This window comes from Pseudovibrio sp. FO-BEG1 (genome assembly GCF_000236645.1).
In the GTDB taxonomy this organism is placed as follows: Bacteria; Pseudomonadota; Alphaproteobacteria; order Rhizobiales; family Stappiaceae; genus Pseudovibrio.
The window spans coordinates 1954484-2012154 of the sequence record NC_016642.1 but is presented as its reverse complement, the minus strand read 5'-3'; the positions used below and the strand labels follow the sequence as shown (position 1 = coordinate 2012154).

Here is a 57671-nt window from a genome sequence, read left to right as displayed (position 1 = left end):
AGCAGTCCAAAGCGCGGGACCTTTACATCCGAACTCTACCTTTGCTTGCAATTCAAGCGCTTTACCGCATGCGCCTGACCAAATATGTGCTGCTAAAACGCGGCATTTCCATCGAAACAGACGTGCGCGCACCAACCCCCCTCTTGGACAAAACGGCTCTAGCGGATATTGACAATAATCTGGTGGAGCTGGGCTTGTTGGAAAGCTCTGTCATGGAAGGGGCAGCGTAATGACAGATCCTGTCGCAAAAGTTGAGGTTTTCACATTAACTCAACCTCGCGAAACACCCTATTTGGGTGCTGCACGTCCGGGTGAAGAGCCTAACGCGCAGGGATATCTGGTGCGTCGTGGAAACCGCACGGTCTATCCAATCTTCGACCGCTCTGTGCTGGTGCGTCTTGAAACACGCAATGGCGCAGTTGGTTGGGGGGAGACCTATGGTCTGGCCGCACCTGGAGCTGTCGGTGCCATCATCAACGATCTGCTGGCCAGTTTTGTCATTGGCCGCGATCCTGCAGATCCGGAAGTCATCTTCGACGATCTTTATGATTTGATGCGGGTACGTGGGTACACCGGCGGTTTCTATGTGGATGCATTGGCCGCCATCGATATCGCGCTTTGGGACATTGCCGGGCAGCAGGCAGGGAAACCTGTGGTGGAGCTGCTGGGTGGTGTGAAGCAGGATGGCATTCTTGCTTACGTTTCCGGCCTGCCGGAACCAACCCGTGAGAAACGCGCAGAACTGGCGCTGAGCTGGCAGGAGAAGGGCTTCCACGCCTTCAAGTTTGCCAGCCCGGTGGCTGATGATGGCCCGGTTGCTGAAATCGAGCATTTGCGTTCCGCTCTGGGACCAAAAGCTCTGATCGCGGCGGATATGCACTGGAACCAGACAGCCGATGAAGCTCTGTCCCTCATTGAGGGCATGGCGCCATACGGCCTTTGGTTTGCTGAGGCACCGGTGCGCACTGAAGATATCAATGCCCTTGCACAGGTGAGCCAGAGCACATCGCAGAAGATCGCGGTGGGCGAAGAGTGGCGCACGGTGTGGGATATGCGTCACCGCATCGAGCGCTGCCGCATCTCAATCGTTCAGCCGGAAATGGGGCATAAGGGTATTACCAGCTTTATGCGCATTGGCCGGTTGGCCGGAGAACTCGGCATTGACGTTATTCCTCACGCCACCATTGGTGCGGGGATCTTTCTGGCAGCAAGCTTGCAGGCTTCTGCCGCTCTGTCCGCCACCCGTGGGCACGAATTCCAACATTCCATCTTTGAACCAAACCGCCGCCTGCTAGTCGGGAACATGGATTGCAAAGCGGGGACGTACTTCCTGCCGGAAGGTCCGGGTCTTGGTGTCAAACCTTCGCCAGAAGCATTGACGCTTCTGGAAACGCTCTAACCTTGCTTTAGGGAGGAAAGCTCTATGAAATCCTATATTAAATCACTGCTACTTGGGGCGAGTGCAGCGGTTGCCATATCCTTTGCAGCACAAGCGGAAACACTGGTTCTTGTGAATGCGGATGCCATTGATTCACCCGTTGATTTGATGAACAAGCACTTTGCCAAACTGGTTGAAGAACGTTCTAACGGCGACATCGATGTCAGCTACATCACCGGTACTCAGCTGGGCACACCTCCGCAGGTGATGGACCAGCTTTCCGCCGGGTCTCTGGACGCGTTCGGCACCGCAGGCTCCTGGCTGACCAGCTATGCACCAGACACCAACATCCTCACCTGGGGCTTCACCTTCCGCGATGCGGATCACGTCTTCAACTTCTTCAAGAGCGATCTGTTTGACGATCTGACGAAGGACATGATCAACGAGGCCCGCATCCGTCCGCTGTCTTCCGGTCCAACTGAACCTCGTGTTGTGTTCCTGACTGAAGAGCTGAACGAGAAAGCCGACTTCTCAGGCCGTAAAATGCGCATTCCGCAGATCCCTGCTTACCTGAGCCTCTGGAAAGCCATCGGCGCGCAGCCAACGCAGGTTGCCTGGGGTGAGGTGTTCCTGGCCATGCGCACCGGCATCGTTGATGGTGCAGAAGGTCCTCCAAGCGCGGCAATCTCCCAGCGCTTCCACGAGGCAGCACCAAACGTGTACATGACTAACCACGTGTGGGCGACCTCTACCATCGTCATCAACGAAGACAAGTTCCAGAGCTTCTCACCGGAACAGCAGGACCTGCTGACCAAAGCTGCAGAAGACGCCTCCCGCTGGGTTTACGAGTACTCCACCGAGCGGCGTGAAACCGTGCTGGACGAAATGCGCAAGGGCGGTGCCACCATCCGTGAGATCGACGCTACCCCACTGCGCGAAGCTGCCAACGCTGGCGTTGCGGATGTGGAAGCAGAAGGCCTATGGCGCAAAGGCCTGTTTGAAGCTGTCCAGAAATACTAAGCCCGGCCTCTGACCGGACACCAAAGCTGTTGTGAGGCGCGGGGCTGCCCGCGCTTCTCCTCTAATCAATCGCGGTCTAAGCCGCATTAAGAGGGCTTTTCGATGAAAAGTTTCTTGAAGACCGTCGTGACGGTTCTCGGGAAGATAGAAATGGCACTATGCATGGCTCTGATTGCCATGATCGTAGGAACCATCTCTTTCCAGATCATCCTGCGGTACGTTTTTGACTCTCCCATTGCCTGGATGGAAGAGATCGTAACAATCGCCTTTATTCTGCTGACCATGCTGGCCGCCGCCGTGGCAACCAAGGAAAAGCGCCATATTCTGGTAGACCTTTTCCCGCAAGAGTCACTCTCCAAAGCCCTGGGCGTGATCATGGCGCTGGTGACGATTGCAACGCTCGTCGTCATTCTGCTGCACGTTAATCCGGTTCTGAAGGTTGAGATGCGCCGTACCACCATCTCCCTGCCGTTCAATTTCCCGGTCGCGTTCTACAACTCCATTCCACTTATCTACTGCTTCTCTTCGATCATCCTGTCGCTGGCCTATGACGTGATCTTTGAGCGCAAAGACGAGCAGGAGGCTCTGGTCTGATCATGGAAGCACTTCTTCTGCTCGGCCTCTTGTTTGGCCTAATCTTTCTGCGCATGCCAGTACCGTTCGCCATGCTGGCTGCCTCTGTCATCTTCATCGTCATCCAGCAGGTCACCGGCGCTTCGCCACTGTTCTCTGCCGTGGGTCTGAAGATCATCGCACAGCGCGTCACGCCCTCGCTGGAAAGCTTCCCACTGCTTGCAATCCCACTGTTCGTCTTTGCGGGCAACCTGCTCAACGTCTCAGGCATTGCTGACAGGATCTTCGCCTTCGCCAAAACGCTGGTGGCCCATATTCACGGCGGCCTGGCGCACGTAAACATTCTGGCCTCCATCGTCTTTTCCGGCATGTCCGGCGTGGCACAGGCCGATGCTGCTGGCCTTGGCACCATCGAAATCAAGGCCATGAAAGACGCCGGCTTTGAAAAGCCCTTCAGCGCCGCTGTCACTGCAGCTTCCTCCATTATTGGCCCGATCATCCCACCAAGTGTGATTATGGTGATCTATGCCGTACTGTCCGGTGAATCCATCGCCCGCCTGTTCCTGGCTGGCATCGTGCCGGGCCTGTTCCTCGGCTTCGTGCTGATGGTGCTCATCTACTTCATGGCCGTTTCCGGCAAGGTGCACTCACCGGTTGCCCCGCGGGCCACCTTCCGCGAAGTGGTTGTTGCAGGATGGCGTGCTTTGCCGGGTCTTCTGGCTCCGATCCTGCTGGTGTCCGGCCTGCTGCTCGGTGTAGCAACCCCAACCGAGCTAGGCGCAATCGTCACCGTTTACGCCATGGCTCTTGGAGCGCTCTCCCGTGAGATGTCCTTCAAGGATGTGCTGGATGCCATGCGGGCAACCACCTTCACCATCGGTGCCATGGTGTTCATCATTGGCTGCGCAGCCCCAATCTCCTGGCTGATCTCAGTACTCAACGTACCGGAAACGCTGCAAACAGCTCTGCTGTCCATCTCCGACAACCCAATTGTGCTGTTGCTGATGATCAACCTGATGCTGCTGGTAGCCGGGCTCTTCATGGAAACTACCGCGATCTTGCTGATTGGTGTGCCAACCCTGCTGCCGCTCATTGAGCATATCGGCATGGACACCACCCAGTTCGGCGTGATGATGATTTTCAACCTGCTGATCGGTGCGGTCTCCCCACCATTCGGCGTGATCCTGTTCATCATGATGGACATTGCCAAGATCAGCTATGGCAAATTGGTCAAGGCCATGATGCCGTTCTATCTACCTATTGTGATTACACTAATTGTGATCACCTTCTTCCCGGCAATAACACTGACGTTGCCAGATTTGGTTGCAGGTGTAAGCAGTCGTTGATAGGGAGAGTGACCGGCTCTGGGATGCAGAGTCGGTCGCTTGTTTGTAAGATAGTGGCAAACTTCGACAGAGTGCAGCAGGTTCGGGGATCGTGATTGATGATGCAGGGTGAAACAGTCAAAGAAGACCGTGATACCAAAGCCAAAGTGCCAACAGGCGCTGCAGCGCTGGCCAAAGGCCTGACCCTGCTTGATATCATCGCCGATGCGGATGAGCCGCATCGTTTTTCTGAGCTGCTCAAACTTTCTGGTCTGCCAAAACCCACCTTTGCTCGCATCCTGAAAACACTCATCGCCTTCGGTCTTGTTCGGCAAGATGAGGGCAAGGGCATCTACACCCTCGGCCCGCGCTTCATGGAGCTCTCCCACAAGGTTTGGGATACGTTTGATCTGTCCTCCGTGGCAGGCTCTGAGCTGCAACGCCTTTCTGATGATCTCCAGGAAACCGTGACCCTGTGCCGACTGGATGAAGATCGCGTGCTCTATCTGGAAGAGCGGTCCGGTCAGGGCCTCGCCGTGCGTGTGGATGTGGGCCAGAAAGTACCGGCCCATGCCACAGCCGCCGGTAAAGCGCTTCTGGCCTTTCAGGATCCAACCACTTTGCGCAGACTGCTGCAGAATATGAGCCTGCACTCCTTCACAGATCAAACGATCACCAGCAAGGAACAGCTGCTGGCGGACCTGACCCTGATCAGAGCCCGCGGCTATGCCATCTCGCTGGAAGAGCATTTTGCAGGGGTGAACTCGGTTGCAGTGGCGATCACCGGCAAGGATGGACAACCTGTTGGCGCACTAGCCGTCCTCGGCCCGTCCTCACGCATGACAGAAGGTCAGATCCACCCGATTGGCCGCGAGCTAATGGCCGCCGCCCGCCGCATCACCGGTGTGGCCGGTGCCGTTGCGATCAGCTCTCAGCCGAGACCAAGAACAAACAGAGCGAACATGGCCAAGCCATTGGAATGCGTGCTGCCCTGGGGTGCGCAACTGGGCGAGTCCCCGGTCTGGCACAGCGGCGAAAACAAGCTGTACTGGGTCGATATTCTTAAACCAAGCGTTTGCCGGTTTGATCCCCAAACCGGCTCCAACGACAGCTGTGATGTCGGCAAGCTGGTCAGTGCTGTGATGCCAACCAATGATGGCCGCTTGCTGCTGGCCACGCAGGATGGTCTGGAGTGGCTGGACTTTGCCAGCGCACAGCTGACACCGTTTATGCACCCGGAACGGGATGTGGCAGGCAACCGCCTCAACGATGCCAAGGTTGGCCCCGGTGGCGCAGTGTGGGTTGGTTCCATGCGCTTGGATGCAAGTCAGCCAACCGGCGGCCTCTACCGCGTTACCAATGATGGCAACTTCACCGTAAAGGAAACTGGCATTGCCGTTTCCAACGGTCTGGGCTGGAGCCCGGATGCGAGAACCTTCTACTTCGTCGACACCGTTCTGGGCGTCATCTATGCATATGATACGGAACCGGGCATCGGCACACTCACCAACAAACGCATGTTCGCAACCATCCCTGAAAGCGAAGGCCGTCCGGATGGCCTGACGGTGGATGATCAGGGCGGTGTCTGGGTCGCCATCTGGGACGGCTGGCGCATCAACCGCTACCTGCCGGATGGAACGTTAGATCGCGTGATCGATCTCCCCGTCCCACGCCCAACCAGCGTGACCTTCGGCGGAGAAAACCTCGACACCCTCTACATCACCAGCGCCCGCACCCGCCTCCCCGCCGCCACCCTAGCCGAAGCCCCCCTCTCCGGAGGCCTGTTTACGTGCAAACCGGGTGAGCGAGGGATAGCGAGTTCGGAGTTTGAGGTTGAGAGTTAAGGTTTAGAGTTAAGGTTTAGAGGCAGCAATTTAAGCATGTGCGTTTTAACTTATGTAGCTCACGCTCTTTGCAGTCCGGAAACTGATCTCACTGCCTGCTGAGGCAGTCTCTACGAGTTAAGATAGAAGCTAGGCGGGTTTGCTCCTTTTCTACTTAGGGAGCGCTTAGCAAAACCAGCATCTTTGCTTTTGAACCTTACCATATAGCCTAAAGCAAAGTGTCTTATAACTTTTTTGCGTTGTAGGCCTGTTGTTCTTCAAATACCTAATCTCCGATGACATCAAAATGATAAGCGCAGAGTCCGGTTCTGTTATTGCCAAAATTAATAGGAGTAAGAAGAACAATAGCCTGAGCGATTAGCTTTGGCATGGGAGAAATGCCAGTTAGCAACTTGATGACACCCCCTTGTTGTCAGAATCGAAGAAATACCCAATGACTTCGCTTGCAGGAGTGGTCCTATCTATAGTTCTAAGGAGCCTCTACTCAATTATTCTGGCATTTCTCCCAAATTATTCCTTAGTTGTTTTTAGGCTACGTTTTCACTGTGTAATACTGGGAACTGTTAGATCATCATATCTCAGCATGATGCGTTGACCGTAGTATTAATGCCGATAATTCGCATAAAACTAAAACTACTTAGATTAATTAACGCATAGCCTGAAGCAATGTAACATTAAAACCATTTATGTTGTTACCACTACGAGACCAATCTATTTATTTGCCGCACTTCTACTTAGGGGCGGCAATATTTATGTCAAGTTACTTGAATAGGCAATCCCTCCCTTAAGTTGAACAGATCTTCAAAAAGCTGGAACGGCGTATTCTGCTGCGCGCTTGCGAGGCGTTGCCTACGTCATTTCACAGCTGATGTGTTTTCTTGAAAGGAATATCTTTTGTTACGAAGTCTTTTGATTGCTGCAAGCTCTGTGCTCGTGGCCCAAGCCTTGGTTACGCTCCCTGTGCAAGCCGACTCCGCTCATCAAAACGAAGAAGAAACGAGTTGGGTAAACTGCGCTGATGAAGGTAAACACTGCTATCCCGACAGCGACGGTATCGTCACCCTGCGGTACGGTGAAGGAGACAATTATACCTATATCATCACTCAGGGTTTGGACAGAATTTCCTGCAACAACTTCTGGGGCAACCCATCGGACGGTCAAAACAAGAAATGCGCCTATACGACAGCGAACCTACTGAAAGTTGCAACAGAAGGAAGCTATTCTGACGTCGCCAAACAAGGAGAAACGTTCAGTCTGCCGGATACAGGTAAGATGCACTGGATCCGATATGGCAGTGGCAACGTGTGGATGTACACTGTGATGTCCGGTGATGGAAAGCAAACCGTGGACTGCTCCAACGATTACTTCAACTATAACCCAAGCGACGGCACCACCAAGGTGTGTCAGTACAGTAAGGATGCATATTACACACTTTCGGACAACGAAACGCTGACAGAGTGTGCGACCGAAGGACAAAGCTGCACTCCAAAAGTCGGTGATGTGGTTCTCATGCGTTATGGGACTGACAATCAATATGATTGGCGTTTTATGCATTCGGCAGACAATATTTATGAGTGCAATAATGAGACTTTTGGGCCTAATCCAATCCACGAAACCAAGCGCTGTTATTGGATGGCTGTCGCACCATCTGCGACCAGCACATTCGGGCTCTGGTCCAAAGTCGAATCTTGTCAGGGCCAGGGATGTACGATTTCAAAACAACTCTCTATCGGCACCTCGCGTACCAACACCTGGTCCACGACGGCAGAATGGACGTCTACAGTTACAGAATCCGTAGAGGAAAGTTTTGAAGTCCTCGGTGCTGGTGGCAAGGTGAGCGAACAGGTGTCGATGAGTTTTGCATTGTCAGAAAACTTCCAAACAGCACTGTCGCAGTCCGTGACTGACACTTATACCGCCACATGCAATCCAGACAAACATGCCACTAATCGCGCACTTTTCCAGTTTCAGACAAACACAACCGAAAGCTGTCTGGAGAATGGAAGTTGTACAGGAGCCACCTATACGCAAGACTATGCTTGAATTTCTAACCCACCGGCTGGCTATGGCGGTCCGCAATGCGTTCCAGGTTATTGCAGAGAAGATGACCCATTGTGCCTAGAGCCTTGTGCTGAGTGATAAGTACATGAAAGGCGGCGTCTTTATCTTGCGCCGCCTCTCCAGCTAAATGCAGAGTTCGAACAGAAAATCAGCCTACAATCCTAAAGCTGACGTTCCATGCGTTGCTTTTCTTGTGACAATCCTTCACGCAGCTTCTCAATTAAGAACTCGGCTTGCGGTGTAAGAACCCGGCCCTGGATCCGATTAACACAGACGTTGTAGTCCATGGACACATCTAGGGGCGAAACTTTGATGGCGGCGTCTTTAGGTGGATGAAAGGCTGTGATCATATCAAGGATACTCAAACATTCTAATGAATCTACGAGTAATGGTAGTTGGCTGGGCGCTTCCGCGCTGATCCTAGTATCTGGAACAACTCCCACATGCTCCAGGGTCCTTAAAATGAGCTTACCATACAATGTTGAATCTGAAGGCAAAATGCTTGGGTATTTGCCAAAATCAGAAACTGATACTTTCTTCTGCGTTGCAAGTTCATGGGTAGCAGGCATGACAGCCACCATCCGCAAGGTGGTCAAAACCTCACTTTCAATATCTGGATGAGGAAGCTTAGGAGTTCCTATCCCAAGATCAATTTCCCCTCTGCGCAGTTTCCAAATCTGAGTATCGCGCCCTCCAACAGAAACAATCAGATTTATATCTGGCCAGCGATCTCTCACGGCCCGGATAGCATCACTAAAGAGGCGCAGCTGTGCACCCGGCACAACAATCATCACCCTGAGAACTTGCTCACTACCGCGACGCAGAGATTGAACAGACTGGTCAATATGCTCCAGCTGATCAAACATACCTTTACATTCTTGATAGAGTGCATTTGCTTCTACGGTTGGTCGCAAGCGCCCCTTCTCGTTAACGAAGAGATCAAATCCCAGAGTGCGCTGAAAATTACTGATATGCTTGCTAACAGTGGGTTGCGCAAGTTTAAGCTCTGATGCTGCCTGAGTAAGACTTCCACTTTCATAGATGGCTCGAAAGATCTCAAGCCTTTGAATGGTCAATGTACTCAATTGCCCTCCTCGCCTCATAGCTAATAACTATAGGGCCTTCAATTTCTTTTTGTTGCGGTGGTCTTATGAGTTGCTTACTCACAGTCCGTAGTTTTACTAGAGCGCAAAATGGAAATGGAAAGAAGCGAATGTAATGAGCGATCTTAAGTAACAAGAGGCCAAAACTCGCGTTACATTTAATCTCCGTGTCTAAATCGAGCGTTCGATGATGTGCACTTCGGACTGAGAGATCTAAATTCTAACTTGATGAAAGTCAATAATGTCGAGATTAACTTTGATGCTGCAATGTAGTAATGGGTTAGAATTTAATATTATAGCCTAACGAACAGCGCGTTTACGCAATGAATATTGCATATTAAATAACGCGCTTTAATATATTATTAGATGTGTACTTTGCTGTGTGAGCAATGAATTTCACCGCTTCAATATCACATGTAAAACTCCAGTGTAATACTCACTCCCCTAACGGGTAGTAGTGCCGCGGCTTGTCAAATTGATGCACGGCCACTCCACACAACTAAAACGACATCCGATGAACTGCTGCACTTCAGATGGGCCTCCACGTAGATCATCAAGTGAACATCTCAGATCTGATTTACACGTGGCGACAAGATTAGAGAACTTAATTTATGGATACCCAAATGCTCTCTGGCATGAGATCGCGAGTTGTTGTTTCAACACTTGCGGTTATCGCCGTGATGCTTACGCTCCAAAGTGCTTTAAGCTTACTCAAGTTTCGAACTCTGGCTGTCGAGGCAACATCATCTCGGTTGCAAGTCACCGCTAGCGCTATTGATGTGGTTATCCGGCGCGCGGAAGCTGTCGGCCTTGGTATGCATGAAATATCCGACCTGGACGCATTGATCGAACGCGAGCGCTTGCGCGATCCAAAGATACATCAAATTCTTCTCTTAGATCTTCAGGGCGCTACTCTGGCTCGTTCCGGGGGGCGCAATGTCTTGCAAGAGGACATGAATGAGGTTCTGCCCCGTGTTCTGACGAGTGATGATAAAACCATAACACATGAAAGTGGGGAGTATCTGTACGCAGGCCGCATTCTGCGCGATTCATCAAACTCCATTATGGGCGCTATTTTAATCTCAGAGCATACTGATGAGCTGTCAGCAAAGGTAAGAGACACATGGTCCCGTCTCACCTTTATGTATCTTGCCATTTTTGCAATCGTTGCAATTTCGATAAGCCTTTTCTCCTTGCTCCAATTACATGCTCGCAAGTCCTATTTCAGGAAGTCTGACAAGGCTGACCTTGGAACCCTTGATCCTAAGAGTGCTGATGAGCTGCAAAAGCAGATATCGAAGGGCAAGAAGGTGCAGGAAACAGCGCTACTAGACCTATCGAACCTGTCTAACATGAGCGCAGTTATCAAACAGAGCGATCAGCTTGAGGAACGTTGACGTGATGATGTTTTCAAGATTCTCAAGGCACTTTTTGCTTATCATGTCGGTTGCAATGTCGCTGGCAGCATTTCTAAGTGTTGTTGTTACTCTGGCCGAGTTTAATTCTGGTCTAAACCCTTTCTTGCTCGCTAAGGCACGTAGCCTAAGCAAAACCGTAAAGCAAAATCTGGAGTATGCTAGTGAGATTGGTATTCCGTTCTCTGAAATTAGAGGCGTGAACAAGTATCTCACTGATCTTACTGCAGAGCATAATGAGATAAGTAGCATTTCAATGGTTGCTGCTAATTCTTCCGAGCATTTGGGAGAGAGTAAAGCAGTTCATCCGGAGCTAATGAATAACGAGAGCAGTACTTTTTTGCTTGCTCAACAAACACTCGACTCCCTGTCAAAGTTAGGAACTTTCATTTTTGGCTCAAATAATGTGAAGCAGACGGTATCGACGGATGTAGTTGTAAACGGCGCTATTGTTGTTCGAGTGCAAACAACTCTGGATGAGGACTACGTCAACAGCCAGCTCACCAGTATCTTTCTTGATACGTTTGTTCTTCTCTTGGCAGCATGTCTGATTGCCGTTGAAGTTGTGATTGTTTGTGTTAACTCAACCATAACAATGCCACTTCGTCTTGTTGAGGCGGCCATAGTGAAGTGTGCTGGGGGGCATTTGGGCACATACCATGGGTCTGATCGAAAAGATTGGGCCGGTCGGTTCATTTCAGCGATGAATCGGCAAAATGCCAAAATTCGCAAAACACTCGAGCAGCTACAGCAGGCAAAAAACATAACACACGAGGAGTTGCGCACTTTCGCTAAGAAATACAAGTTGTATCGTGTCGAAGAAGGGAACAAGGCGTCTATTTCAGATGCACGCATACCACTTTTTGTATTTTGCTTAGCTGATGAGCTTCAAAAGTCGTTTCTGCCGTTTTTTTCCATGGAGTATTACGGTGAAAACGCTTGGTTCGAAAAAGACATCATGATGGGATTGCCGATTTCGGCCTTCATGCTCGTGGTCGCTATTACATCACCGTTTTCAGGACAGCTTATTGAGCGCTTCAGCAACAAAACGCTTTATCTTGCAGGTTTAGTCCCGGCAATTGGTGGCTACATCTTCTGCATTTTGGCCCAGAACGCTAACGACATTGTTATTGCGCGTTCGATTACGGCAATCGGTTACGGGATTATTACAATCAGTTGCCAGAGTTATATTGCTGCTGTTGCAGAAGAAGGAAGCCGTGCAAAGGCAATGGCAACCTATGTTGGCGTCACCATGACAGCCACTATGTGTGGAACGGCAATTGGGGCAATTTTGGCTGATTGGGTTGGTTACAAGCCAGTTTTCGTTATCGCTATCAGTCTTATGATCCTTGCAGGAATTCTGGGTTGGCGAATGCTGCAAAACGAGTTGCCAAGCCCTAAATCCGATGCGAGTTCAACAGTATCAAAAGCAAGCAAACCATTGACAACGCTCATAGGAAACACCCAGTTTGTGGCAATCCTAATGTTTTGCGCAATCCCGACCAAAATCGTCCTTACAGGGTTCCTTTATTTCTTTGTTCCAATCTATCTGGCCAGCTTGGACGCCAGTCAATCTGAGATTGGTCGGATTATGATGGCCTACTCTTTGATTATTATACCAATTAGTCCCCTGGCCTCTCGTCTCTCTGATCAGCTTGGAAAAAATCTATCGGTGATCACCTATGCAACAATTGCATCAGGCGTGGCTCTGATGGCGCTCTACCAAAACACGAACATCATCGCCGTGTTTATAGTGGTCGCGTTGGTAGGCCTCGCCCACGCCTTCATTAAGGCTCCTATTATGGTAGCGGTCATGGAAGCAGTCGAGAAGGACCAGTACATTAGCAGAACTGGCGCGCTGAGTTACCTTCGTATGTTTGAGCGTGTCGGTAGTGCAGCTGGTCCGCTGATCGTAGCAGCACTGCTTGTACAGCAAGAGTTTACCACCGTGGCCGCCCTTCTTGGTGCTGCGATTATTGGCTCGGGCCTCATAATGCTTCTGGTCTCACGCTCCACAAAACAGGAGATCCAAGCTCATGCCTAAAGTGATGCTCATCCTTGTGGCCCTTGTTTTGATGGCAGGAACGACAAGAGCCGAAGAGGATACGACGGAATCTTATCAGGTACACATGGTTGTCTGGCGTGGTTGTGAAGAGGCTTGCAATAGCTTTATTCATTTCTTCAAAAGCAGAAAACTTCCTGTGAACGTGACTGTTACTGATGTGGCGAAAGACAAAAGCCTCTTGCCCGAAGTGAAGCAACAGCTCATTAAAGAGCGACCTGATCTTGTTGTCACCTGGGGAACCACAGTCACGCGATCTCTCATTGGCACGATTGCCGATTACGGGACCGCCTCAGGTTTGGGTGATATCCCATCCCTTTTCATGATCGTTGCTGATCCGGTTCGGGCAGGCATTATAGTAGACCAGGAAAGCTCTGGGCGGCCTTTGGTAACTGGCGTGCACAATCGCGTAAATGAGACAGTGCAGCTCAAGCACATTTTTGAGTACCACCCCATAAAGCGCCTCGCCGTCATTAACGAGCCAAACGCGGTTAACTCTCGCCAGAACACTCAGAAATTGGAAGTTCTTTCAGATCAACTGGGTTTTGACGTCATTTCTCTTGAATACAATCTTGGCGCAGACGACCGGGCTGATCCAGCAGAAATACCGATCAAGATCGCTGAGGCTAAAGCTCTGGGCGCAGACGCGCTATATGTGGGGTCCAGCTCTTTTAACCTCGAAAACCGACAGAGTTACACAGAGGCTGCAGTATCTGAAAACCTCCCGGTTTTCAGTGCCTATGAGCAAATGGTTCGTGATGGACTGGCCCTTATGTCGGTTTCTAACAGCTACAAAAACGTGGGCAAACTGGCAGCAACTCAGGCCTACGAAATCCTATTCAAAGCACAGTCACCTGGCGCACTTTCAGTCAAGGCTCTCGAGCGTTTCTCAGTACTCATAAACATGCAAGCCGCAAAGCGACTAAGCCTCTACCCACCCTTATCAATCATTAGTATAGCAAAGATTGTTCGCTGATAATTGCATTAGTTTGCTAGCACCCTTAACGCTGACAGGCTGAAGGTTAGACGCGATCTAAATGACCTATGCTGAGTGTCCGTGATCCGCTTTTCAGCCTCAATGCCTGCAGGCTTTTCAGGAAGCAATACCAAAAATTGAGGAGCATTTCTGAGCAGGACACCGATAAATTCTGGATCATTTCACGTCAGAAATTTAGAGCCAAGAGGTCCAATTACCGTATAACCACGTCCTTTAGATGAACATTTTCTGGTCATTTTCTGAACCATCTGCAACGCGGTGGACACATGACCAAGGTGGCTGGAGTACATAACTTCAGAGTCGCTTTCAGAGACCAGCGAAACAGCTTACTTGAGTAGGTATCTTCTACATCTGATCGACGGAACCCGTATGTCAGGGTTTAAATGAAAAGACACCTACGTAGGATCTTCAGAAAAAGAAATCAAAGCTAAATCCTAAATCTCTGATCATTGCTGAGCAAATGCTGCAGTTCACTTCCCTTTCAAAATTTGCCAATCTCTATCGTTTGAGATGGCAATTCGATCCTGTTCTCAAGCATCTGAAGGGTAATCTTCAATTTAACAGTTTATCTGCTAATAGCCCAACCATAGCCAAGTCCTAACTTCCAGCCTACCTCATATTAGCCCGCTGATTAAGCGCAAAAGCGACGGACTGTTGGTACAAACTTCACAGGAAGAGAGCGAGCATAGCTGCTCCGTCTCCAATTGGTGTGTGAACAAGCAACTGGCTAAACAATGATAAACGCCACTCAAGGGACTTAGGATCTGTACAACTCTATACATCATGGTAGTACGTTTTGAAGGCCGATTGGGGGATTTTATTGGAGATGATACACTAAATAATTCAAGTAGTTAAATATTCATATTAAAGGAACGAAGTAATCCCCTCACCTCTCAGACAAACCAGAAGACGCAGAGCCAGATCCAGAGGGGGGCTGGGACTATGGCCCAGATGAAGATGGCGGGGAGATAGGGGTAGAGGTTCATGGGGCTCTCCTTTTGTTTCGTCAGACGAGCTCGAAGGCTTCAGCGAGGGTGAAGAGGCAGGCTGTTGTGATGCCGAGAACAATAAAATTGCGGATGTGTTTGAGGAAGGCCTGTTCGACTCTGGTCCTGATTGCGGTTCCGTAGTTTTTTCCATCCAGATAAGTGCTGGTGATCATTGTCAGAAACAGCAGGAACCAGAGAGCGACAAGACCTTCGGCCACTAAAACAATTGCGGGTAACATGACTTACCTCCAAACATTTGCAGAAACTCGCGTGGAGCTGAGGTTGTGAGCGCATGCTGAGCAGCACAGCACGCGCCGCTTTTCCTGGGAGTTTGAGAACAGAAAAGATAACGACACGTGCTGCACATCGCGAGCTGCTCCACCGCGATTCTTAAATATCTATTTCATATATACCTTTAACATATCGTCGCTTAAATGGAATATATGATTTACATCTTTTAGACTCTGAGATTGTCCTCTCAATCTCAATGAACATGTAATTCTCGCAATTTTCTGAATGATATCAGCAAGCTGAGGGTTTTTTTATCTTTCGTGTTCAGAGACGCGAGGAGATATGATATACGGTGGATATATCTTTGGAGCTTCACGATGCGATTAAATCAGGCGAGCGATTTCGCTCTGCGACTCACGATGCAATGTGCCATGCAACCAGATGTAATTCAGCGCATCGATCAGGTGGTTCTGCAGCAAGGCTTTTCACGCGGGCATGTGATGAAACTGGTCAATCAACTCTCCCGCGCGGGCATATTGGAGACCATGCGTGGCCGAGGCGGTGGCTTCAAGCTTGGCCGTCTGGCGAAGGACATCAGCGTTGGGGATGTCGTACGGGCCGTTGAGAATGACTTTGCCGTTGTTGAATGCTTGCGTCAGAGCGAATGCGGTGAAATCCATTGCTGCTTCCTGCCCTCTTGCCGCCTTAAACCTTTAATGCAGCGTGCCTCCATCGCATTTCTGGATGTGCTTGATGAAATGACGATTGAAAGTGCAATAACCGGGCAGCCTGTTCCGGATGTTTTGACGAACACCTTCAGTTGACCTTCAAGAACATATAAACGCTTACCATTTATAAGTAAGTACTTACTGCATATTTCACAAATATACTTCAATTAAGTCTTATTTAATAAATAAAAACTCTATTAGTCATCATATTCGATTCAGTTAATCTATAGTTTGTGAAAAATGTTTTGCGTATCACTTCACAGCTCTTCAGTCGAATACAGCATACCTGTGTAGCGCAAAGAAATCTTAATAGATTACTAACGCGATTACTTACACTGAAACTGCGTTTTGCTCTGCGCAGCTTTCCGTGACGGCTGTGCTCGACCGAACAACTGTCTCCGAACTGCTGTTGCTGGCAAATGTGTGAGGGTTGAAATGTGGTACAGTGAGCGTCTTCTCGGAACAACTGCCCTTGCGGGTCTCGCGTTCGCCTGCCTGTTCAGCCTTCAGGTGGAACGGGTGAACGCTCAGACAGTTATTACTGGCACCATCAACAATCCTCCCTTCACAATTAATGGCACAAATGGATTGCGCATCGGTCAAAACGGCTCTGATGGAACACTGAATGTGTTCAGTGGAACGACAGTACCCATCGGGCAACTGGTAGAGATCGGTGTTGCAAATGCAAACGGCACACTGAACGTTTATCAGGGTGCGTCAGTCACGCAGTCGGGAAATTTCGTATTCATAGAAGTTGGAAACGGTTTCAACGAGGGAACTATAAACCTCTATGAGAGCGGCCAGCTTTTTGCACCAACTGGCGACATTGTGTTGGAAGGTCAGGGAACCATCAACATTGGTGGGGAAGAAAACGCAGCTGCACGTTCCGCCGGCTACCTCAGGGTAGACGACATTTACATGCTAAACGGCTCAAAGATTGTGATTAACACCACGAGCTCCGGTGGAAATCATCTTATGGCAGATCTGGTCTCTGTCTCATCGGGTTCAGGCGAGGTCCTTTTTGAAAACGGCACCACTCAGATAACGAATAATAACAGCCGGTTTTCTGGCAAAATGTTCTTTGAGGAAAACGCGACAGCCGTCTTCACCGGAACCAACGCGGTAGGAAATGCAGATCTCGACTTTGTCGGCGGCAAAATGGTGACTATTGGCAGCACAACGGTCAACGGCGATATTGAAGTCACTAATGTAGGTGCATTGAATGACGCCACATTCGAAACCTCCAATAGCAACTTAACTCTTGCTGGAGACATCATCGGCACCGGCAAGGTTCGGTTTGAGGGCAATGGCATCACCACGCTGACAGGCAACAACACCTGGACCGGCGGGGCCGATATTGATGGCACAGAGGTTGTTTTCTCCAGCGCCTCCAATCTTGGCAGTGGCCCGATCGAGCTCAACAACGGCCACCTCACCTTCAACGGAACGACTGCCACGGTCAACAATCTGTTTGATCTGGATGGTACCTCCTCCATGGAAGTTGGGTCTGGCGATACGCTCACCGTCAGCAATGACATCTCCGGTTCAGGTCGCTTGAAGAAACTGGGTGACGGAACCCTCGTTTTGGGTGGTACGGGCAGCAATTTCAGCGGTGGGTTGGATCTGGCTGACGGAACTGTTCAGTTTGGGAGCGCAGCCAGTATCGGCTCCGGCCATATCATATACTACGGCGGTGATCTGAGTTTTGTTTCCGGCTCAGATGCGACCATTTCCAACACATTTGAGATGCACAACAACGGCACGCTTGATGTGCAGTCCGGGCGTACTCTCACAATCACAGGCAACATCGTCAACGGCGGCAGCTCACCCGGCAAGCTGACCATCGGCTCTGGTGGTACGGTCAATCTGCAGGGAACCAACACCTTCTCCGGCGGCCTTGTGGTTCAGGAGAACAGTACTGTTGGTTTCTCGGATTCTGATGACCTAGGCAGCGGCACTGTTGAGCTGGACAACGGCAACCTCACCTTCAACGGAACAACGGCGACCATCAGCAACCTGATTGATCTGGACGGCACATCCTCCATGACCGTCGGGACCGGCGATACGCTGACTGTCAGCAATGATATCAGCGGTTCGGGCCGCCTGAAAAAGTTCGGTGATGGCACACTCGTTCTTGGTGGAGCTGGCAGCAGCTTCAGCGGTGGTTTGGATCTGGCTGAAGGTACTGTTCAGTTTGGCGCAGCAGCCAACATCGGCACTGGAAACATCATCTATTACGGCGGTGATCTGAGCTATGTTTCCGGTTCAGATGCTACCGTTGCAAATACATTTGAAATGCACAATGACGGCACGCTTGATGTGCAATCCGGGCGCACGCTCACCATCACAGGTAACGTTATTGATGGTGGAGGCTCGCCCGCAACACTGACCATCGGATCTGGCGGCACAGTCAATCTGAGAGGGTCTAACACCTTCTCCGGCGGTCTTGTCATTCAAGAGAACAGTACGGTTGGCTTTGCAGACTCCAATGATCTGGGCACAGGTGATATTGGTCTGGACAGTGGCAACCTGAGTTTCATTGGGACATCTGCGACGATCACCAATAATCTTGAGCTGTTTGATGACAGCACGATTGATCTGCAGTCTGGCCGCACGCTGACCATTTCAGGCAATATCACAGATGGTGATGGCACACCTGGCGGGCTCACTATCGGATCTGGCGGCACAGTCAATCTGGGCGGAACCAACACGTTTACCGCTGGCCTCACCGTTCAGGAAAACAGCACAGTCGGCTTCACCAGCGCTAACAACCTTGGCACGGGCGACATTACGCTGGACAATGGTAACCTCACCTTTAACGGCACCACCGCAACGATCGCCAACGGCTTCGACCTGACTGGCACCTCCGCCATAACAGTTGGCTCCGGCGATACACTCACCGCCAGCAATGACATCAACGGCACCGGCCGTCTGAAAAAGCTGGGCGCAGGCACACTGGTGCTCGGCGGCACTGGCAGCAGCTTCAGCGGTGGGCTGGATCTGGCAGAAGGCACCACACAGTTTGAAGCAGCAGCCAACATCGGCAGCGGCACCGTTCTCTTTTATGGCGGTGATTTGAGCTATGTTTCTGGCTCAAACGCAACCATTACTAACAACATTGAGATGCACAACGACGGCACGCTTGATGTACAGTCTGGGCGGACCCTGACACTAACGGGCAACATCACCGATGGCGGCGCCACACCGGGCACCCTCACCATTGGGTCTGGCGGCACAGTCAACTTGCAGGGCGACAACAGTTTCTCTGGTGGTCTCATCGTTCAGGAAAACAGCTCCATTGAGTTTACAGATCCGGACCGCCTTGGCCTTGGCACGACAACTCTCAGCAATGGTAACCTGCTTTATCAGGGCGTAACCGACGTCATTCTTTCACGCCTTGCGCTGGCCAATGGCACAAGCAACACGATCGATATTGATGATGCTTCAGTAAACCTTGAAATCTCTTCCAACCTTTCCGGTTCAGGCAACCTCTCAATCGACGGCGGTGAGATCATTACTCTTTCAGGGACCAACAGTTCCTGGACAGGTGATTTTTCAATTACCGATGCGCAACTCATGTTCAACGCAGCAGAGAACATCGGCAACGGCAATGTCGGTATCACACTCAACTCTTCAACCCTGACCTACACAGGCGGTGGGACTGTCACCATCAATGAGCTTGCATTTTCCGGCACAGGTAACGTGGTCGGCACAACAGATGTTGTCGGGCAGATCAATATCATGTCCGGCCTGACGGGCTCTGATCAGGTGACATTCATTGGCCCGGGTGAAGTGAACCTGCTGGGCGACAACTCCGGCTACACCGCTGATATCGAGATCGCTTCCGGTACGGTTGGTCTGGAGGGCTTCTCCGCTTCAGCCATCGGTTCCGGCGATGTGATCATTGACGGTGGCACCCTGTTCTATCTGGGCACAGGTAATGAGACTGTCGACACGACCAAGCTGCAACTCAGAAACAATGACAACACCATTGATATGGCCAATACAGGTGCCACCCTCACCTGGACTGGTAACACAGCTCCGGGTGGAGGAAACTTCGTCAAGAACGGAGCAGGCACCCTTATCCTTTCAGATGGCACCAAGTCTCTGGTAAATGCCCGAATTCATGGCGGCACACTGCAGATTGGTACTTCAGCAACGGACACATCTATTCTGGACGGCAGCTTGACCGTCGTCTCAGATGGCACACTCTCCGGATATGGCGAGGTTACTGACAACGTCGTTCTGGATGGTGGTGTTCTCTCTCCCGGTGCTTCCTTTGGTACGATCACGGTAGGCAGCCTGAGTGCAACCACCAACGGGGGTACTCTTGATATGGAGGTCGGCTCAGACCCGGACACAGGTGCGGCCAATACAGATCAGATCATTGTGAGCGCAGGCGGTTCCGTTGATGTCACTGACATGACCCTAAATCTCATCAGTGTTTCGGGCCCAACACCCGTGAAGATTGGCGACGAGTTCGTCATAATCGACAATCTCTCAACTCCGGGAACCCAGCCCGTAACCGGTACTTTCGATGCCGTCAATCACGACATGTTTATGCTGGACGTCAACGTGCTCTACGGCATTCCGGGTGATGACAACGACGTTGCAATCCAGTTCATCCGCAGTTCCAACAACTTCAATGGTCTGGCAACAACGCGTAACGAACATTCCGTCACGCTGGCGCTGGATACCATTAGCGAAAGCGGTGATCTGTTCACACACCTCGCTCCAATGAACAACGCGCAAATCAAGGCGCTTCTTGATCCCCTCTCCGGTGAGATCAATGCGTCAACCCGAGCAATCCTGCTGGCTGACAGCCGCTTCCTAAGGCAAGCCGTGAATGACCGGCTCTACCAAGCTCACAGCGCCTTCGCCTCCAAAGTGGATGATGACATGGTGACCCGCATCGTCGGTGACTTTGAGATGTGGGGTCAGGTCTACGGCAGCTGGGGTGAGTTCTTCTCTGACGGCAACGCCCGCACCACAGGCAGAAGCGTCGGCGGTGTTCTGGTCGGTGTTGATGCGACCTACTTCGATATGGTGCAGCTGGGTGTGGTTGCTGGCTTTGGCCGCACATCCATCGATATCAGCTCCATTGATGCGTCTTCAGACAGCGACAGTTACAGCGTGGGTGGCTATGCAAGCGCCAATCCGATCGGCGATGTCAAACTACGCGGCGGTGTTGCCGGTACTTGGTACAACATTGCAACCGATCGTGATGTGGCCCTCTTTCCGGAAGAAACCCTTTCAGCTGATCAGTTTGCCGGTTCCGTTCAGGTCTTTGGTGAGCTCGGCTACACGTTGGAAAGCACCTACGGCAATCTGGAACCTTTCGCTGGTGTTGCCTACGCTTATCTCACCGGCCCTGGCTTTAATGAAAGCGGCGGTGCCGCAGCCCTGAAGGCCGACAGCCAGTCCAACTCCCTCACCTTCCTGACACTTGGAACACGCGGCGAGTTTGATCTTTCCAACTACCTTTACGGCGACACCAGTTTCGTCGGACTGGCCGCCTGGCAATACGCCTCCGCTGAAACACTGGACTATACCCAAAGCTTCATCGACAGCGGCAACCCGTTCACCGTGGCCAGTGTCCCAATCGCCCGCAACGTCGCCCTGATCGAAACCGGCCTCCAGTCCAACCTCACTGAGTACATCCAGCTCAACGTCAACTACTACGGCCTCCTCTCTGACGAAGCCGTAGACCACGGCGCCAACGCAAGACTGTTTGTGCAGTATTGAGCGGGGACATGAGCAAAAAAGAAGCTTAGGTCCCTGTTTCAATGCCTACCCAATCAACTCCTCCTTCTTCCCATCAAACAGGCACACTCGTTCCATATCAACGGAAAACACCATGCTCTCCCCTGGGTTACATGCGAACAAGGGGGATACTCTGGCTTTGGCGGGGTGGCCGGCTAGGCGGAGGAGGCAGAGGGTGTCGGCGCCGGTGGGTTCCAGGAGTTCGACGTCGCATTCGATCTGTGGGGTGTTGGCGGCTGCAAAGGCGTTGTGGGTGATCATTTCGGGGCGCAGGCCGAGGATGACCCTAGTGTTTTCGCGCGGCTCCAGTTGCTTTGAAGCGGGCAGAGGGAGGAAATAGTCTTTAGGCTCGCCTTTCAGAGCAGCTGGGAGGATGACGCCAAGTTGGTCATCCTGCTTCACCAGATCCACTTTGACAAAGTTCATGGGCGGTGCGCCGACGAAGCCGGCGACGTACATGTTGGCGGGTTTGCTGTAGATCTCCTGCGGTGTACCGATTTGTTGGATTATGCCGTCTTTCATGATGGCGATGCGGTCTGCCAGCGTCATGGCCTCGATCTGATCATGGGTCACATAGACCATGGTGGCCTTGAGGGTCTGGTGGAGTTTCTTGATCTCGGTGCGCATTTCGCCGCGCAGTTTGGCGTCCAGATTGGAAAGCGGTTCGTCAAACAGGAAGATCTTTGGACGACGTACCAAAGCGCGGCCCATGGCAACGCGTTGACGCTGACCGCCTGAAAGTTGCGCTGGTTTGCGGGCAAGCAGATGCTCAATCTGCAGCATGTTGGCCACTTCGTGCACGGCGGCTTTGCGCTCAGCCTTGCTGATCCTGCGCATTTCCAGACCAAACGCGATGTTGCGCTCCACGGTCATGTTTGGATAGAGCGCATAGCTTTGGAACACCATGGCGATGTCGCGGTTCTTGGGATGGACGTCGTTGACCACTTCCCCATCCAACCGGATTTCACCGTCCGCGATGGGTTCTAGCCCTGCGATGATGTTGAGCAGTGTAGACTTTCCGCAGCCGGAGGACCCGAGCAGGACGAGAAACTCACCGTCTTTCACATCAAGGGAGATGTCTTTCAGAACTTTTATTGAGCCAAAGGACTTGGACGCATGTTCGATGGATATGGTCACCATATATGAGCCTCTAGCCTTTGACTGCGCCAGCGGTGAGCCCGCGCACGAAGAACCTGCCAGCGATGATGTAAACAACAAGGGTCGGCGCTGCGGCGATGAGGGCGGCGGCCATATCCACGTTGTACTGCTTTACGCTGGTGGTGGAGTTGATGAGATTGTTGAGCGCCACGGTCACCGGCTGCGCTCCGCCGGAGGTGAAGCTGGCGCCGAAGAGGAATTCGTTCCACACCTGCGTGAACTGCCAGATTACCGAGACCACGATGATGGGCACGGAGAGCGGAAGCATGATGTGCCAGAAGATGCGGAAGAACCCTGCCCCGTCCATGGTGGCCGCCCGCACCAGCTCTTGGGGCACGGACACATAATAGTTGCGGAAGAACAGTGTGGTGAAGCTGATGCCGTAGATGGTGTGCACCACAATCAGGCCGGTGATGGAGTTGGCGATGCCCAGAAACCCAAGGGTCTGGGCCATGGGCAAAATCACGATCTGAAACGGAATGAAGCAGCCGAACAGCATCAGCGCGAAGATGATGTTGGCGCCGCGGAAACGGAAGAGTGACAGAGCATAGCCGCTCAAGGCGCCGATCAGGGTTGAGATCACCACTGATGGCACGGACATGATCACCGAATTGAGGAAGTACGGGCGCAGGCCCTCACAGCGCACACCAATGCAGGCACTGGACCATGCCTCGCGCCAGGCGGTGAAGTTGAGCTCGTGGGGCAAATCCAACAGAGCACCTGCGCGGATTTCAGCCAGATCCTTCAGGGAGGTGGAGAGCACCACATAGATTGGGCCCAGATAGAGCACGGCGGCGGCGAGCAGCAGGGTCCAGATGAAGAGACGACCAAGCAGGTAGCGCTTGCCACTGGCGCCGGGGAGTGTTTTGGGTTCAGCCATGGCGCTTTGCCCTCAACTCGGAATAAAGATAGGGCACGATGATTGCGGCCACAGTGGCCAGCATCATCATGGCGGAGGCTGCGCCAAGCCCGATCTGATTGCGGCGGAAAGCCATCTCGTACATGAAGTTGGCGGGCAGTGTGGAAGAATAGCCCGGACCGCCGTTTGTCAGCGCCACCACAAGGTCAAAGCTCTTGATGGACAAGTGCGCCAGAATGACGAAGGCGGAGAGGAACACAGGCCGCAGGGATGGCAGGATGATGCCGAAGTAGATGCGGGTGGTGCTGGCGCCGTCCAGATGGGCCGCGCGGATGATGTCCTCATCGACAGTGCGCAGAGCGGAGAGGAACAGGGCCATCACGAAGCCGGAGGCTTGCCAAACAGCGGCGAGGACCACCACATAGATTGCCATATCGCGGTTGACGATCCAGTCGAACTGAAAGCTCTCCCACCCCAATTGTTGCATGTAGCTTTCGATGCCGAGGGACGGGTTCAGGATCCATTTCCACGCGGTGCCGGTGACGATGAAGCTGATCGCCATGGGGTAGAGATAGATGGTGCGCAGCGCCCCTTCCGCGCGGATGCGCTGGTCCAGCAGCACGGCCAACACGCAGCCGATGGTGATGGCGAACAGGATGTAAAGACTGCCGAAAATCAGCAGGTTATGGAAGGCCACGTTCCAGCGGTCCATGGCCAGTAAGCGCACATATTGCTGGATGCCCTGAAAATCGAAGGTGGGCAGCATGCGGGAGTTGGTGAGCGAGATGAAACCCGTCCACGCGATGAACCCATACACGAAGAACACGATGAGCAGGAACGGCGGACCAACGACCAGCTGCGGCAAATATCGCTGCAGTCTGTCCAGAACAGACATCTGCTTGCGCTGCTGGGGGTTGGACATGGGGCTCTCTTTGCTCAGTGCTGGTTTGGGTGTCAGTGCCTACGCTTTACTCTGACTGCCCTTGGGAAATCAATCTGCTAGGATTACGGTCTCGGCAAGCTTTTCGACAGCTTCCTGTGAAGACATGTTGGTGTTGAAGTGCTCCGTCACCACATCCAGAAAGGCACCGCGCACCGCGCCGGACTGTACCAGCTCATGGGCGATGGAGCCGACAACAGTGTCGCGGGCTTCATTGAGCACCAGATCCTCGCTGGATTTCATGGCGCACTCGTCAAAGCCCTCCAAACTGACGCCCAGTCTGGCGGGGATGGAGCCTTTCAGCAGGTTGAACTCCTTCTGCACGTCTTCATACAGCAACATGGAGGCCATCAACTGCTGGCCTTTCTGTTGTTCTTCGTCAGAGACCTGGAACATGGCGAAGCTGTCGGAGTTGATGATGTAGCCGCCACTGGACGGAGCTGAAACGCAGATGAAGTCCTCACCGTACTTGAGGCCTGCGGTCAGAAACTCCGCCTTGGCCCAGTCGCCCATGATCTGCATAGCCGCTTCACCGCGCATCACCATAGCGGTGGCAAGGTTCCATTCGCGGCCCGGAGCGCCCGGGTCCACATAAGTGCTGAGCTTGCGCATCTGGTCGAACACCTTGATCATGGTGTCAGAGTGCAAGGCCTCCTGATCCAGATCCAGATAGACCTGCTTGTAAAAATCCGCCCCGCCGATACCCAGCAGCACCACCTCAAACAAGGTTACGTCTTGCCAGGGTTGGCCACCATGGGCCAGCGGAATGAAGCCAGCGGCTTTGATCTTTTCAGCGGTCTTGTTGAACTCATCCCATGTTTGCGGAGGTGTGACGCCTACCTTGTCGAGCACCTTGGGATTGGCCCAGATCCAGTCCACGCGGTGAATGTTCAGCGGCACAGCCACATACTCGCCCTGATACTGCACGGTCTCTTTCAGAAGGTCTGGCAGTAGTGCGTCCCAGTTTTGCTCGTCTGCCACTGCGTTGAGGCCTTCCAGCGCGCCAACAGCGGCCCACTCCTTGATGTTCTGGCCTTTGACCTGCGCCACGGAGGGCGGCACACCGGCCAGCACGCGGGCGCGCAGAACGGCGGCCATGGCATCACCACCACCGCCAGCCACGGGCGCATCATCCCATACGCCGCCGCGGGCTTCAAAGGCGTGTTTCAGCGACAACGCGGCGCGCGCCTCCCCGCCAGACGTCCAGAAATGCAGAACTTCAGCTGTCGGTGCGGCCTGCGCGGTTATGCTACTGAGTAAAACAGCAAGTGCGACCAAGCTGAGACGCTGGCTGCCCATTACATTCTCCCGATGGATGGTCAGAGGACGCTTCTAGCAAACTCTTTCTTCAATTTATCTCGTATAAACACACAATCCAATGAACTTGCACGTGCAAGACAACCTGACGCATACACATTCCTCTCGCCGCGGCCAAATGTTTTGTTATACAGCACTGGGCCAGAGTGAGCTGGTTGGGATTGAAATGGGTACACCGAGGTATGATGCTCTCGAACAAAACACTGCTGATTGTTGACGATGATGAGGAAATCGCCAGCCTGACGGCAGACTTCCTGAAAGATCGTGGGTACACCGTGTTCACCGCAAACTCGGCGGAAGAAGCCATGGAGCTTCTGGACACCAACCACATCGATCTGATGGTTCTGGACATCATGCTGCCGGGAGAAAACGGGCTGACCTTGTGCCAGCGCGTGCGCCAGACCTCCAAGATGCCGATCATCATCATCTCCGCCATTACCGGTGATACAGAACGCATTGTCGGGCTGGAACTGGGCGCAGATGACTATCTGGAAAAGCCGTTTAACCCCAGAGAGTTACAGGCCCGCATCTTTGCCATTTTCCGCCGCACGGAAGACGTTGAAACAGCAGCAGCGCCCAAAGCGCAGCGCTTTGAGTTCAGCGGTTGGAAGCTGGATGAAGCAACCCGCCACCTGACAGCGCCGGACGGTGTGCTGGTGCATCTCAGCTCTTCCGAGTTTGATGCTCTGCTGACTTTTGTGAAGTCACCGCAAAAGCCAATTTCCCGCGATACGCTAGGGCGTGTGCTGCGCGGTGCCAAGGTGGATTCCCATGATCGCAGCATCGATATTCTGATCAGCCGCCTGCGCAAAAAGCTGGCGCAAACTGATCCAAATACTGACTTCATCACCACAGTGCGCCATCAGGGCTATCTGTTTTCTCAAAGCGTAACGCGAGTGTAATGTGAGAGCACCGGAAAGAGCGTGGCCGTGTCAGGACTGATCCTGAGCATCCTTCCCAGATCACTTGAACGCCGTATGGTTGTGGTTCTCATCACCGCCGTACTGTCGATCTTTGTGGTTCTGGGACTTACGCTCAATGCCTACAACAGCAGAGAGCTGGCGCTCGCCAACTCCTTTGAGGCCGGTGCTGAACTGAGCCAATACGTTCGCTCGTCTATACTGGGTAGCACCGCGCCAGCACCCTTTGCGGGTAAGTATCTGCAAGTGGTTGAAGCTGGCAAACCAGCACTTTCTGGCGATGCCTCGTCTCTTCCGTTGACCATTGATGATGATGGCATAGAACTGATCGCCGAACTGGTGTTTACAGGCACGTTGCCTCGGGCAGACCTGATCACGCGCGACCAGTCCAATCCAACCTATCAGCTTGATAATCTGGGCACTTTTGCGCAGGCCGTCACACGACAGGACAAGGCTGTTCAGCTTTACCTGACCTTGCCGGATGGACAAGGCAGCCGTCTGATCAGCTTCCCGAAACTGTGGCAGGACCGGATGACAGAGCCGGTGCTCTTCATCCTCGCAGCCCTTTGCATCACGCTGGTGTTCGTGCTGGCCCGCAGCCTCGTGCATTACACAGCTGCGCCTTTCCGGTCCCTCGCCAAGTATGAGCGCGCAGAGCTGAAACCCTGGGATACGGAGGAAGCCGTCGCCCTGCAGGATACGCTGGTGCGAGAGCAGGAAGCCCGGGCGCAGCTGCTAGAAGAGCAAAAGCGGATGCTGGCCTCCATCAGCCATGATCTGCGCACACCCGCTACCCGTTTGCGCCTGCGGTTGGAGCAGATCGAGTCCACGTCACTGCGCAATCGCATGCTGCATGATGTGGAGGAGATGACCCGCCTCATCGCAGCTTCCCTTGATTTTCTGCGGTTCAACGCCCTGCTGGAAGAGCCACAGCAGCTCTCGCTCGCCGCGCTGCTTCAGTCGCTTTGTGATGATTACATGGACACTGGCAACGATGTTGTCTTCGTGCCTCAGCGCCACAAAATGACGGACCAGAGCCGCAACATTTTCGGCGGTGGCGGAGAGGTTGAACTGGAAGTGGAAGGCCGCGCCGTCATGAATGGCCAGCCCACCGCTTTGCGCCGTGCCTTCAGCAATCTCATTGATAATGCACTCAAATACGGCGGTGCGGCCACGGTAGAAATGCAGAACCTTGAGAATGATCAGCTGCTTGTTTCCATCAGCGATCCCGGCCCCGGCATTCCGCCTCATCTTCATGAGAAGGTGTTTGAACCGTTCTTCCGCAATGACAGTGTGGAACGCACCCGCTCCTCCAGCGTGGGCCTTGGCCTGTCCATAGTCAAGCAGATCATCAACGCCCATGGCGGCGAGATCAGCCTTGGCGAAACGACAGAAGGCAAGTTCTGCATCTTCGTAAAACTACCCCGCGAACTTTAAAGAATCACAGCCTGCGTAGTTTTCCTCATCTCACCCTTCATTTTGGGGAAAGATCTGCAAAAACAACCTGTAATGTAACAAGTTGAAACATCAGGTTTGCCGAGTGACCAGTTTCATGATTTCCCTAGGACATCATTTAGAAATCCGCCTTTAAAAGCGGAGAGTGCTCTCACTGCATTTGGGCAGTGGGGCCGGACTATAATGGAGTACAGGATGAAAGCGCTATTCATTGGCCAGTCCTACATCGACGTAACCTTTTTGTCAGAGACCATGCCGGAAGGCGACGAAAAGGCGATCGCGCAGGATTATGCAGTCAGCTTCGGCGGCAACGCCGTTACCGCAGCTTTTGTTTGCGCAAAGCTGGGCATCGCGCCAGACCTGCTGTGCTCCATGGCAGACGACTGGCTCTCCCGCATGTTCCGCGATATGGCCGCGAAGTACTCCATTCCGATCCATAGCTGTAAGGTGAAAGAAAGCTCTCTCTCCTTCATCATGCCAAAGGATGGCAAGCGCGCGATTGTCCGTTGTCGTGACAACGATTTCCTGCATCCGTTCCCGGACCTGAACCTTGCTGGCTGCCAGGCGCTGCATGTTGACGGCCACATCCCACACGCTGCTCTGCACTACGCCAAACTGTGTCGCAAGCACGGTATTCTAACCTCTCTGGACGGTGGTGCGGTTCGTGAGAACACCGAGGAGCTGCTCGATTACATCGATGTGGCGATTGTCTCTGAACTGTTCTGCGAGCAGCTTGGCAAATCTCCGGAAGACACGCTGGAATACCTGCGCGCCAAAGGCGTGAAAGTGGGCGGCGTGACACAGGGCGAGCAAGGTCTGCTGTGGTACGAAGACAAATGCCCGATCAAACGCCAGCCAGCGCTGAAGGTGCCTAAGAACCGCGTCATCGACACCAACGGTGCGGGCGACACCTTCCACGGTGCCTATGTTTACGCGTATCTGGCTGATCCAAAAGGCAGCTGGGAAGATCACTTCAAAACCGCCCGTGCAGCTTCTGCGCACGCCATTCAGTTCCTCGGCAACGAAGCATCTTTGCCAACCGTTCTGGACCTGGACAACGTGCAGAAGAACTTCCCTGCAGGCGATGAGTGATATGAGCGCTGATCAACCTGTAAAAACCGCTCTGGTGGGCTTTGGCGTTTCCGGCCAAAGCTTCCACGCGCCGCTGCTGACCTTTGTTGACGGCATTGAGCTTGCAGCCGTTGTTTCCAGCAAGCCGGATCTGGTTAAGAGCAAACTGCCGGACTGCACGCCCTACACCTCGTTTGAAGAGGTGCTGAAGCTGCCGGAGATCGAGCTAGTCGTTCTCAGCCTGCCCAACACGCTGCACTACGATCATGCCAAGAAGGCACTGCTCGCTGGCAAGCATGTGGTGGTTGAAAAGCCATTCACCATCACCAGTGCAGAAGCCAAAGAGCTAATTGAGATTGCAGAGCAGAAAGACCTGAAGCTCTCCGTCTATCACAATCGCCGCTTCGACTGTGATTTCCTGACGGTTCAGGACCTGATGGAAACAGGCCGCCTCGGCAAAGTGCACTCATACCTGTGCAACTACAATCGCTACCGCCCGGACATCAAAGGCCGCTGGCGCGAGCAAGATATCCCCGGTGCGGGCATTCTGTATGATCTGGGCGCCCATGGCATCGATCAGGCGCTCTGCCTGTTTGGCACGCCGAAGTCGGTTCAGGCGAAACTGCGTGTTCAGCGCAAAGATGCCGCAGCAGTGGATCACTTCCACCTGGTGCTCGGCTATGACGACTGTGACGTCATCCTGCACGGCAACTGCCTCAGCACCGAGCAAGGCCCGCGCTTTCAGGTGAGCGGGGATAAAGCCACCTACATCACCTATGGTATGGACCCGCAAGAGGACATGCTGAAGGCCGGTGGCGGACCAGCCCGTTCTGACTGGGGTGTTGAAGCGGAAGACGACTGGGGCGCTCTTTATGACGAGGCAGGTGAAGGTACACCTGTACCAAGCCAGAAAGGTGGCTATGAGCGCTTCTACGCTGGTATGCGGGATGCGATCCGCCGCGGTACCGCAGTACCCGTCTCCCCTCACGCTGCCATGCAGACCATCCGCATCATTGAGGCCGCTTACCTGAGCGACAAAGAGACCAGAACAGTCTTCCTCTGACTTCGAAATCAGACCTGTGGCAGCCCCGTGCTGCCGCAGGTTCCTTCCTTTGCGGTTCAGAACATAAGCGCGCAACGAAACGCGCTTTGAACGCACATTTCACATAGCAACGCACTAAAAAACGATGGACCAAATCCGGTGCTCTGAAGGCGTCTTCAGGTGCGGATGCAGTCGGTTTCTGTCTGTTACAATCTGACTTTGAGCAGTTTGCGGGCAAAACAGCGTGAAAAACTTGGCCTGTAATGTATCAAGCTGTTGTTACAAACCTGTTGCAAATGCGTAAGGGCACGCTCTGATCCGCATGTAATTCCAAGATATATATTAGTATAGAACTCAAACTAATCTTTCTTACAGATCTAATAGATTAGACCTGAGTTTTATAAGTAAGTCATTCTCTATGTAATGAGAAATATTTCCCTTTGTAACAATTCGTAACACCTCGTAACACTAGTCTTTTTACGTATTGTTGCGCGGCCTCGCCCAAATGATCCTCGCGTAAAAATCGCCTCTTGTCCTTTCAAGACTTAGTCGAAGCTTAAGAAGGCGCGCATTCACCTAATATAATCGGGAGATAAAACGGTGAAGGATCCAAAAAACAAATTTTCCATCAATTTGCCTTTGAAGGGCATTGTTCAGGCTGTCACCGACCTGCCCGATCCGGTGTTTGCCGAAAAGATGATGGGTGATGGCGTTGCCATCGACCCGATCGACAATGTTCTTTACGCCCCATTTGCTGGTCAGATAACTCAAATTCATAATTCACACCATGCAGTTACGTTGCAGCAAGGCGACGTTGAACTGCTGATGCACATCGGCCTCGACACCGTCGCTCTGAAAGGCCGTGGCTTCGAGTTGCACGTCGCTGAGGGAGATCAGGTCGAGCAAGGTCAGCCACTTATCACCTTCGACGCCGACGTCATCGCCCGCGAATGTGTTTCCGTCCAGTCCGCAGTTGTTATCACCAGCGGTCAGGAAATCACCCCAGTTACTCCCCTTGGCAGCGTCCAGACAGACCTTAATCAGGTCGTCTTCACCGTCCCAAGCAGCAACGATCCTCAAGGCACATTCGCCCCTGTGCAGGACACTGCCATAGAGCCAACCGGCCCTGCGATCACCGGCTCCATCAAGATCCCAAATGCCACCGGCTTGCATGCCCGTCCAGCTGCTCGCCTGGCTGTTGAAGTGCGCAAAGCCGATGCAAAAGTGACCTTCACCGTCAACGGCAAAACCTGCAGCGGTTCCTCAGTCACCGGCATCATGTCCCTGAAAACAAAGCTGGGTGATACGCTGGAAATCGAAGCTGTTGGACCGGATGCACAACAGGTTGTGGCTGATGTTATCGCCGCTGTGAAGGCAGGTCTTGGCGAAGAAATCACCAGCTTCTCTGAAGCCCCACAGCAAGAGGTTGAGGAAGAAGCGCCGCTGCTTCAAGTCAAGTCTGGCGAAGAAGGCGTTCTCATTGGCTTCACCGCATCACCGGGCCGCGCCATCGGCAAATTGGTCAAGCACAACAAAGCTCTACCGGAAGTCACCAGCGAAAGCATCGGCGCTGCTGAAGAGCGTGCAGCCTTCAAAGCTTCCGTTAAATCTTCCATCGCAGACCTGCAAAGCATCATTGATCGCCTGACCAAGAACGGTCAGGAAGAGCTGGCAGAAGTCTTCAACGCTCACATCGAGTTACTCTCCGATCCGGAACTCTCCGAAAAGCCATTGGCCGACATCGCCAAGGGTCAGGGCGCAGCCTGGAGCTGGAAGCTGGCCTATGAGGCACAAGCAGAAACCCTCGCCAAGATGGACGACCCTCTGCTGGCAGGCCGCGCTGCCGACGTGCGCGACATTGGCCTGCGCGTTTTGAAGAAGCTGCTCGGCGTTGATGATGGTAGTGAAATCCTCGAAGAAGGTACGATCCTCCTTCAGGAAGACATCACACCATCCGAAATCGTTGCACTGGACCTGACCAAGATCGTCGGCCTGTGCACCACTCACGGCGGCTCTTCCTCTCACGCAGCTATCATCGCGCGCTCTAACGATCTGCCTTATCTTGTCAACGTTGAAGACGCCATGAAGGATCTGGCAGACGGCACCGTTCTGCTTCTGGATGCCAAACGCGGCAAGATCAAAGTTGCCCCGACAGACGCAGAGCAAGCGGCCTTCACCAAGAAGATCGAAAATGCTGCGAAACAGGCTGAAGAATACCAGCGCGACGCGCATAAACCAGCTATCACCAAAGACGGTTTTCAGGTCGAAATCGCAGCCAACATCGGCAGCGTAGAAGACGCCGAAAAGGCTGTTGCAGCCGGTGCTGAAGCCGTTGGCCTACTACGCTCTGAGTTCCTCTACATGGAGCGTCTCAACGAGCCAACCGAAGAAGAGCAAGCCGATAAAGTTGGCGCAATTCTTGAGGTTATGGGCAAAGAGCGTCCTGTCATCATCCGCACACTGGATGTGGGCGGCGACAAGCCTCTGCCATACCTGCCAATGCCGCATGAAGAAAACCCGTTCCTCGGTGTACGCGGTGTTCGCATAGGCATCGAGCGCCCAAGCATCCTGCGCCGTCAGGTCCGCGCGATCCTCTCTCAGGCTCACAAGGGCCACACTCGCATCATGTACCCAATGATCAGCGCCCTGGACGAGCTGCGTGCCGTCAACGCACTGGTGCGTGAAGAGCAGAAAAACCTCGGTGTTGAGCACGTTGAAGTCGGCATCATGATCGAAGTGCCATCCGCCGCCCTCATGGCCGACAAGCTGGCGCAGGAAGTCGACTTCTTCTCCATCGGCACCAACGACCTCACCCAATACGTCATGGCCATCGACCGCGGCCACCCAGGCCTCGCAGCCCGTGCAGATGCCCTGCACCCAGCCGTTCTGCGCATGATCGAGCTCACCGTTAGAGCCGCAGAAGACGCAGGCAAATGGGTTGGCGTATGTGGCGGTCTCGCCAGTCAGATTGAAGCCGTACCGATCCTCATCGGCCTCGGCGTTAAAGAACTTTCCGTCAGCGTACCTGCGCTGCCGGAAGTGAAACACACAGTTCGCACTGTATCCATGGAGGAGTCCCGCAAGCTCGCGCAAGCAGCTTTGGACTGCGCGGATACCAGTGACGTGAAAGATCTCCTCAAGTCACACCAGTGATGCAGGAGTAAATGTGGGAGTTGGCGTTCCAGACGGGAATGCCTAACAAAATCAGGGGGCATGGCGTGTTCGCACACCATGCAACTCTGGGGGAAAAACAATGAGTACATTCTCAAACGCATTTGGTGCCTTACAAAAGGTTGGTAAGTCCCTGATGCTGCCAGTGTCGGTTCTTCCAGCTGCTGGTATCCTTCTCGGCGTCGGCGCTGCTGACCTGCCGTTCATTCCGGAGTTCATCAACCATCTGATGGCGCAGGCTGGTGGTTCGATCTTCGGCAACCTGCCAATCATCTTTGCAGTTGCTGTTGCTCTTGGCTTCGCGAAAAACGACGGCGTAGCCGGTCTTGCTGCTGTGGTTGGCTACGGTGTTCTTCTGGCGACAATGGGCGTTGTTGCAGAAACACTTGCCATCGAAACCAAACCGATCCTCGGCATCACGTCCATCGATACCGGCGTGTTCGGCGGCATCCTCGTGGGCGCGCTGGCCGCGTTCATGTTCAACAAGTTCTTCCGCATCAAGTTGCCGGATTATCTGGGCTTCTTCGCTGGTAAGCGCTTTGTTCCGATCATCACAGCATTCGCCTGTATTTTCCTCGGCGTTATCCTGTCGTTCGTATGGCCTCCAATCGGTGGTGCCATCAACGCATTCTCCCGTTGGGCTGCTGAAGAAAACCCAGAAGTTGCGTTCTTTATCTACGGTGTGATTGAACGTGCGCTGATCCCATTCGGCCTGCACCACATCTGGAACGTTCCATTCTTCTTCGAAGCAGGTTCCTACATCGATCCGGCAACCGGTCAGGCCGTCACCGGCGAAATCCAGCGCTACCTTGCTGGTGATCCGACTGCTGGTAACATGGCTGGTGGCTACCTCTTCAAAATGTGGGGTCTGCCTGCTGCTGCACTGGCAATCTGGCACTGCGCGAAGCCTGAAAACCGCACCATGGTTGGCGGTATCATGATCTCCGCAGCGTTGACCTCCTTCCTGACAGGTATCACCGAGCCAATCGAATTTGCGTTCCTGTTCGTTGCGCCAGTTCTTTACATTGCACACGCAATTCTGGCAGGTGTTGGCTACTCTTTGATGATCATGCTCGGCATCAAGCACGGCATGACCTTCTCACACGGCTTCATCGACTACGTTCTGCTTTACCCACTCTCCTCCAACGGCTGGATGCTGGTCGTGTTTGGTCTGGGCTATGCGGCTCTGTACTACGCTGTGTTCCGTGTTCTCATCGTAGCTCTGAACCTGAAAACACCTGGCCGTGAAGCTGCAACTGAAGCATCTGCTGCTGTTGCCTCCGGTGATGAAGACGCAATGTCCGCAGCACTGGTTAAAGCCTTCGGCGGTGCAGACAACATCACCAATCTGGACGCCTGCATCACCCGCCTGCGCGTCAGCACAGCTGATGTTTCCAAGGTTGACGACGCTGCCCTGAAAGCCCTCGGCGCCCGCGGTGTGATCCGCGTTGGCAACGGTGCACAGGCCATCTTCGGCACTGCCTCTGAGAACCTGAAAACCGACATGGAGATCTACCTGCAAGGCGGCGGTGCTTCCGCAAAACCAGCAGCAGAACAAGCTCTCGATGCAGCCGCGATCTTTAGTCAGCTTGGCGGCAAGGATAACGTGGTAGCTGTTGAAGCTGTGGCAAACACCCGCGTGCGCGTTGAACTGCGCGATATCGCTGGTGTGTCCATGCCGGACCTGTCCCAGGCAGGTGTTCAGGTCATGAAAGCCGGAGACAAAGCGCTCCACCTCATCGTTGGCGAAAAGTACACCACCCTCGCCAAGGATCTCTCTGCTCAGATCTAACTGACAGAGACCCAAGGTGCCTTTGGAGGTTTACCCTCCTCCCGAACCTTCAGAGGCACCGCCACCCAAAGCAGCACTCCCCGCCCGGCGAGTGCTGCTTTTTTCCATTCCAATGTAGTAATCGACTGCTGTTCATTTCACAGCAGAGAAGCGAACATAAAAATCAGATGTATCGCGCAGAAAGCAAATCATCTGAGCATTTGCTTATTTTCTGATCTATCAACTTGATCAATAAAAAGTATGACACGAACTTAGCCTATATCGTCTTAAATCTATTTTTTCCTATGAAGCAGCCCCACAACTAACTCCTATTATGCAGGCGATGGTGAAAAATATAGCCAAGTAGCGTGTAAACCCACCGCCGGAAGAGCAAAGGTACTGAAGGCCACAATCTCTACATAAGCTATTAGCAAAGCTCAAATAATGCAGACGAGAAATGGTGAAATGCTGAACCTAGAGCTTGGACATGGAGTAGCTTAATGACTGGGATTTAGATGCTCTCACCGATAGCCAAGACCCAACTACCTACACAGCCTTGTCCCCTCAGCTGATCGGAGGGCGGATGACTTTGCCTTTTTCGTTGATGACCTGGACGCTTGCCCATTGTTCGACGGAGAACAGGGATTTCCATTTTTCTTCAACGCGAGCGCGGCTCACGTTTGCATCTGAGAAGTTGGCGTTGGTGAGGTCGGCATCGTCGAAGACGCTGTCGGCCAGTAAGCAGTAGCTCAGGTCAGGTCCGTTGGCGGCAAGCTTGCCAGCCAGAGGGCCGCTGTTCTTCATGCCGCGGAAATAGGCACCGCTTAGATCCAGCTGGATGCTCTGGTCTTTCTTCTTGAGTAGTTTCTTCAGTTCAGAAACTTTTTGAATGGAAGCAATCAACTCCCCACGTGCCCGGGCGTGTTCTTTACCAGCCATCAGGTTTGCACGTTGCGATGAACTGGCACTGCGAATATGCGCGGCCAGAAGCTGAAGGACATCTTGATGGTGTTCTTTCGGATTGGATTTTGCGATCTCGGAGAGGATCACAATACCCGCTTCACGCAGCGCGCCATTGCCAGATTCAAGAAGCTCAGCCGCTTTGGTGAACTGCCCCAGCACGTAATTTCGCCGTGTTGCTTTCACAGCGGCAAAAGCGGAGCTGGCAATGTAAGCGAGCAATAAGAACGCAGGAATCGCAACAAAAACGGTAAATAACGCACTTAAACCCGCAGCAACGTTATAAAACACCGATGTCTGCTCAATCGGAGTATATGGCACCCCTTTTGGCACCGGCAACTCACCGCGGAACATCTCGATCTTACCACCAGCCAGTACCACAAGGTTTCGAACCATCGAGTACTCATCGGGGATAAGATTGAGGTAGTCGCAAATCAGGTAGGCCGGGATGGTGAGAAAACCGAGGGTGACCAGCGTTACGGCAATACGGAAACTATACTTCATTGAAATGAAACCTGTCTAAAAATCAAACGTTACCAATGGCATGCCTGACGCAGTGGCGGCAGCATTTCGCGAAGGTTTGCCAGGTCAAAGAGGTAGGCGCGTGAACCATCATCCGAGAGGACATCAAACTGCACCCGGTCCACCTGAGCCCATCGGTTGATATGCGCGATGCTGGTTAAGCCGCGCGGACTGATCAAAACACGTTTGCTTTCCGCGCTCTGCCACACATCATTGTCGATACGCTGCTCCCTCAACAACACCCGGATCGGAATCCGTCGTTTGGCATGCGGTTCATCCAGCACCAAGGCGACCGTTGTGATGTCTTCAACGCAGGATAACAGCAGGATCGCAGAGGGTTGGTCATGCCTTTCATCAACTGATTTCAGCGCTTTCATACTGAGATAGACATTGGTTGCCCCCGGCTCGATCACCGGTTGCTGCCCCTCCCGCGTGCTGAGCGCCTGTGTTTTTTCTGGCACGACACCTTCACGAGACTTAAGTGTCTTTTCAGGCTGCTTTGCTTCCTGAATATCCTCCCACTCAAAGACGGCTGGGTAGCCGATTTTGCCGAAGCGGAACATCCAGTTGGAGTTACCAGTCCGGCGCATTCTTTCCATTGCTTTTGCTTGTTGCTCCAGAGGGCCTGCAGGCGCATTTACTTTTTCGACAAACTCCGCTTGCGGCTCAGCCGCAGAAAGCACTTCCAGGGGCGTACCAAGCAACTGATCAAAGCACGATAAACGATCAACGCGCCCCAGTGTCATCGTGCATTGTTTAAGCGCCTGCTGGTCAATCTGAATGGTTTCAGCTGAAAGAGGATGCATTGTAGCCAGCAATCCCACGAGCGCAGCACTTGCAGAATAACGATGAAATCTATTCGTACTCATGATCAAACCCCACCGTTCGATAGTTTGAAGCTGCTGAGTTTGTTTGCCAAAGTTCGCTTTGGGATTTGCAGGAAGTCAGCCATTTTCCGCCGGTCGCCATCAAAGCGAGAGTAGGCATTGCTCAACAGTCGGTGCTCGAAATCAGAAAGAACCGTTCGAAGTCCTTTTTCAGCCAGCATCAGTTCTTCAGTTTCGCCTTGCGGCGCAGCCTCATTGCTCTGAACAGTTGGAGCACACGTTATCTGCTCATCCATGGCCTGCCGCAGCATGGTGCCTGTGATTTCATCGGCTCCAAAAGCAAGGAAGACGGCTTTGATCATGCAGTTCTGAAGTTCGCGAACGTTGCCTTTTAGCTCAGCAGCTTCCAGCAGTGACATAGCTTCAGAACTCAACGTCTTTGGCGTATCTCCCTCACTCACTGCGATTTCCTGAAGGAAGTAGCGGGCAAGGTGAACACTGTCGCCGTCACGCATACGCAGTGGCGGCACCTCAATGGCAAGCTGGGAGATGCGGTAAAATAAGTCAGCGCGGAACTTGCCCTGCTCAATAGCCTCTCGCAGATTGACATGAGTTGCGCACACAAGACGGAAGTCGACAGGCTCATCTTTGTCACTGCCCAAGGGCCGAAGCTTTTTCTCCTGCAAAATTCGGAGCAGTTTCACCTGCAGATCCATGGAGAGATCGCCGATTTCATCCAGAAACAGAGTGCCACCCGAGGCGCGTTTTACAAGGCCATCTCTGCTTTCCATTGCCCCGGTAAAGGCACCTTTTTTGTAACCGAACAGCTCACTTTCAATAAGGTTTGCAGGCAGGGCCGAAATGTTCTCAGCTATGAACGGCCCGTCAGCGAACTGAGACAGACGATGCAAAGAGCGGGCTACAATTTCTTTACCAGAACCCGTCTCTCCTTGCACCAGTATCGCATACTTGGTTTGCGCAAACTGAGCGATCTTCTCTCTGACTTGAACGATTTGCGGAGACCGTCCGACAAGGCTTTCAGAGAGCATTGCATCCACCTGCCCCTTTTGCACTTTCGATTGAACTGCTTGCGTTTCGCCATCTTTCTGCAGTGTATCCAGTGAATTCAGAAGAAGAGAAAGATGGAAATACGAGTGCCACAACACGTGCATTGCGGCGTGGTCTTTTTGAAGCGTTGTGATGCTTGCTGAAGGCATCAGCAAGAAAACATAGACCTGCTGATGCGTGTTGTTTCGTTCTGCACTCTCCAGCAAGAGGCGATGCCCAATGAGTGAACCATGTCGGCAGAAGAGTGCTTTGCTCAAGCCTTGTGTTTTCGCCTCATGAAAGGGCTCAGTCTGCAAAGCATCCAGAACTCCATCACGCTCCGTACCAACTTCATTCTCAAGCTCTGGCAGTCGGCTTACTGGTAAGCCACCATCGCAAGCAAAAGGGACTAATTTGCGACCTGTAACATCCGGCAGATACACGGCAATTGCCTGAGCTTTGGTAGACTCCAGAATAGTCTTCAGGACCTTTGCACGCAGCTCATTTTCTGATCTGCATACCATGAAAGCCATAAGAGCGTCTGTTGTAGAGGATGTGTCCATACCCGCACCTCTATGCCTCTTCCAATATGTTTTCATCGGTTGGTTCAGCAATCGCATCTTCCTGGAAAACCGCAGAAAAAGAGAAACCGCCATCGTCTTCTGGAGAGTCGATGGTGATGGAAGCGATGTGCTCGCCGCGATGCCCCGCCTCCAGGATCTCAATGGAGAGAGTGGGGAGCAACTGGCGCTGGATAACCTGATCAACAAGTCGCGCACCGTTTGAGGCCACCCGGCACATTTGCGTCACGCGGCCATATGCAGCCTCGGTGATTGTGAGAGCTATCTTTTGGGTTTCTTTCAGCAGCTCAATAAGATCATCCAGACGCATCTGAACAATGTCGGCCAGCACTTCTTCAGAAAGCGGCATGTACACCAGAGGTTCCATGCGGGCCAAAAGCGCTGGTTTGAAATGTTGAGCAAACAGCGGAGTAAGAGACTTCAGCATTGAACCGTGGCTCGGCACCTGATCGTCTTCTGCATTTGCAACCCAGTTCTCAATCTGATCTGAGCCCAGATTGCTGGTCAGGAAGAACACCACATTGCGACAATCTATGAGGCGGCCTTCCCCGTCTGCCAGTTCTCCTTTGTCAAAGGCCTGATAAAACAAATTAAGGACGTTGGGGTCAGCCTTTTCAACTTCATCAAGCAGCACGACTGAGTATGGCTTCTTGCGAATGGCTTCCGTCAGAACGCCACCCTCGCCATAACCGACATAACCGGGAGGCGAACCAATCAGACGAGAGACTGTATGTCGCTCCTGATACTCAGACATATTGATGGTCGTGATGAACTCCTCGCCACCGAACAACCGGCGCGATACTTCCAGAGCAGTTTCTGTTTTACCGACGCCTGAAGGTCCAGCAAGGAAGAACACGCCCAACGGCTGACCTTTTTTATGCAGATCAAGCCGTGATGCACGCAACCGCGCTTCGATGGCATCAATCGCGTGGTCCTGTCCTTTGATAGCCTTCTTCATGGTTTCGGCAAGTGTCAGAAGGCGATGGTAATCATCCTGAACCATGGAGTTGACCGGAATGCCCGTCCAATCGCTTATAATGGCAGCAATTTCCGCAGAGCCCACTTCGACTGAAATGAGAGGCTCAGAACCGGCTTCCACTATCAGCACATTTTTGTGATTGGCGAGCAGAGCGCGGCCTTGCTCCAGTGTATCTTCTTCCAGCGTTTCCGGCTGTTTTTGGAACAAGTCTTCACGCGCAGAGATAAAGTTTTCAGCCAGCGCCACCTGCGCTTCAAGGCGAGATGATAGTTCCTGCTTGCGTTCTTCAAGATCATTGATCTGATCCGCAATTGCCTTCAGACGCTCCAGTTGCTCAGGCTCTAAAGGTGCCGTGAGCTGATCGCGCTCCAGGCCTTCCCTCTCCCAGCTCAGGGTTTGAAGGCTTTGCTCCACATCCTGCAGTTCTACTGGGGGAGTGTTGGCTCCAGCGCGCACACGGGCACAGGCTGTATCCAAAACATCAATCGCTTTGTCCGGCAGTTGGCGACCGGTGATGTAACGCGCAGCCAGCCGAACAGAAGCGCCAATAGCTTCTTCAGTGATGTAAACGCCATGCGCTTCTTCATAGGCCTTTTTGAGCCCGCGCATGATGATGATAGCCTCATCAATGGTCGGCTCATCCAGCTTCACCAACTGGAAGCGGCGAGTGAGTGCAGGGTCTTTTTCGAAGTACTTTTTGTACTCCGTCCAGGTTGTTGCAGCGATTGTTTTCAGCTCACCTCTGGCAAGGGCTGGTTTCAAAAGGTTCGCGGCATCAGAACCACCTTGGTCGCCCCCTGCCCCAATCAGAGTATGGGCTTCATCGATGAACAGAATGATCGGCTCAGCGCTGGACCGCACTTCATCGATCACGCCCTTCAAGCGCTTTTCAAACTCGCCTTTCATGGAAGCGCCCGCTTGCAGGGCACCTACATCCAGCCCCCATAGCGCGACATTGGCAAAGTCTTCAGGCACCTCGCCATTTGCAATGCGCAGTGCAAGCCCTTCAGCGAGTGCGGTTTTACCTACGCCTGCTTCGCCAACACAAATCGGATTATTTTTGCGACGGCGACACAGGATCTCAATAATCTGGCGGATCTCATTGTCCCGGCAGAAGATTGGGTCAATCTTTCCATCCTTCGCAAGCTGAGTGAAGTTGGTTCCGTATTTATGAAGAAATCCATCCGCCGTATCGCCTGCACTTGCAGCAGCACCCTGCCCGGCACGATGGTCCTTCTCAAATGACCCCGCAGTTAGCTCATCAAACTGCCGGAGCAAAGTGTCGGAGGATACGCGCTCAAGCAGCGGATAGTAATCCATCTGCATGTAACGACCGCGATCATTCAGCAGTGCAATCAGCACTGCCCCTGAGCGAACGGTCTTTTCACCTTGTTCGACGGAAGCGATTAGCCAGGCATCCTGCAGTAAATCCTGAAGCAGCGGCGAGAAGGTTGGTGTCCGGTCGGCTTCAACCCGACGATACCGATTGAACGTCGCACGAAATGCTTCGTTCAAAACGTCGACATCTACATTCTGGCTTTGTACGAGAAGCCTAAAATCTACTGCAGGTTGTGAAGCAAGAGAAATGAGGAAATGCTCAATTGTTACTTCCTGATGCGAGTTTGAAACGCACAGGCTAGCAGCTTCTTCAATTGCCTGCCGACAGCACGGGTTTAGACGCTCAATCAGCGCCTTGATTTCCAGTCGAGCCATACCCGATCTCCAAAACTATAGCATTTCGCGCAGTTGAGTGACAACGCCGTCGGTGTATTGGTCGATCTGCCAATAAAACCCGACGTAGGTCAGTGCGCACAAAATAAAAAGGCTAATCCAAACTAGGGAAACAGGCGTATGCCAATGAACAACATGCGCTTTTTCTATGATTTTGTTTTCTGATTGACCGAGTTCAGAAGTCCCCTCACCGCGTTCCTGACGGATGATGTGGCGAACGTCCCGCATAATTTCCTCAAGCTGCAGCTTGCCGTTGTGCATGACCCGGTATTTGCCCTCAAAACCGAGGCCAAGCAGCACATACAAGAACTCAATCAACTCGATGTATCGAACCGGATCTCGCATCAACCTGCTAAGAACGATGAAGAACTTTTCTCCACCCCAGGTCTCGCTATGAAATAGAGCCAACAGGCTGCGCTCTGACCAGTCAGAATTCTGCCCCCAGGGAGAGCACATCACCGCCTCATCAATTGCAGAGCAAAGGCAATAGCGGTGAGCCAGAATAGTCGCCCGGTCAAACCCTTCGCGCTGGAGTTCAAGTTCCAGAGATTCAATCTCTGCCCGAACATCCTTATGGAGGTAATCCAGTTTGTTGTTTTCTGAGACTTCCGGGATACGCGAGATCAAAGCCAACAATGATTGGCTCGCATCAATGATCTTATTGATGCTGTGCCCCCGCATCGGAAAGCTGATGTGTTGAACAGGTCTCGGAGAAACATCTTTCAGGTTCTGCGGAACGCTTTCTGCTGTTGCGACAGGCACATCCTCTGCAACTTCAGGATCGCTAGCGTCAAACAGATTTGCGACTTCACTCATCATGCCGTCCTTTCATTGCGAATAGCCCAGAACTGCAGCTGTAGATCAGCAAACTCGCCCGCAATGTGGAATGCAAAACCACTCGCGTTTTCAATGTATTGCCAGCCTGCTGAGTTGGCATCCAACTGGAAGTATGAGAACCCGGCATGATAAGGCAGCTGCCGCGGAGGAGACGGCAACCGCTGCAGAACCACACCCGGCAAATGCAGATGGATCAGCTCACGAATACGCTCAATGGAAGAGACCTTGGTTTGTGCCGGGAAGGATTTTGCCAGCTCTTCAAGCTCCATGCTTGCTTTCACAGCAACCACGAAGATTGCTGAGTTCAACAGTGAGCGATCATTGAGCGGAGAGGTAATGATCCCGTACTTCTGTTTGTTCAACGGCAGCGCAATCGCGTTCGCTTCAAAGATCGTCGACAGTGATTGGCGCAATGAACTAATCACCGGATCGAAGCAAACCTGCGGCTCTTCATGATGATACGCAGGCCAGGACGTAGGCATCCGCTGCTCATTGGTGAACGTCGCCAGTTCTCCTGCTGCACCAGAAAAGATCTTGTAAAGCTCTCTTGGGTGCACGCCTTTAAGCGATGATGTATGCCGAAATTCAGGCCAGAGCCGGTTGATCGTTTGCAGCATAAGAAAATCGGAGACATCCGAGACCCCCCTTTGACCGGGCGTCCCCATACGCGTTGAAATGTGCGTTGCTCTTTGACGCAGTAATCCCACCAGATCATCAAGCGTTTTGCGCAAACGCGGCTGAGCATCGATAGTCGAGGCCATTGGCAGGAACTCGTCATCCAGCACAACGCTGCCATCCGAGTTTTTGTTCCTAATGCGTGTCAGCGGCAAGCAAGTGAAAGCAGAGCGATCTTCGCGTTCCAGCATCAGGCGTAAACGATACTGTGCCACATCCACCATGAAAGGTTCTGTGTCTGAGCTGGTGTTGTTGCGCACATCCTGAGAGAAGGCGCGCATTCTGGTCGCATCCTGAGGATTAAGCGGATCTTCGACCTCCGGCACGCCATTTGAGCGCAGTGGCAAAGCCAGATAAACGGTCTGACCCACGACATTTTCACCGCTCACATCCAAAGGTGCAGGTGCCATGGACTCGCCGGGCACATCAATTGTCGTGCCATCGGGGAAAATGCCGAGCACATAATCAACGAGCAGCTTGCCATGCAGAAGACTTTCCTTATTGATCTCCAACCGGCTCACCCCATGCTGGTAAGGATCAATAGCTTCGCTGCGAGAGCGGATAAGATGCTCCAAGTATCGCTGTTGCTGCTGAAAATGGTGGGGCTTCAAAAACAAGCCATCTCGCCAAATTACATGATTTCGCAGTGACATAATCTAAATAAACCTATTTGCTCTCAAACCTATCGATGCAGGTTTGTGATAATTTTTTTTCTGCTGATCACAGCAAGTAGCTTGTACGTCTCTCCCTTGGGCTTGACCTTCTCAACAGCACGCCAGTCGACCTTCTCAGGCTTGGCATATCCGCCAACCAGACCGATAAAGACCGTTTCCTTGTCCAGCTCCAGTTCTGTCACAACCTTTGACTCCCCAGGCATGACCTGAACCTCTTTCACGTCAACAAAGGTGGTTCCAAGAGCGTTCTCATAGTCTTCCGTCGCCTCCTCAAACGAGGATTGAAGCAACTTACCGTCATCACCCAGCTGAAAGACCCAGACATCAATGGGAACACTCTCACCAAGATCGTTCTTGTTTGATCCCGGTTCAGAGAAAATGGTGACATCAATCAAGCTCGGCTGGTCTTTGGGCTCTCCCACTGGAATGCCCGGATCCATAACCACTTTGAAAACCTTCTCAGGTATCTTCTGCGCTTCGCATGCGCCCAGCACCAGCAGTGCTGCGACCATGCAGACCAAGTGGAAGCTCTTTTTCAGGAGCGCGTGTTGTGTCCAACCCCAGTTCATTTTCTGCTTGCCGCCTTATTATTTTGGAAGCTGAAGGTATTGGGTGTACTGATCCGCCATCCCGCTTACTCCGCAGCACAGAGCTGATGGCTGCGCATCTCACGGTCGTAAACCTGTCGGAAGATCTCCCAAAACATGCGGGTTAGTCCGCGCTGTCGACCCGAACGCATTTCATTGTAGTAGTGCTCGTACATCTGCCAGTTCCAGCTATCGAGGTCCCCTGTACGAGGCGCATGCCCTTTGTAACGCGCAAAGCGTTTGGTCAGGTTCTCAGGAGAGAGACCAAACAGAACCGCTTCCAAAGCTTCGTCAGCAGCGATACGGCTTGCCTTCTCATGCAACTCAATTTGCATGAGGCTCTCTTCAATGGCGGATGGTGCATTCAGGTGCACAGGGCTTTGAACAAGCAGCAAATCTTCAATTGCCTGTTCAGGGCTTTGCGCCAGTCGGATTGGGTTGTCTTCCACCGGATGCAAATGGGTGTCGTTCATGGAAGACCGATCTTCCCACTGCTGAGCGTGAATGGACATCAGACCGGAAATCGCAGTCTTCAAAGCCGCACCAACTTCTTGGGTAATGCGGTTTGCCTCAGGCAAACTCATATCGCCAATCGGTAGTCCCAATGCTGAAAGGAGTGGACGCAGCACTACGTGATCCACCATGCCTTCTTCGCCCGTTTCAGATAAAGAAACCGACCCATGCCAACTCTCGGTCTCCTGAATATCACTGACCAGCATTTCCTGCCCGCCCGAGTTCGTCAGGGATTCAAGATAGCTATCCATTTCCGGGTCAACCGGCTCTGTACTCGTCGTGGACATTGCGTGGTTTCCTTTTGCTTGGGGCATAATCATGAGGCGGTGATGCGCTTGAGGGTCATCGATACCCACCGCCTTCCCGCTGTATTCGGGTTGCAATCCCAGCGTGCCCAGAAGATCTTCATCCTGCTCTTGCTGTTCCGGCTCACTGTCGTGATTGAGTTGGAAGAGAGGGTCCTGATTTCCCGGCAGGCCTTCTTCATCTTGCTGGTCAAGAACTTCAACCGGATCACAAAGAAGCGCGTTGGAGCGTTGATTGCTCGCAAAAAAGTCTTCGCTCAGATCGCTCTCAAGGCGATCAGCCAAGATGTATTCAATGTTGCTTTGAGACTGTTCGTCTTCATCCTGCAAATGCCCTGACACGATGGTATCAATAGCTGCAAACCGGCCCGCCCACTGCTCGCTGTGGTCCTCCAGTTCGCTTCCTTCAGCGACCACATAGGTTGTCAGTTTAAACGCCCCAACCTTCCAGACATCACCATCTGAAATGCGAAAGCGTTGCCCGGACGGAATTGGCCGGTTTGAACCGTTTACGATGATCCCTTCATCACCAACGGCTTCTGCGCAATAGACGCCATCCTGAAAGAACACGCGCACATGTTCACGGGAGACGGAGTTGTGCCTATCCATCAGCTGCCAATGGCACTGCGCTCCAGAACCGATACTTCCGCCGGTTTTCTCAAACGTAGCGGTGGCTTTGCTGCCGTTCTCTAACGTGGAGGTGTTGTTGATGACTAAAACCAGCTTCATTTTACCTCCTACAACCGCGCTGAAATGAGAACTTCGCGAGGGCTCTCATCCCCTTTGTCGAGAAACGTCGACCAACCCAGCCGTCCTTGATATTCATCGGAAAGCACAACAGGTGCGGCCTGTTTGGGCGCGAGTTCCAGTTTGATGTCGTAGGCATGCTGGTCGCGCAGCATGAACTCCACCAGATCTCGTAGGGCCTTGTAGTCACGCCCATGCGGGAGAAAGTCCTGAAAGCGCTCGAAACTCAGGTTCTTGATGAAGATATTGAACTTACTGGAGATATCGGAAACGCTGTCCCCGATAATGGTGTCTTCACCCAGAAGCATATTGTGCTGTCCAAGTTCAGAGCGTTGAGCAGCAGGAATGTCCACCTTACGAGCGATCCACTCTTCCACTTCAACATCCTTATGAAAAAAGGCATGTGAGACGACACTGGCAATGGCAGCCGGTGAGCGATTGCGGGAGGCCAACACACCTGCAAATGTAAGCAAGCGCGCCCAATTGATCGGGGATTTGCGACGAGCTTCCTGATCTGAAAGCCCGAAGATGCAGAACACCCATTGAGAGAACGGATCCAACGCCCCAGGTTCATAACGCACGTAAAAGCGATACTTGCGCATGGAACGGTGCAAGAGGCCAACAAGGCGATTATGGAAGAAATCAAAGAACCCCTTCATCAAGGAGCCCTGCGCATCATACTTGGCTATGACCTCTTGATAGTAAGAGGGAAGCGGCGAACTTGAACCATGCAAGCCAAGGAATGTGACTTCCATATTGAAGTCAGCATAACTGATCGACTCGTCACCTTCTTCTGCCTCATCTCGTTTCTCGATACTGGCAATATCAGAGAGCGGAAAGCCGAGAGAATGCATAACACTGAAGTTGATCTTCTCATCTTTTGGCAAAAGATGCGTACCAACCTCATTGCTTTCGTCATAGCAACGCTGGATCAACTCAACAGCTTGGAAGAAGGACCAGCTGCGAGCATTAAACTGCATGTCACCTCTTAAATCAGAGGCTGTCGCCCAATTTTCGCTGGCCATTGATAAACTTCATTATTTTGCGTTCCATTTACGATGAGTTCGTGGAACGAATTGACACTTGAATAGAGAGAAAAGAACTCTGCAAGCACACTGCAGAACAAGAACATTTCGCCCTCACTCTGAAACGCCTCTTCATTGAGGGACATGACTGTTTTCAAACCTCGAACAGCCTGCCCTCGGAATAGCTTGTCGACTGGCTTTGTCTCAATCGAAACAATGCCATCAATACGCTGCTTGCTGACCCGCTCATCTTGCCGGTTCAGGCGCGCCTGAAAATCGTAGGTCGCAATCACGGTCTTCAACGCTTCTTTCTCAAGAAGAGAGACGTAATTGAGAGAAAGATTGGAAATAAGGTTCCAGTAGAGCGATCCATCCAGTGGCGGATAAACTGGCGCTGTTGGCTGCCCCAAGTTCTTGAAGGTCACAAAGCTTGGCGTTTCACCGGTTGGTTCACACACATCCCCTGCTCCCAATTCCATCGCATGGTTGGGATGGAAGCACTTCAGGTCTGCGGACAATACTTCATGCTCCGGGATCGCGCGCTCATTGTCATGGCGCACGAATGAAACCAGATGTTCCATGCCGCGCTTGCCCAAGGCTTCGCGAAGCCGCAAGCGATAGTAAATCTGAGTTAGGCCATCTGCCCGTTCAACTTCGTGATGGAAAGACTCAAAAGACGGATACTCTCGCAAATGAGACCCGCTTGTCGGATCTTTTGCAGCACGCCAACTCATAATGCGGTCGATAGAGAAGATATCGATCGCACCACGCCCATTGGCGGTTGGCCTGATTGGATACCGCATTTGGCTATGATCGATCTTCATCGGCTCAGCATCATAGGCAAACAGGTTCACTGCTGGCACGCAGTAAAGACGGAACGTTCCAGGGCGGACTTTAACCTCTGGTGGCAGAGGCCTGGAGAACGTGAGCTCTAATGAGAAATCTGTCTCTTCGCGATTTCGGAAAAACGGTTCTAGTCCATCGATATCATAGCATTGGAACTTCGCAGGAAAGACGAAGTACTCCTGCAGCAGGCGATAGCCCTCATAGGCCGAGTTTTCATTGGGAAGTAGTGCCTCAGATCCACCAAAACTGCCCGGCTGTAACGCCGAGATCGGAAGCTTATAGCGGGTAACTTCGTCATCCCCTGCCTCTTCGGATTCAAAGCAAACACTGATGTCCTTCAGATATCGCCCCAGCCACAGATAAAGCATCTGCGCGGCGACCTCATCTCCTGCAATCCATAAACGCAGATCGCGGAAACTCAGTCGAGAAAACGGCAAACCAGAGAGTGTCTGGAACTTAAGCGTCAGGACTGTGCTCTCGCGTGACCGCTGAACGTCCTGCTCGACGATATCAAGCGGATAAACGGTTACATCTGCTGTGGTTTGAAACGGACAAACAATCTCATCAACTGGCTTCGACAGAATTTGCGAGCCGGCAGGCAGAACCTGACGTTCTGTAATCGCTTTTTCAACGGGTACCATCTGCATCAGCGTTGTTGAAGGAAATGCCCGCAGGAAGTTTGGAATAAGCAACTGCACGAGCGAGTGGGTGAGCTCTGGCAACTCATCATCCAGCTTCTCGCGCAATCTTGATGTCAGGAACGCAAAGCCCTCCAGCAACCGTTCCACATCAGGGTCAGTGGAGGCGTCAGACAGATACTTTGACAGCCGCGGATTGCGCTCGGAAAAAAGCCGACCGCTCTCGCGCAGATAAGTCAGTTCGTCCTGAAAGTAAGAAGCTTTCACAGCTGGGTGCCTGCTTGACTAAACAATGTGGGCGACATGCCCGTCTTTCATGAGGATATCGATTTGCACCTGCTCTCCCTTGCTAAGGGCGGGCATGAGCAACGTTGCTTTGAAGCGCAGCTCTAACGGCCTGTCGGGATCACGGACAAAATGAACTGATCGCACCTTCACCCGCGGTTCGTATCTCTCGATGCATTGGCGAATAGACGCTGCGATGTGTTGGGTCAGATCGTTGGTCGCAACACTGGACAGGTTGAAGTCCACCAGCCCTAAATCCGGAGTAGCAGCAGAAGCCCCTGCTCTGGCGTTCAACAGTTTAGCCAAGTGACGTTTGATCGAATTTACTTTGGCTTCCAGCAAATCGACGCTCTGAGGAGGAGCTACCTCCTCCTCATCAGCAATCAAACGCTCAAACAAACTGCCCCGAGCTGTCCGAAGTCTACTGTCCCAAACAACGGTATCTTCGCGCTTTCTCATAGGTCAGCCTTAGCTATCCTTGTCCAGCTTACCTACGAGCGACAGCTCAAAGTTTGCACCCATGTACTTGAAGTGCGGACGCACCTTCAAAGACACCTGGTACCAACCCGGATCACCTTCAACATCGGAGACGATAACTTCAGCAGCACGCAATGGACGACGTGAACGCACATCTTGAGGTGGGTTCTCCTGATCGGCCACGTACTGGCGCAGCCAGGTGTTCAGCTCACGCTCAAGATCTTCACGTTCTTTCCAGGACCCAATCTGCTCACGCTGCAGCACTTTGATGTAGTGCGCCAGACGGTTCACAATCATCATGTAAGGAAGCTGCGTACCAAGTTTGTAGTTGGTCTCCGCTTCTTTACCTTCCTTCGTATTCTGGAAGATTTTCGGCTTCTGGGCAGAGTTTGCGGAGAAGAAAGCGGCATTGTCAGAGCCTTTGCGCATGGTCAGCGCAATGAAGCCTTCTTCTGCAAGCTCAAACTCGCGACGATCTGTGACCAGAACTTCTGTCGGGATTTTCTCTTCAAGCTGACCAAATGCTTCGAACACATGCACTGGAAGATCGTGAACAGCACCACCAGATTGAGGGCCAATGATGTTTGGACACCAACGGTATTTCGCAAAGCTCTCTGTAAGGCGGGTCGCCATCAAGAAGGAAGTATTACCCCAAAGGTAGCTCTCATGCTCTTCCGTCACGTTCTCATTGTAGACGAACGCATCAACTGGATTTTCTTCAGCGTCATACGGCATGCGAAGCAAGAAGCGTGGACATGTCAAGCCAACATAGCGGGAGTCTTCACTCTGTCGGAAGCCCATCCATTTGCGGAAACGCGGTCCTTCGTAGATGGAAAACAGATCTTTCTGCGCTGGCAGATCCACATACTCATCAACGTCGAACATCTTTGGACCTGCCGCCGCAATAAATGGAGCGTGTGCCATTGCACCGACAGAAGCAGCAAACTGCAGCAGTTTTACATCACGAGCACCTGGACCAAAGTCATAGTTCGCAATCATGGCGCCGACTGGCTCACCACCAAACTGGCCATAACCACTTGAATAGACGTGCTTGTAAAGGCCGGATTGTACGACTTCCGGGCTCGTTTCAAAATCTTCCAGCAGCTTGTCTTTGGAAACAGAAAGCACATCGATCTTGATGTTTTCACGGAAATCTGTGCGATCAACCAGCAGCTTCAGTCCGCGCCAGGCAGACTCAAGTTCCTGAAACTTCTCATCATGAAGGATTTCGTCCAGCTGCGAGGAAACTTTCAAGTCCAACTCGGAGATCATGCGATCGACCAGAACGCGATTGATCCGTTGATCAACTTCCTGACTGGAAAGGAGGTCGGAAATAAACGCCTCTACGCCTCTGCGCGCTATGGAATAGCTTTCTTCGTCTTCCGGGCGAATGCGCGTTTCTTCCATAATCTGATCTAAAAGAGAAATCGCGGCGCCCGCACCGGCAACATCCGGCTGGCCGGCAGAGGCTGATACATCTACCATGTCATCATATCCATGTTTTTAATTAGAAAAGTACTTGCGGATCAAAACTATGGAGCTCCGCAGCTTTACAGAAATTTTACTTGCAACAGCTCGAAATCAGCTGGTTTCTTCCTGAGAAGACACGACTGCATCCAGCTCTGACAAAAGCTTTTCCCTTTGCTCTTTGTCCTGCAAAATCTGCTCGAGCCGGTTACGGAATGCCGGTATGTTTCCAAGCGGCCCTTTCAAAGCAACCAGCGCTTCACGAAGATCAATTAGCTTTTTAAGTTCAGGCACTTGTTTAACAATGGAGTCTGGCTCAAAGTCCTTCAGGCCTTCAAACTTCAAGTTGACGGCCAGCTGCGCATCCTCATCTTCAACAAGGGTATTTTTAACTGTCAGCTCACGCTCCAGACCAGCTTCTTTCATAACCGATGCAAAGGTATTTTTATCGACGGAAAGCAGCTCGCGGTCTTCAAGAGGCGTGTCATCTTCTTTGCCGTTGTAATCACCCAGCATGACTAGACGCAGCGGCAGTTCAACTTCTTCCTGCTGATCACCAGTTGCCGGAACATAACGAATATTAATTCGCTCTTTTGGCGCAACAGAACCTTCCTTGCCAGCCATAGAACTTCCCCATCTCTTCTTAGAAAATCAGAAAACAACTTAGGATTTACCTAAGATTATACTCAAATCTAAAATTAAACACTTTAGCGCCAATTCGACTCTAAATTTTCTTTAGGCCTATCGGAAAGAAAAACGATCGACAACAGAAAAGTAAAAGTTGCATTATTAGACTTTAGTCATATTGATTAGCAAAGTAAATATTCTGAAACAAATAGATTATTCAAACACAACACGTGATTCGCGCCTATTAACATCAATCAGAGAAGCGTAGTGATGGCTAGATCTCTTTCAATAATCAAATTAATACTATTATCGATTATTAAATTAACTACGTCATATATATTTATCAGCCTAACATTTCTAATTTTACTAGTTTTATGCGTATTTTTATTCAGGGATACGGTCTTCTCTTTCGCTCCAACAGACGAAAGAAAATTAATCTATGCGACAGTAGCAATGGCCATACTTTCTGTCATTTGGGGCGTGAGTAACTTAGTTTATGTAAGCATAAAGAAGAAAAAGGTTGATTTAAGTAAAAATAAAGACAAAAAAGAAAAGCCAAAGACACCTGATCTATCCTATCTGAATGAGTTTGAACGCGGCTTCACACAGGCACTCCAAACAATCAGCAGAAATTGGGCAGGCAAGGGTGAACGGAAGAAAGGAAAGAACCTCTACGCACTTCCCTGGTTCGTCGTATTGGGCTCTCCCAGTTCAGGTAAGACATCCCTGATCGTTGAATCGAATTTAAAGTTCCCGCTCGCCCACCTATTCTCTCAGGAAGATGCAAAACACGTCCAACCAACCAAGGACGTCGATTGCTGGGTAACTGATGAAGCTGTTCTCTTTGATGTCGCAGGCCAGTTCGTTGAGCATGTAAACGGCCAGCAACCAGACTCTAAAGAAACGTATTACTCCGGTTTATGGCGTCGTTTCCTAAAGCTTTTGCGGGATAACCGGCCACGCAGACCGATCAATGGCGTCGTATTGTGTCTGGATCTCTCAGAACTGCTTTCACTCAGCTCGCAAGAACGAACAACGAAAGCAGCCCTTGTTCACGCTCGCCTGAGCGAAATGACGGAAGTGCTCGGCACTCGCTACACCGTACATGTCGTGCTGACAAAGTTCGATCTGATCGATGGTTTCCATGAGTTCATTGGATGTCTGGCTGCAGCCGAAAGAGCAAAACCGTTCGGCTTTACATTTGATCTTCACGATGGCCGTGATCAAGATAAGTGGTTGGACGAGTTCAATTCAGCCTTTGCCAAGTTTCTTGATGACCTCAACAACACCGTTGTCGACCGACTTTCTGAAATGCGGTCGGCGCATCAAAGGCGCCAGCTATACTTGTTCACGCGCGAAATGGCTGGTCTGAGCAATATACTGAGCTCTTTTCTGGGGAAAGCCCTCCATCAGGACAAGTTTTCAACTGCTCCTCATATCCGCGGTGTCTTCTTTTCCTCTGCACGTCAGGAGGCCATTCCCACAAATCCGGTTTTACTGGCAACTTCGCAGAAGTATGAGATCGCAGCACCTATCCTGCCCATTCATAGCGGTCCATCCAAACAGTACTTCTCTGCTTCACTCTTTGATCAGGTCGTGTTCAAGGAAGCCGGCCTTGCGGGCGATAACATCAAGATCGAGCGCGCCAAACGCTTCGCTCTCGTCGGATCAGGCCTTGCCGCTTCTCTTCTTTATGTTGGCTTTTTCAGCACCTATTGGGTCGGCTATGAAAACAATCGGGCACGAGCTGACGAGGTCGTCGATATAACCGAGAGCTTCGAAGAGCTGTTTCAGCAAGGTCCTGATAAGAATCTTAACGCCTCTGGACAGAACTACATCCGTCCTCTTGGCGCACTCACATCTGCAAGCGACATCTTTGGCAACTATCGCGACAGAAACTGGCTTATCTCCCAACTCTCACTTTATCAGGGCTATAAGATCGGCCCGGAAGTTGAAAAAGCCTACGTCGATATGCTGGCCCGCTACTTCCTCCCAGAGGTTGCAGCATATGTCCGAAACGAGATCGCAGCTCTTGGGAATGATGAAACCAGCAAAGACAGTAATGAACGTCTGGAAGCGTTGCGTGTCTACCTTATGCTGGGCGACGCTTCCCGGCGAAATGAGCTCCTCGTAAAATCCTGGATGGAACAGAAATGGCAGGAGCAGTTTGAAGGCGATCTCAAACTACAAAAAGCGCTGCTCGATCATCTTGTCTTTGCCATCGAAACCGCCGGGCTAGAAGCGAAGCTGGACAAAGATCTGGTTGAGACCTCTCAAAGAGATCTGAGAGAAGTGCCACGAGATCTGCGCCTCTACCGCAACATCGAGCAAGTCAGTGACAGACAGCTGGCCTCTCCGGTGAACTTCAGAAACGACATCGGGCCGGCATACAACATCGTTTTCAGCGGAACCGGCACCACCGCTCATGATGATCAACCAATTGGGGTAAAGCAGTTTTTCACAAAAGATGCTTATCTCGACTATTTCGTCAAAATGAATGATGGCCTGTCCGTCGTCGCCGTAGAGGATGCCTGGGTGGCCGACGAGCGGGACACCGTGGAATATTCCCAAGCTGACCTAAAAGAGTTCCGTCGCAAAATCGCATCCCGCTATGCAACGAACTACATCTCCAACTGGAATGACGCGCTGAACCGTTTGGAAATTACGGACTTCAGAAATCTAGACCACGCCGTAGATATTCTGGAAACACTAACTGGCCCAGACAGGCCTCTTAATCGGCTCATCAACCGGGTTAAGAGTGAAACAGAAATCTACGAGAGTAAGCTCATTGAGCTCAATGCCGAGCAAGCCGTCAATTCTGATTTGCCCTTTGACATCTATAGAGAACAAGGCCTCCGCGTTCGCCGCGCCTTTTCCAACCTCAATGGATTGGTGGAAGCTGAAGAAGGTGAGAAGGCTTATCTGGAAGATCTAGATGCGGCCCTTAATACTCTTTACGAATATCTGAAAGACATCCGCCAAGCCGGGGAACGATCTGGCGAAGTTGCATTGGCACGTGCCAAAGCCAGAATTGATCTTCAGGGCGAAGACCCAATCTATACACTCAAACGCATAGGCGTCGACCTTCCCAGCCCACTCAATCGCTTTTTCGCAAAACTGGCAGATCAAAGTTGGAAGGTGTTGCTGCAAGAAGCCAAGAAAGAGCTGCAACGCAGTTGGAACGAGGAAATCTATGCGGACTATAACCTTAACTACGCACAGCTTTATCCTTTCAACAAGCAGGCTGAGCAAGAGATCCCACTTGAAGAATTTGAAAGCTTCTTCGGCCCGGGCGGCAAGATCGAAACGTTCTACAAAAAGAACCTGATCGTGTTTGTTGATGAGGCAACGGGCGAGCCTAAAACCATCGATGGTCGCCATCTCGCCATCGCTAAGGAATTTCAGGATAATCTCAAGATCATCTTAGATCTGCGCAGAAGCTACTTCAACTCAGAAGGACTGATCGGTGTGGAGTACAACATCCAGCCTATCTCTCTTTCCGCAAAACTCCGCCGCGCCGTGATGAATATTGAGGGACAAATCATTTCCTACTCCCATGGTCCACGTCGCCCTATCCGAGTGATCTGGCCGAATGTTCTCACAAATGAAGCTGAGAGCAGCCTATCAGTCTTCCCTGCGGGTCGTGGTCGCCCACACACCACCACCTTTAAGGGGCCGTGGTCAGGCTTCCGACTGCTGGATTTTGCCACGACTAAAGGCTTTGATAGCAATGGCGCACTGATCGAGTTCAGCTTCAACGGGCAGAAAGCAACATACTCCTTGCTTCATAAAGGAGCCAGTTCACTGGCACGCAAACAGCCACTCTCCGGCCTTATCCTGCCAGCAAAGATGTGATGCCTATGACCACAACAGATACAAACTCAGAAGAAGCAGCTTCGGCTGCTTCCTCCATCTTCGTGACATCCTACGATGATCTGGCAAAGGCGGTCCTTTCACCCATCTCAGAAGAGTTTGAAGATGATATCGAAGATCACCCAGATTTTGATGCCGTAAGTGACGAGTTAATGAAGCGCGGTACACTTTCCCATGGCTCAATCGATTGGAGTCTGGTGGAGCGAGAAGCCCTCAAGCTGCTGCAGAACACGCAAAAGAGTCTCGCCGTTTTCGAGGCACTCCTGCTGGCAAGAATGACGCGGAAAACACGTGGTGCGTTGGCCAGTTGTATCAGAGCACTCGATGCGTGCTTAACGACATCCAAGACAGAGCTTCATCCCAAAGAAGATCGTAGGTTTGAGCTCATCCTCAGACGCATTTGCGGCCTTTTCAGTCTGGATACATTGCCCGGCAAACCCGGATCAGAAGCTGAGAAGCTTGAGGAGAGCCTTGCCCGGCTGATCAAAAACGAGCTCTTGCTTGAACATGGATTGGCAAAGGATTTTCGAGTTCTTCAAGAACGCATAGAGCTGGAGAAAAAACAGCAAGAGAACGAGAAAGCACGCAAAGCGACCAGTTCCAGCACTTCTGCAGATTCAACAAGTGCCGGTCAAATCAGCTCATCATCAGTGATGGATGCTCGTTCCTTTAAGCGCCTCACAGCTGAGATCTGTACACTCATCTTTAAGCAAGACCCGTCCCTGCCCTTCATCTACCAACTCCGCCGCCACGCGTGTTGGCAAGAGATAACAGGCGCTCCCCAAATCACCTCAGAACCACGAACCATTATCCCGGCAATATCTATCGATACCTGCGACAAGTATAGGGATGCCTTAAAGCAAGGCACGCCAGATATTTCGATCATTCACCAGTTAGAAACGACACTTTTCTCCATGCCCTTTTGGATTGAAGGCCAGTATCTCGCCGCACAACTGGCACTCAAAGCCGATCATGTTCATGTCGCAAATGCGATAACTGAAAGCACCCAGAGTTTTGTTAGTCGCGTCCCCGAACTGCGAGAACTCTGCTTTGATGATGGAACGCCATTCATCGAAGGCGAAACAGCCGAATGGCTCAACTCAAAGCCCCTGAACAGCGATACGCCCGAAATACTAAGCACACCGCAGGAGCAAAAAGGATTGACTGATTTCGTCAGCAATCCCAAACTCGCAACAAAATGGAACGGCGAGTACAAATCCCAACGCTCCCCTCGCCAAAAAGCCTTCATGGAACTGGCAATGCTGGAAGACCTCGCCCTCTCCGGCTTCTCCGCCCTCGTCTCCGACCAAACCCTCCGCCTCCAATCCGCCGTAGAAGAAACCTCCATCACCGACTGGGACCCAGAGTTTTTCAAAAGAGCAGCTGTTCTCACGCGTAAGAGTAGGAAATAATATCTGTTTGAGAGGGAGACAGCTATCGCTAGCTGTTTCCCATAATCTGAGCGTAGATTTCAGGGTCGGTGACGCCTTCTGAGCCGATCAGGAGGATACTGGAGTCTGGGGTAAGGCCTAGCTCATGGCAGAGTTGCGGGTCCTTGGAGGCTTCGATCACTGCGGCGAGGCCAGCGACGCCGCTTTCGCCTGCCTCAATGGCAGGATCATTGCCAAGGGGATGTGCGAGGCGGCGCATTGTTGGGGCGATCAGGTCATCGCTGATGGTGAGGAAATGTGAGCATTCACTTCTCAGGATTTCCCAGGCCATTGGAGAGGGAACGCCGCAGGACAGACCTGCCATGATCGTTTCTTCATCAATTTCAATAGATGCGGCCTGCCGCTGCTTTGCGCTCTCAAATAGACAGGCGGCGAGGTCCGGTTCAACAATGCAGACTTTAGGGGCTTCATCCTTCCAGTGCTGCCGTAATGAAGCGGCAACGGCAGCTGCCATGCCGCCTACTCCGGCCTGCAAAAATACATGAGTTGGCGGGCTTTCGAGATCATTAAATATCTCGTGGGTCATGACACCATAGCCAGCCATAACATCCCGCGGAGGCTCTGTATAACCGGGCCAGGATGTGTCAGAAACCACGAACCAGCCAGCGGCCTCAGCTTCACTCCGACACATTTCAACGGACGCATCATAATCGCCGTCGATGCGAATGACTTCTGCACCCAGCTCCTGCATCGCTTGCTCACGGCCCTGACTGACTTCCGCATGGATATAGATTTTGCAGGGCGCACCAAATCTCTGACATCCCCAGGCAAGGGACCGCCCATGATTGCCATCGGTTGCGGATG

40 protein-coding genes (2 of these 40 running past the window's edge) are annotated in these 57671 nt (G+C 52.1%); 20 read left to right on the top strand and 20 right to left on the bottom strand.

The window, feature by feature from the left end:
- The 7 genes from PSE_RS09190 to PSE_RS09160 all read left to right on the top strand — a co-directional run.
- Window positions 1-230, top strand: partial view of a dihydrodipicolinate synthase family protein gene (locus PSE_RS09190; protein WP_014284585.1) — the end only. The gene continues 688 nt to the left of window position 1, outside the view; only the last 230 of its 918 coding nucleotides appear in the window; the start codon falls outside the window, past its left edge; its stop codon occupies window positions 228-230.
- On the top strand, window positions 230-1399 hold the full coding sequence (locus PSE_RS09185; RefSeq protein ID WP_014284584.1) for a mandelate racemase/muconate lactonizing enzyme family protein: 1170 nt from the start codon (window positions 230-232) through the stop codon (window positions 1397-1399). The genes PSE_RS09190 and PSE_RS09185 overlap by 1 nt, the downstream gene beginning before the upstream one ends.
- A gap of 24 nt (window positions 1400-1423) precedes the next feature.
- A complete protein-coding gene (locus PSE_RS09180; RefSeq protein ID WP_014284583.1) occupies window positions 1424-2398 on the top strand; it encodes a TRAP transporter substrate-binding protein in 975 nt (324 codons plus the stop codon).
- 102 nt (window positions 2399-2500) lie between these two features.
- The gene (locus tag PSE_RS09175) at window positions 2501-2992 is read left to right on the top strand and encodes a TRAP transporter small permease (RefSeq protein ID WP_041768207.1); all 492 of its coding nucleotides are present in this window, start codon (window positions 2501-2503) and stop codon (window positions 2990-2992) included.
- A gap of 2 nt (window positions 2993-2994) precedes the next feature.
- Window positions 2995-4317 carry a TRAP transporter large permease gene (locus tag PSE_RS09170; protein WP_008551154.1) on the top strand — a complete coding sequence of 441 codons (1323 nt, stop codon included), beginning with the start codon at window positions 2995-2997 and terminating at the stop codon, window positions 4315-4317.
- Between the two features lie 98 nt (window positions 4318-4415).
- Entirely contained in the window at window positions 4416-6140 is a 1725-nt protein-coding gene (locus tag PSE_RS09165; protein ID WP_014284581.1) for an SMP-30/gluconolactonase/LRE family protein, read from the top strand.
- Window positions 6141-7034: 894 nt separating this feature from the next.
- The gene (locus tag PSE_RS09160) at window positions 7035-8183 is read left to right on the top strand and encodes a hypothetical protein (RefSeq protein ID WP_148266120.1); all 1149 of its coding nucleotides are present in this window, start codon (window positions 7035-7037) and stop codon (window positions 8181-8183) included.
- A 179-nt stretch (window positions 8184-8362) separates the two neighbouring features.
- Here the strand turns inward: PSE_RS09160 and PSE_RS09155 are convergent, their stop codons facing one another.
- The gene (locus tag PSE_RS09155) at window positions 8363-9286 is read right to left on the bottom strand and encodes a LysR family transcriptional regulator (protein WP_158309184.1); all 924 of its coding nucleotides are present in this window, start codon (window positions 9284-9286) and stop codon (window positions 8363-8365) included.
- 629 nt (window positions 9287-9915) lie between these two features.
- On the opposite strand from PSE_RS09155, the gene PSE_RS09150 reads away from it, so the two are divergent.
- Genes PSE_RS09150 through PSE_RS09140 form a run of 3 tightly spaced genes read left to right on the top strand, consistent with a single transcriptional unit; the run spans window position 9916 to window position 13757 of the window.
- Entirely contained in the window at window positions 9916-10701 is a 786-nt protein-coding gene (locus tag PSE_RS09150; RefSeq protein WP_014284578.1) for a hypothetical protein, read from the top strand.
- 4 nt (window positions 10702-10705) lie between these two features.
- Entirely contained in the window at window positions 10706-12763 is a 2058-nt protein-coding gene (locus PSE_RS09145; protein WP_041768935.1) for an MFS transporter, read from the top strand.
- Window positions 12756-13757: an ABC transporter substrate binding protein gene (locus PSE_RS09140; RefSeq protein WP_014284576.1), complete on the top strand. Its 1002-nt coding sequence runs from the start codon at window positions 12756-12758 to the stop codon at window positions 13755-13757. Before PSE_RS09145 ends, PSE_RS09140 begins: the two co-directional genes overlap by 8 nt.
- Before the next feature lie 1027 nt (window positions 13758-14784).
- On the opposite strand, the gene PSE_RS09135 is transcribed toward PSE_RS09140, so the two are convergent.
- Window positions 14785-15006 carry a hypothetical protein gene (locus PSE_RS09135; protein WP_041768203.1) on the bottom strand — a complete coding sequence of 74 codons (222 nt, stop codon included), beginning with the start codon at window positions 15004-15006 and terminating at the stop codon, window positions 14785-14787.
- Window positions 15007-15375: 369 nt separating this feature from the next.
- Between PSE_RS09135 and PSE_RS09130 the strand changes: the two genes are divergently transcribed.
- Complete coding sequence (locus PSE_RS09130; protein ID WP_041768201.1) at window positions 15376-15822, top strand: Rrf2 family transcriptional regulator; 447 nt, start codon at window positions 15376-15378, stop codon at window positions 15820-15822.
- 339 nt (window positions 15823-16161) lie between these two features.
- Window positions 16162-21471 (top strand): autotransporter domain-containing protein, encoded by a 5310-nt coding sequence (locus PSE_RS09125; RefSeq protein WP_014284573.1) that lies wholly within the window; start codon window positions 16162-16164, stop codon window positions 21469-21471.
- 45 nt (window positions 21472-21516) lie between these two features.
- Here the strand turns inward: PSE_RS09125 and PSE_RS09120 are convergent, their stop codons facing one another.
- From PSE_RS09120 to PSE_RS09105, 4 genes are all read right to left on the bottom strand, one after another.
- Window positions 21517-22629 carry an ABC transporter ATP-binding protein gene (locus PSE_RS09120; protein ID WP_014284572.1) on the bottom strand — a complete coding sequence of 371 codons (1113 nt, stop codon included), beginning with the start codon at window positions 22627-22629 and terminating at the stop codon, window positions 21517-21519.
- A 10-nt stretch (window positions 22630-22639) separates the two neighbouring features.
- Complete coding sequence (locus PSE_RS09115; protein ID WP_014284571.1) at window positions 22640-23527, bottom strand: carbohydrate ABC transporter permease; 888 nt, start codon at window positions 23525-23527, stop codon at window positions 22640-22642.
- Window positions 23520-24428 (bottom strand): carbohydrate ABC transporter permease, encoded by a 909-nt coding sequence (locus tag PSE_RS09110; RefSeq protein WP_008548294.1) that lies wholly within the window; start codon window positions 24426-24428, stop codon window positions 23520-23522. The genes PSE_RS09115 and PSE_RS09110 overlap by 8 nt, the downstream gene beginning before the upstream one ends.
- A 69-nt stretch (window positions 24429-24497) precedes the next feature.
- Window positions 24498-25745, bottom strand: a complete 1248-nt coding sequence (locus PSE_RS09105) for an ABC transporter substrate-binding protein (protein WP_014284570.1) — start codon at window positions 25743-25745, stop codon at window positions 24498-24500.
- 200 nt (window positions 25746-25945) lie between these two features.
- Here PSE_RS09105 and PSE_RS09100 point away from each other — a divergent pair, with 200 nt between their 5' ends.
- From PSE_RS09100 to ptsG, 6 genes are all read left to right on the top strand, one after another.
- Window positions 25946-26665 carry a response regulator gene (locus tag PSE_RS09100; protein ID WP_008548659.1) on the top strand — a complete coding sequence of 240 codons (720 nt, stop codon included), beginning with the start codon at window positions 25946-25948 and terminating at the stop codon, window positions 26663-26665.
- A 27-nt stretch (window positions 26666-26692) separates the two neighbouring features.
- The gene (locus tag PSE_RS09095) at window positions 26693-28120 is read left to right on the top strand and encodes a HAMP domain-containing sensor histidine kinase (protein ID WP_014284569.1); all 1428 of its coding nucleotides are present in this window, start codon (window positions 26693-26695) and stop codon (window positions 28118-28120) included.
- Between the two features lie 213 nt (window positions 28121-28333).
- Window positions 28334-29230: a sugar kinase gene (locus PSE_RS09090; RefSeq protein WP_014284568.1), complete on the top strand. Its 897-nt coding sequence runs from the start codon at window positions 28334-28336 to the stop codon at window positions 29228-29230.
- Between the two features lies 1 nt (window position 29231).
- Complete coding sequence (locus PSE_RS09085) at window positions 29232-30272, top strand: oxidoreductase (protein ID WP_014284567.1); 1041 nt, start codon at window positions 29232-29234, stop codon at window positions 30270-30272.
- A 579-nt stretch (window positions 30273-30851) separates the two neighbouring features.
- Complete coding sequence (gene ptsP, locus PSE_RS09080; RefSeq protein WP_014284566.1) at window positions 30852-33404, top strand: phosphoenolpyruvate--protein phosphotransferase; 2553 nt, start codon at window positions 30852-30854, stop codon at window positions 33402-33404.
- Window positions 33405-33504: 100 nt separating this feature from the next.
- Window positions 33505-35214, top strand: coding sequence for a PTS glucose transporter subunit IIBC (gene ptsG / locus PSE_RS09075; protein ID WP_014284565.1), 1710 nt, complete (start codon window positions 33505-33507; stop codon window positions 35212-35214).
- Window positions 35215-35757: 543 nt separating this feature from the next.
- Here ptsG and PSE_RS09070 read toward each other — a convergent pair.
- The 13 genes from PSE_RS09070 to tssB all read right to left on the bottom strand — a co-directional run bounded on the left by PSE_RS09070 (window position 35758) and on the right by tssB (window position 51540).
- The gene (locus PSE_RS09070; protein ID WP_014284564.1) at window positions 35758-36657 is read right to left on the bottom strand and encodes a pentapeptide repeat-containing protein; all 900 of its coding nucleotides are present in this window, start codon (window positions 36655-36657) and stop codon (window positions 35758-35760) included.
- 29 nt (window positions 36658-36686) lie between these two features.
- Complete coding sequence (locus PSE_RS09065) at window positions 36687-37544, bottom strand: type VI secretion system-associated protein TagO (RefSeq protein ID WP_041768198.1); 858 nt, start codon at window positions 37542-37544, stop codon at window positions 36687-36689.
- Window positions 37545-37546: 2 nt separating this feature from the next.
- Window positions 37547-39112: a sigma 54-interacting transcriptional regulator gene (locus tag PSE_RS09060; RefSeq protein ID WP_208998125.1), complete on the bottom strand. Its 1566-nt coding sequence runs from the start codon at window positions 39110-39112 to the stop codon at window positions 37547-37549.
- Window positions 39113-39122: 10 nt separating this feature from the next.
- Window positions 39123-41822 (bottom strand): type VI secretion system ATPase TssH, encoded by a 2700-nt coding sequence (tssH, locus tag PSE_RS09055; RefSeq protein WP_014284561.1) that lies wholly within the window; start codon window positions 41820-41822, stop codon window positions 39123-39125.
- A gap of 15 nt (window positions 41823-41837) precedes the next feature.
- The gene (icmH, locus tag PSE_RS09050; RefSeq protein WP_208998124.1) at window positions 41838-42656 is read right to left on the bottom strand and encodes a type IVB secretion system protein IcmH/DotU; all 819 of its coding nucleotides are present in this window, start codon (window positions 42654-42656) and stop codon (window positions 41838-41840) included.
- On the bottom strand, window positions 42656-44005 hold the full coding sequence (gene tssK / locus PSE_RS09045; protein WP_037036601.1) for a type VI secretion system baseplate subunit TssK: 1350 nt from the start codon (window positions 44003-44005) through the stop codon (window positions 42656-42658). Before tssK ends, icmH begins: the two co-directional genes overlap by 1 nt.
- A 29-nt stretch (window positions 44006-44034) precedes the next feature.
- On the bottom strand, window positions 44035-44595 hold the full coding sequence (gene tssJ, locus PSE_RS09040) for a type VI secretion system lipoprotein TssJ (protein ID WP_014284558.1): 561 nt from the start codon (window positions 44593-44595) through the stop codon (window positions 44035-44037).
- A 65-nt stretch (window positions 44596-44660) separates the two neighbouring features.
- Entirely contained in the window at window positions 44661-46160 is a 1500-nt protein-coding gene (gene tagH, locus PSE_RS09035; protein ID WP_014284557.1) for a type VI secretion system-associated FHA domain protein TagH, read from the bottom strand.
- 8 nt (window positions 46161-46168) lie between these two features.
- Entirely contained in the window at window positions 46169-47158 is a 990-nt protein-coding gene (gene tssG / locus PSE_RS09030) for a type VI secretion system baseplate subunit TssG (RefSeq protein WP_014284556.1), read from the bottom strand.
- A gap of 8 nt (window positions 47159-47166) precedes the next feature.
- Entirely contained in the window at window positions 47167-48954 is a 1788-nt protein-coding gene (gene tssF / locus PSE_RS09025; protein ID WP_014284555.1) for a type VI secretion system baseplate subunit TssF, read from the bottom strand.
- Window positions 48955-48972: 18 nt separating this feature from the next.
- Window positions 48973-49371, bottom strand: a complete 399-nt coding sequence (tssE, locus tag PSE_RS09020) for a type VI secretion system baseplate subunit TssE (protein WP_008549175.1) — start codon at window positions 49369-49371, stop codon at window positions 48973-48975.
- Between the two features lie 69 nt (window positions 49372-49440).
- On the bottom strand, window positions 49441-50934 hold the full coding sequence (gene tssC, locus PSE_RS09015) for a type VI secretion system contractile sheath large subunit (protein ID WP_014284554.1): 1494 nt from the start codon (window positions 50932-50934) through the stop codon (window positions 49441-49443).
- 96 nt (window positions 50935-51030) lie between these two features.
- Window positions 51031-51540, bottom strand: a complete 510-nt coding sequence (tssB, locus tag PSE_RS09010; protein ID WP_008549395.1) for a type VI secretion system contractile sheath small subunit — start codon at window positions 51538-51540, stop codon at window positions 51031-51033.
- Window positions 51541-51813: 273 nt separating this feature from the next.
- On the opposite strand from tssB, the gene tssM reads away from it, so the two are divergent.
- Complete coding sequence (gene tssM, locus PSE_RS09005; RefSeq protein WP_256378186.1) at window positions 51814-55398, top strand: type VI secretion system membrane subunit TssM; 3585 nt, start codon at window positions 51814-51816, stop codon at window positions 55396-55398.
- Between the two features lie 5 nt (window positions 55399-55403).
- Window positions 55404-56828 carry a TssA family type VI secretion system protein gene (locus PSE_RS09000; RefSeq protein WP_014284552.1) on the top strand — a complete coding sequence of 475 codons (1425 nt, stop codon included), beginning with the start codon at window positions 55404-55406 and terminating at the stop codon, window positions 56826-56828.
- A 28-nt stretch (window positions 56829-56856) separates the two neighbouring features.
- Here the strand turns inward: PSE_RS09000 and PSE_RS08995 are convergent, their stop codons facing one another.
- Window positions 56857-57671 carry the 3' portion of a diaminopropionate ammonia-lyase gene (locus tag PSE_RS08995; protein WP_014284551.1) on the bottom strand. 355 nt of this gene lie beyond the right edge of the window, so only the last 815 of its 1170 coding nucleotides appear in the window; its start codon lies off the right edge, out of view; its stop codon occupies window positions 56857-56859.

Excerpts from the sequence above, each read along its gene's own strand:
- PSE_RS09185 (WP_014284584.1), top strand. The coding sequence starts at position 230 with ATGACAGATCCTGTCGCAAAAGTTGAGGTTTTCACATTAACTCAACCT.
- PSE_RS09180 (WP_014284583.1), top strand. The coding sequence starts at position 1,424 with ATGAAATCCTATATTAAATCACTGCTACTTGGGGCGAGTGCAGCGGTT.
- PSE_RS09175 (WP_041768207.1), top strand. The coding sequence starts at position 2,501 with ATGAAAAGTTTCTTGAAGACCGTCGTGACGGTTCTCGGGAAGATAGAA.
- PSE_RS09170 (WP_008551154.1), top strand. The coding sequence starts at position 2,995 with ATGGAAGCACTTCTTCTGCTCGGCCTCTTGTTTGGCCTAATCTTTCTG.
- PSE_RS09165 (WP_014284581.1), top strand. The coding sequence starts at position 4,416 with ATGATGCAGGGTGAAACAGTCAAAGAAGACCGTGATACCAAAGCCAAA.
- PSE_RS09150 (WP_014284578.1), top strand. The coding sequence starts at position 9,916 with ATGGATACCCAAATGCTCTCTGGCATGAGATCGCGAGTTGTTGTTTCA.
- PSE_RS09145 (WP_041768935.1), top strand. The coding sequence starts at position 10,706 with ATGATGTTTTCAAGATTCTCAAGGCACTTTTTGCTTATCATGTCGGTT.
- PSE_RS09140 (WP_014284576.1), top strand. The coding sequence starts at position 12,756 with ATGCCTAAAGTGATGCTCATCCTTGTGGCCCTTGTTTTGATGGCAGGA.
- PSE_RS09135 (WP_041768203.1), bottom strand. The coding sequence starts at position 15,006 with ATGTTACCCGCAATTGTTTTAGTGGCCGAAGGTCTTGTCGCTCTCTGG.
- PSE_RS09130 (WP_041768201.1), top strand. The coding sequence starts at position 15,376 with ATGCGATTAAATCAGGCGAGCGATTTCGCTCTGCGACTCACGATGCAA.
- PSE_RS09125 (WP_014284573.1), top strand. The coding sequence starts at position 16,162 with ATGTGGTACAGTGAGCGTCTTCTCGGAACAACTGCCCTTGCGGGTCTC.
- PSE_RS09120 (WP_014284572.1), bottom strand. The coding sequence starts at position 22,629 with ATGGTGACCATATCCATCGAACATGCGTCCAAGTCCTTTGGCTCAATA.
- PSE_RS09115 (WP_014284571.1), bottom strand. The coding sequence starts at position 23,527 with ATGGCTGAACCCAAAACACTCCCCGGCGCCAGTGGCAAGCGCTACCTG.
- PSE_RS09110 (WP_008548294.1), bottom strand. The coding sequence starts at position 24,428 with ATGTCCAACCCCCAGCAGCGCAAGCAGATGTCTGTTCTGGACAGACTG.
- PSE_RS09105 (WP_014284570.1), bottom strand. The coding sequence starts at position 25,745 with ATGGGCAGCCAGCGTCTCAGCTTGGTCGCACTTGCTGTTTTACTCAGT.
- PSE_RS09100 (WP_008548659.1), top strand. The coding sequence starts at position 25,946 with ATGATGCTCTCGAACAAAACACTGCTGATTGTTGACGATGATGAGGAA.
- PSE_RS09090 (WP_014284568.1), top strand. The coding sequence starts at position 28,334 with ATGAAAGCGCTATTCATTGGCCAGTCCTACATCGACGTAACCTTTTTG.
- PSE_RS09085 (WP_014284567.1), top strand. The coding sequence starts at position 29,232 with ATGAGCGCTGATCAACCTGTAAAAACCGCTCTGGTGGGCTTTGGCGTT.
- ptsG (WP_014284565.1), top strand. The coding sequence starts at position 33,505 with ATGAGTACATTCTCAAACGCATTTGGTGCCTTACAAAAGGTTGGTAAG.
- PSE_RS09070 (WP_014284564.1), bottom strand. The coding sequence starts at position 36,657 with ATGAAGTATAGTTTCCGTATTGCCGTAACGCTGGTCACCCTCGGTTTT.
- PSE_RS09065 (WP_041768198.1), bottom strand. The coding sequence starts at position 37,544 with ATGAGTACGAATAGATTTCATCGTTATTCTGCAAGTGCTGCGCTCGTG.
- PSE_RS09060 (WP_208998125.1), bottom strand. The coding sequence starts at position 39,112 with ATGGACACATCCTCTACAACAGACGCTCTTATGGCTTTCATGGTATGC.
- tssH (WP_014284561.1), bottom strand. The coding sequence starts at position 41,822 with ATGGCTCGACTGGAAATCAAGGCGCTGATTGAGCGTCTAAACCCGTGC.
- icmH (WP_208998124.1), bottom strand. The coding sequence starts at position 42,656 with ATGAGTGAAGTCGCAAATCTGTTTGACGCTAGCGATCCTGAAGTTGCA.
- tssK (WP_037036601.1), bottom strand. The coding sequence starts at position 44,005 with ATGTCACTGCGAAATCATGTAATTTGGCGAGATGGCTTGTTTTTGAAG.
- tssJ (WP_014284558.1), bottom strand. The coding sequence starts at position 44,595 with ATGAACTGGGGTTGGACACAACACGCGCTCCTGAAAAAGAGCTTCCAC.
- tagH (WP_014284557.1), bottom strand. The coding sequence starts at position 46,160 with ATGAAGCTGGTTTTAGTCATCAACAACACCTCCACGTTAGAGAACGGC.
- tssG (WP_014284556.1), bottom strand. The coding sequence starts at position 47,158 with ATGCAGTTTAATGCTCGCAGCTGGTCCTTCTTCCAAGCTGTTGAGTTG.
- tssC (WP_014284554.1), bottom strand. The coding sequence starts at position 50,934 with ATGGTAGATGTATCAGCCTCTGCCGGCCAGCCGGATGTTGCCGGTGCG.
- tssB (WP_008549395.1), bottom strand. The coding sequence starts at position 51,540 with ATGGCTGGCAAGGAAGGTTCTGTTGCGCCAAAAGAGCGAATTAATATT.
- tssM (WP_256378186.1), top strand. The coding sequence starts at position 51,814 with ATGGCTAGATCTCTTTCAATAATCAAATTAATACTATTATCGATTATT.
- PSE_RS09000 (WP_014284552.1), top strand. The coding sequence starts at position 55,404 with ATGACCACAACAGATACAAACTCAGAAGAAGCAGCTTCGGCTGCTTCC.